Source organism: Streptomyces cyslabdanicus (genome assembly GCF_052663305.1).
The window spans coordinates 1-57,182 of record NZ_JBQRUW010000033.1 but is presented as its reverse complement, the minus strand read 5'-3'; the positions used below and the strand labels follow the sequence as shown (position 1 = coordinate 57,182).

Annotated in this window: 48 protein-coding genes, 1 tRNA gene and 1 pseudogene (1 of these 50 running past the window's edge); 24 read left to right on the top strand and 26 right to left on the bottom strand. The window is 72.4% G+C overall.

Annotation, left to right across the window (positions count from 1 at the left end):
* Positions 1-1,431 (top strand): annotated as a pseudogene (locus tag ACTYVM_RS20050) (MFS transporter) (it extends 58 nt beyond the left edge of the window).
* Here the strand turns inward: ACTYVM_RS20050 and ACTYVM_RS20045 are convergent.
* The 3 genes from ACTYVM_RS20045 to ACTYVM_RS20035 all read right to left on the bottom strand — a co-directional run bounded on the left by ACTYVM_RS20045 (position 1,421) and on the right by ACTYVM_RS20035 (position 6,380).
* Positions 1,421-2,323 carry a cellulose-binding protein gene (locus tag ACTYVM_RS20045; protein WP_445527220.1) on the bottom strand — a complete coding sequence of 301 codons (903 nt, stop codon included), beginning with the start codon at positions 2,321-2,323 and terminating at the stop codon, positions 1,421-1,423. The pseudogene ACTYVM_RS20050 and the gene ACTYVM_RS20045 overlap by 11 nt on opposite strands.
* Before the next feature lie 188 nt (positions 2,324-2,511).
* Positions 2,512-5,352, bottom strand: a complete 2,841-nt coding sequence (locus tag ACTYVM_RS20040) for an SUKH-4 family immunity protein (RefSeq protein ID WP_445527219.1) — start codon at positions 5,350-5,352, stop codon at positions 2,512-2,514.
* Between the two features lie 8 nt (positions 5,353-5,360).
* Positions 5,361-6,380 carry an SMI1/KNR4 family protein gene (locus ACTYVM_RS20035; RefSeq protein ID WP_445527218.1) on the bottom strand — a complete coding sequence of 340 codons (1,020 nt, stop codon included), beginning with the start codon at positions 6,378-6,380 and terminating at the stop codon, positions 5,361-5,363.
* 312 nt (positions 6,381-6,692) lie between these two features.
* On the opposite strand from ACTYVM_RS20035, the gene ACTYVM_RS20030 reads away from it, so the two are divergent.
* Positions 6,693-7,208: a YwqJ-related putative deaminase gene (locus ACTYVM_RS20030; protein ID WP_400032258.1), complete on the top strand. Its 516-nt coding sequence runs from the start codon at positions 6,693-6,695 to the stop codon at positions 7,206-7,208.
* Between the two features lie 97 nt (positions 7,209-7,305).
* Positions 7,306-7,824, top strand: a complete 519-nt coding sequence (locus ACTYVM_RS20025) for an SUKH-3 domain-containing protein (RefSeq protein ID WP_445527217.1) — start codon at positions 7,306-7,308, stop codon at positions 7,822-7,824.
* Positions 7,825-7,927: 103 nt separating this feature from the next.
* Here ACTYVM_RS20025 and ACTYVM_RS20020 read toward each other — a convergent pair whose 3' ends face one another.
* On the bottom strand, positions 7,928-9,304 hold the full coding sequence (locus ACTYVM_RS20020) for a sensor histidine kinase (RefSeq protein ID WP_445527216.1): 1,377 nt from the start codon (positions 9,302-9,304) through the stop codon (positions 7,928-7,930).
* A 238-nt stretch (positions 9,305-9,542) separates the two neighbouring features.
* On the opposite strand from ACTYVM_RS20020, the gene ACTYVM_RS20015 reads away from it, so the two are divergent.
* The 6 genes from ACTYVM_RS20015 (at position 9,543) to ACTYVM_RS19990 (ending at position 14,281) form a co-directional block, all read left to right on the top strand.
* Positions 9,543-9,615: transfer RNA gene (locus tag ACTYVM_RS20015), tRNA-Gln, on the top strand.
* 128 nt (positions 9,616-9,743) lie between these two features.
* A complete protein-coding gene (glmU, locus tag ACTYVM_RS20010; RefSeq protein ID WP_445527215.1) occupies positions 9,744-11,192 on the top strand; it encodes a bifunctional UDP-N-acetylglucosamine diphosphorylase/glucosamine-1-phosphate N-acetyltransferase GlmU in 1,449 nt (482 codons plus the stop codon).
* A 97-nt stretch (positions 11,193-11,289) separates the two neighbouring features.
* Positions 11,290-12,264 carry a ribose-phosphate diphosphokinase gene (locus tag ACTYVM_RS20005; RefSeq protein WP_225074797.1) on the top strand — a complete coding sequence of 325 codons (975 nt, stop codon included), beginning with the start codon at positions 11,290-11,292 and terminating at the stop codon, positions 12,262-12,264.
* A gap of 188 nt (positions 12,265-12,452) precedes the next feature.
* Complete coding sequence (locus ACTYVM_RS20000; protein ID WP_445527214.1) at positions 12,453-13,040, top strand: 50S ribosomal protein L25/general stress protein Ctc; 588 nt, start codon at positions 12,453-12,455, stop codon at positions 13,038-13,040.
* Between the two features lie 79 nt (positions 13,041-13,119).
* A complete protein-coding gene (pth, locus tag ACTYVM_RS19995; RefSeq protein ID WP_445527213.1) occupies positions 13,120-13,722 on the top strand; it encodes an aminoacyl-tRNA hydrolase in 603 nt (200 codons plus the stop codon).
* Positions 13,723-13,774: 52 nt separating this feature from the next.
* Positions 13,775-14,281 carry a hypothetical protein gene (locus ACTYVM_RS19990; protein WP_445527212.1) on the top strand — a complete coding sequence of 169 codons (507 nt, stop codon included), beginning with the start codon at positions 13,775-13,777 and terminating at the stop codon, positions 14,279-14,281.
* 70 nt (positions 14,282-14,351) lie between these two features.
* Here the strand turns inward: ACTYVM_RS19990 and ppc are convergent, their stop codons facing one another.
* Positions 14,352-17,081 (bottom strand): phosphoenolpyruvate carboxylase, encoded by a 2,730-nt coding sequence (gene ppc / locus ACTYVM_RS19985; protein ID WP_445527211.1) that lies wholly within the window; start codon positions 17,079-17,081, stop codon positions 14,352-14,354.
* Positions 17,082-17,371: 290 nt separating this feature from the next.
* Here ppc and ACTYVM_RS19980 point away from each other — a divergent pair, with 290 nt between their 5' ends.
* The 4 genes from ACTYVM_RS19980 to ACTYVM_RS19965 are packed head-to-tail and all read left to right on the top strand — an operon-like array spanning position 17,372 to position 19,607.
* Entirely contained in the window at positions 17,372-18,379 is a 1,008-nt protein-coding gene (locus ACTYVM_RS19980; RefSeq protein ID WP_445527210.1) for an acyl-CoA desaturase, read from the top strand.
* Positions 18,376-19,050 (top strand): TetR family transcriptional regulator, encoded by a 675-nt coding sequence (locus ACTYVM_RS19975; RefSeq protein ID WP_445527209.1) that lies wholly within the window; start codon positions 18,376-18,378, stop codon positions 19,048-19,050. Before ACTYVM_RS19980 ends, ACTYVM_RS19975 begins: the two co-directional genes overlap by 4 nt.
* A gap of 60 nt (positions 19,051-19,110) precedes the next feature.
* Positions 19,111-19,362 carry a type II toxin-antitoxin system Phd/YefM family antitoxin gene (locus tag ACTYVM_RS19970; protein ID WP_366726638.1) on the top strand — a complete coding sequence of 84 codons (252 nt, stop codon included), beginning with the start codon at positions 19,111-19,113 and terminating at the stop codon, positions 19,360-19,362.
* Positions 19,359-19,607, top strand: a complete 249-nt coding sequence (locus tag ACTYVM_RS19965; RefSeq protein ID WP_445527208.1) for a type II toxin-antitoxin system RelE family toxin — start codon at positions 19,359-19,361, stop codon at positions 19,605-19,607. The genes ACTYVM_RS19970 and ACTYVM_RS19965 overlap by 4 nt, the downstream gene beginning before the upstream one ends.
* On the opposite strand, the gene ACTYVM_RS19960 is transcribed toward ACTYVM_RS19965, so the two are convergent.
* A complete protein-coding gene (locus ACTYVM_RS19960) occupies positions 19,582-19,962 on the bottom strand; it encodes a VOC family protein (protein WP_445527207.1) in 381 nt (126 codons plus the stop codon). The two genes, ACTYVM_RS19965 and ACTYVM_RS19960, sit on opposite strands and share 26 nt — an antisense overlap.
* Before the next feature lie 3 nt (positions 19,963-19,965).
* Positions 19,966-20,823: a trans-aconitate 2-methyltransferase gene (locus ACTYVM_RS19955; protein WP_445527226.1), complete on the bottom strand. Its 858-nt coding sequence runs from the start codon at positions 20,821-20,823 to the stop codon at positions 19,966-19,968.
* Positions 20,824-20,951: 128 nt separating this feature from the next.
* Between ACTYVM_RS19955 and tamR the strand changes: the two genes are divergently transcribed.
* On the top strand, positions 20,952-21,449 hold the full coding sequence (gene tamR / locus ACTYVM_RS19950; RefSeq protein ID WP_400032281.1) for a MarR family transcriptional regulator TamR: 498 nt from the start codon (positions 20,952-20,954) through the stop codon (positions 21,447-21,449).
* A 14-nt stretch (positions 21,450-21,463) separates the two neighbouring features.
* Here the strand turns inward: tamR and ACTYVM_RS19945 are convergent, their stop codons facing one another.
* The gene (locus ACTYVM_RS19945; RefSeq protein ID WP_400032283.1) at positions 21,464-22,237 is read right to left on the bottom strand and encodes a LuxR C-terminal-related transcriptional regulator; all 774 of its coding nucleotides are present in this window, start codon (positions 22,235-22,237) and stop codon (positions 21,464-21,466) included.
* A gap of 272 nt (positions 22,238-22,509) precedes the next feature.
* Between ACTYVM_RS19945 and ACTYVM_RS19940 the strand changes: the two genes are divergently transcribed.
* Positions 22,510-22,953, top strand: coding sequence for a GNAT family N-acetyltransferase (locus tag ACTYVM_RS19940; RefSeq protein ID WP_445527206.1), 444 nt, complete (start codon positions 22,510-22,512; stop codon positions 22,951-22,953).
* Between the two features lie 22 nt (positions 22,954-22,975).
* On the opposite strand, the gene galK is transcribed toward ACTYVM_RS19940, so the two are convergent.
* The 7 genes from galK to ACTYVM_RS19905 all read right to left on the bottom strand — a co-directional run bounded on the left by galK (position 22,976) and on the right by ACTYVM_RS19905 (position 33,327).
* Positions 22,976-24,130 (bottom strand): galactokinase, encoded by a 1,155-nt coding sequence (gene galK / locus ACTYVM_RS19935; RefSeq protein WP_445527205.1) that lies wholly within the window; start codon positions 24,128-24,130, stop codon positions 22,976-22,978.
* Complete coding sequence (galE, locus tag ACTYVM_RS19930; protein ID WP_445527204.1) at positions 24,131-25,099, bottom strand: UDP-glucose 4-epimerase GalE; 969 nt, start codon at positions 25,097-25,099, stop codon at positions 24,131-24,133.
* Positions 25,096-26,157, bottom strand: a complete 1,062-nt coding sequence (galT, locus tag ACTYVM_RS19925) for a galactose-1-phosphate uridylyltransferase (RefSeq protein ID WP_445527203.1) — start codon at positions 26,155-26,157, stop codon at positions 25,096-25,098. The genes galE and galT overlap by 4 nt, the downstream gene beginning before the upstream one ends.
* A gap of 241 nt (positions 26,158-26,398) precedes the next feature.
* Complete coding sequence (locus tag ACTYVM_RS19920) at positions 26,399-27,070, bottom strand: helix-turn-helix transcriptional regulator (RefSeq protein WP_400032293.1); 672 nt, start codon at positions 27,068-27,070, stop codon at positions 26,399-26,401.
* Between the two features lie 263 nt (positions 27,071-27,333).
* On the bottom strand, positions 27,334-29,157 hold the full coding sequence (locus tag ACTYVM_RS19915; RefSeq protein WP_445527202.1) for an outer membrane protein assembly factor BamB family protein: 1,824 nt from the start codon (positions 29,155-29,157) through the stop codon (positions 27,334-27,336).
* A gap of 102 nt (positions 29,158-29,259) precedes the next feature.
* Positions 29,260-31,242: an outer membrane protein assembly factor BamB family protein gene (locus ACTYVM_RS19910; protein ID WP_445527201.1), complete on the bottom strand. Its 1,983-nt coding sequence runs from the start codon at positions 31,240-31,242 to the stop codon at positions 29,260-29,262.
* Between the two features lie 270 nt (positions 31,243-31,512).
* The gene (locus ACTYVM_RS19905) at positions 31,513-33,327 is read right to left on the bottom strand and encodes an ABC-F family ATP-binding cassette domain-containing protein (RefSeq protein ID WP_445527200.1); all 1,815 of its coding nucleotides are present in this window, start codon (positions 33,325-33,327) and stop codon (positions 31,513-31,515) included.
* A 157-nt stretch (positions 33,328-33,484) separates the two neighbouring features.
* Between ACTYVM_RS19905 and ACTYVM_RS19900 the strand changes: the two genes are divergently transcribed.
* Positions 33,485-34,078, top strand: a complete 594-nt coding sequence (locus ACTYVM_RS19900; protein ID WP_445527199.1) for a Uma2 family endonuclease — start codon at positions 33,485-33,487, stop codon at positions 34,076-34,078.
* 14 nt (positions 34,079-34,092) lie between these two features.
* On the opposite strand, the gene ACTYVM_RS19895 is transcribed toward ACTYVM_RS19900, so the two are convergent.
* The 5 genes from ACTYVM_RS19895 to rsmI form a co-directional block, all read right to left on the bottom strand.
* Positions 34,093-34,986: a 4-(cytidine 5'-diphospho)-2-C-methyl-D-erythritol kinase gene (locus ACTYVM_RS19895; RefSeq protein ID WP_445527198.1), complete on the bottom strand. Its 894-nt coding sequence runs from the start codon at positions 34,984-34,986 to the stop codon at positions 34,093-34,095.
* The gene (gene rsmA, locus ACTYVM_RS19890) at positions 34,983-35,861 is read right to left on the bottom strand and encodes a 16S rRNA (adenine(1518)-N(6)/adenine(1519)-N(6))-dimethyltransferase RsmA (protein WP_445527197.1); all 879 of its coding nucleotides are present in this window, start codon (positions 35,859-35,861) and stop codon (positions 34,983-34,985) included. Before rsmA ends, ACTYVM_RS19895 begins: the two co-directional genes overlap by 4 nt.
* A 76-nt stretch (positions 35,862-35,937) precedes the next feature.
* Complete coding sequence (locus ACTYVM_RS19885; protein WP_445527196.1) at positions 35,938-36,816, bottom strand: TatD family hydrolase; 879 nt, start codon at positions 36,814-36,816, stop codon at positions 35,938-35,940.
* Positions 36,817-36,880: 64 nt separating this feature from the next.
* Positions 36,881-37,339: a hypothetical protein gene (locus ACTYVM_RS19880; protein ID WP_445527195.1), complete on the bottom strand. Its 459-nt coding sequence runs from the start codon at positions 37,337-37,339 to the stop codon at positions 36,881-36,883.
* A gap of 238 nt (positions 37,340-37,577) precedes the next feature.
* The gene (gene rsmI / locus ACTYVM_RS19875; protein ID WP_400032312.1) at positions 37,578-38,426 is read right to left on the bottom strand and encodes a 16S rRNA (cytidine(1402)-2'-O)-methyltransferase; all 849 of its coding nucleotides are present in this window, start codon (positions 38,424-38,426) and stop codon (positions 37,578-37,580) included.
* A gap of 97 nt (positions 38,427-38,523) precedes the next feature.
* Between rsmI and ACTYVM_RS19870 the strand changes: the two genes are divergently transcribed.
* The 3 genes from ACTYVM_RS19870 to ACTYVM_RS19860 all read left to right on the top strand — a co-directional run bounded on the left by ACTYVM_RS19870 (position 38,524) and on the right by ACTYVM_RS19860 (position 43,976).
* The gene (locus ACTYVM_RS19870) at positions 38,524-40,272 is read left to right on the top strand and encodes a dolichyl-phosphate-mannose--protein mannosyltransferase (RefSeq protein ID WP_445527194.1); all 1,749 of its coding nucleotides are present in this window, start codon (positions 38,524-38,526) and stop codon (positions 40,270-40,272) included.
* 106 nt (positions 40,273-40,378) lie between these two features.
* The gene (locus ACTYVM_RS19865; RefSeq protein WP_445527193.1) at positions 40,379-42,022 is read left to right on the top strand and encodes a penicillin-binding transpeptidase domain-containing protein; all 1,644 of its coding nucleotides are present in this window, start codon (positions 40,379-40,381) and stop codon (positions 42,020-42,022) included.
* A gap of 280 nt (positions 42,023-42,302) precedes the next feature.
* Positions 42,303-43,976 (top strand): penicillin-binding transpeptidase domain-containing protein, encoded by a 1,674-nt coding sequence (locus tag ACTYVM_RS19860; protein WP_445527192.1) that lies wholly within the window; start codon positions 42,303-42,305, stop codon positions 43,974-43,976.
* 143 nt (positions 43,977-44,119) lie between these two features.
* On the opposite strand, the gene ACTYVM_RS19855 is transcribed toward ACTYVM_RS19860, so the two are convergent.
* Positions 44,120-44,479 (bottom strand): SsgA family sporulation/cell division regulator, encoded by a 360-nt coding sequence (locus tag ACTYVM_RS19855; protein ID WP_445527191.1) that lies wholly within the window; start codon positions 44,477-44,479, stop codon positions 44,120-44,122.
* Positions 44,480-44,645: 166 nt separating this feature from the next.
* Here ACTYVM_RS19855 and ACTYVM_RS19850 point away from each other — a divergent pair, with 166 nt between their 5' ends.
* The 4 genes from ACTYVM_RS19850 to ACTYVM_RS19835 all read left to right on the top strand — a co-directional run bounded on the left by ACTYVM_RS19850 (position 44,646) and on the right by ACTYVM_RS19835 (position 48,565).
* Positions 44,646-45,701: an energy-coupling factor ABC transporter permease gene (locus ACTYVM_RS19850; RefSeq protein WP_445527190.1), complete on the top strand. Its 1,056-nt coding sequence runs from the start codon at positions 44,646-44,648 to the stop codon at positions 45,699-45,701.
* A gap of 1 nt (position 45,702) precedes the next feature.
* Positions 45,703-46,464 (top strand): cobalt ECF transporter T component CbiQ, encoded by a 762-nt coding sequence (cbiQ, locus tag ACTYVM_RS19845; RefSeq protein ID WP_445527189.1) that lies wholly within the window; start codon positions 45,703-45,705, stop codon positions 46,462-46,464.
* Entirely contained in the window at positions 46,452-47,210 is a 759-nt protein-coding gene (locus ACTYVM_RS19840; protein WP_445527188.1) for an energy-coupling factor ABC transporter ATP-binding protein, read from the top strand. The genes cbiQ and ACTYVM_RS19840 overlap by 13 nt, the downstream gene beginning before the upstream one ends.
* A gap of 158 nt (positions 47,211-47,368) precedes the next feature.
* A complete protein-coding gene (locus tag ACTYVM_RS19835) occupies positions 47,369-48,565 on the top strand; it encodes a serine hydrolase domain-containing protein (RefSeq protein ID WP_445527187.1) in 1,197 nt (398 codons plus the stop codon).
* A 42-nt stretch (positions 48,566-48,607) separates the two neighbouring features.
* Here ACTYVM_RS19835 and ACTYVM_RS19830 read toward each other — a convergent pair whose 3' ends face one another.
* The 5 genes from ACTYVM_RS19830 to ACTYVM_RS19810 form a co-directional block, all read right to left on the bottom strand.
* On the bottom strand, positions 48,608-48,883 hold the full coding sequence (locus ACTYVM_RS19830; RefSeq protein WP_445527186.1) for a DUF1876 domain-containing protein: 276 nt from the start codon (positions 48,881-48,883) through the stop codon (positions 48,608-48,610).
* A gap of 91 nt (positions 48,884-48,974) precedes the next feature.
* The gene (locus tag ACTYVM_RS19825; RefSeq protein WP_445527185.1) at positions 48,975-49,820 is read right to left on the bottom strand and encodes an EamA family transporter; all 846 of its coding nucleotides are present in this window, start codon (positions 49,818-49,820) and stop codon (positions 48,975-48,977) included.
* A complete protein-coding gene (locus ACTYVM_RS19820; RefSeq protein WP_445527184.1) occupies positions 49,817-50,392 on the bottom strand; it encodes a YbaK/EbsC family protein in 576 nt (191 codons plus the stop codon). Before ACTYVM_RS19820 ends, ACTYVM_RS19825 begins: the two co-directional genes overlap by 4 nt.
* Positions 50,393-50,535: 143 nt before the next feature.
* Entirely contained in the window at positions 50,536-52,755 is a 2,220-nt protein-coding gene (locus tag ACTYVM_RS19815) for an MMPL family transporter (RefSeq protein ID WP_445527183.1), read from the bottom strand.
* Positions 52,756-52,859: 104 nt separating this feature from the next.
* A complete protein-coding gene (locus ACTYVM_RS19810; protein WP_445527182.1) occupies positions 52,860-53,459 on the bottom strand; it encodes a TetR/AcrR family transcriptional regulator in 600 nt (199 codons plus the stop codon).
* A gap of 155 nt (positions 53,460-53,614) precedes the next feature.
* Here ACTYVM_RS19810 and ACTYVM_RS19805 point away from each other — a divergent pair, with 155 nt between their 5' ends.
* Positions 53,615-57,055: a S41 family peptidase gene (locus ACTYVM_RS19805; protein WP_445527181.1), complete on the top strand. Its 3,441-nt coding sequence runs from the start codon at positions 53,615-53,617 to the stop codon at positions 57,053-57,055.
* Positions 57,056-57,182 lie beyond the last annotated feature (127 nt).

Here is a 57,182-nt window from a genome sequence, read left to right as displayed (position 1 = left end):
GGGGCGCGGTCGTCGCCGCGCTCATGCTGGCCATGGCGCTCGCCGCGCTCGACTCGACGATCGTGTCGACGGCGGTACCGCAGATCGTCGGAGACCTGGGCGGCTTCTCCGTGTTCTCCTGGCTGTTCTCGGGCTACCTGCTGGCCGTGACGGTGACTCTGCCCGTCTACGGCAAGCTGTCCGACACCTTCGGCCGCAAACCGGTGCTCGTGGCGGGCGCGGTCGTCTTCCTCGTCGGCTCCCTGCTGTGCGCCGGCGCCTGGAACATGGGCGCGCTGATCGCCTTCCGGGTCGTCCAGGGCCTGGGCGGCGGCGCGTTGCAGGGCACCGTCCAGACCCTCGCCGCCGACCTGTACCCGCTGGAGCAGCGCCCGAAGATCCAGGCGAAGCTGTCCACGGTGTGGGCGGTGTCGGCGATCGCCGGACCGGCCCTGGGCGGCGTCCTGGCCGCCTACGCCGACTGGCGCTGGATCTTCCTGGTCAACCTTCCGATCGGCTCCGTGGCCCTGTGGCTGATCGTCCGCCACCTGCGCGAGCCCGAGCGGGAGCCACGATCGCGGCCGCGCGTCGACTGGGCCGGCGCGCTGGCGGTGTTCGCGTGCGCGGGCGTCCTGCTCACCGCGGTGGTGCAGGGTGGCGTGGCCGTGGCTGTCGGCGCCGTCGCTCGCCCTGTTCGGTACGGGTCTCGCGCTGGCCGCCCTGGTGGTTTTGATCGAACGGCGGGCGGCCGATCCGATCCTCCCGGGCTGGGTGTGGCGCCGCCGCACGATCGCCGCGGTGAACCTCGCCCTGGGCGCCCTGGGGTTGCTGATGGTCGCCCCCACGGTCTTCCTGCCGACGTACGCCCAGTCGGTGCTCGGCCTGGCGCCGGTGGCCGCCGGTTTCGTCCTGTCGGTCTGGACCCTGAGCTGGCCGGTGTCGGCCGCGCTCAGTCAGCACGTCTACCGGCGGATCGGCTTCCGCAACACCGCCATGCTCGGCATCGGCGCGGCGGCCCTGATCCTGTTCGCCTTCCCCTTCCTGCCCTACCCGGGCGCGGCCTGGCAGCCCGCCGCCCTGATGCTGGTGCTGGGCGCGGCCCTCGGCCTGTTCCAGCTCCCCCTCATCGTGGGCGTCCAGTCGACGGTGGGGTGGTCGGAGCGGGGCACGGCCACCGCGTCCGTCCTCTTCTGCCGCCAGACCGGCCAGACGCTCGGCGCGTCCGTCTTCGGCGCGGTCGCCAACGGGGTGCTGGCCTCGCGCCTCGGCGGCGCGAGCGACCTGGACTCGGTGACAGGGGCCCTGGGTTCGGGCACCGTGCCCGAGGCCACCCGGCGGGCCATCGCGGACGCGGTCCACACGGTCTACGTGGGGGCGGGGTGCGCGGCGGCGCTGGCGTTCACGGTGCTGCTGCTCCTGGCGCCGCGCCGCTTCCCGGTACTCAAGGAGTGAGCCGGCCGGCCGCGGGGCACTGTTCGGCCCAAGCTCCTTCCTTCAGGACCGTGATGCTGTCCTGCACGGTGTCCATCTGGGCCCGTACGCCGTCCCACACCTCGCCGTGCTCGCGCAGGACCAGCTCGGTCTCGTGGGCGATCCGGTCGGCCCGCCGCCGCGCCTCGGCCAGCATCCGCGCCGCCCGCGCCGCCGCCTCCTCCGGTCCCCGCCGCGCCGCCTCCCGCGCGTCGGCGAGGGCCCGCTCCGCCTCGGACAGCGTCGTCCGGGCGGCCGCCATCCGTTCGGGGTGCTCCGCCTCCAGCCCGGCCTCGCGCTCGGCTGCCTCCCGCTCCGCCTCGACCAGTGCGTCGGCGTGCTCACGGGACTGCTCGGTGAGCATCCCGGACGTGCGCTGCCGCATCTCCCGCAGCGCCGCCAGCGCCTCACCGCGGGACTCCTTCACCTCGCGCCGCACCGCGATCCGGATGTCGTCGGCCTCCGCCCGGGCCACGAGGAGCCGCTGCCGGGCCCGTTCGTCCGCCTCGGCGCGCACGGCGTCGGCGCGCGCCCGCGCGTCCTGGAGCACACCGTCCGCGTACGTCCGCGCCGTCTCCAGCAGTTCGTCCGCCTCCTGCCGTGCCCGTTCCCGAACCGCCCGCGCCTCCTCGAGCCCCAGCTCGTACAGCCGCCGGGCGCCCTCGCCCAGCGACTCGTAGGTCTGCTCGCCGAGCCCGGTGACCCTCTCCCGCAGGACCGCGAGTTCCGCCTCCATGTTCCTGGCCAGGACGGTCAGCCGCGCGGCGCGCTCCCAGGCGGCGTCCCGGTCGTCGGAGAGGGCGTCCGCGAAGGCGTTCACCTGATCGGGGCGGTAGCCACGCCCCCGTACGACCACGAAACCGTGAAGCGACATCGGTGCGCTGCCCATCCTGGACCCCTCTCCGCGTCGGTGATTTCGCGCACATCTTGAGGGATTGGGCGGAAATGTTCATAACGCGACACTCCGGGCGCAGCCGTTGGCCCGCCTCGAACGCAAAAGGCCGGACCCGGTCACACGACCGGGTCCGGCCCTCCGCGCCGAACACTCACACGCTCACGCGCTCACAGCAGCCCGTCCCACATCTGCTCGAGGAGCACCGACCACCAGCTCTCGGGCGAACCGAGCGCCGCCGGGTCGAGTTCGGCCAACTGGGCCTGGAAGTCGACGGTCCAGCGGCCCGCCTGCTCCTGGTTCAGGCCGAACCGCAGCCGCCACATCCGGCCGAGCAGCGCCAGGCAGCGGGCGAACTCCGGCAGGCCGGTGTTCACGAACTGCGGCGCCACGGGCGCACCGCCCGGCCCCGCCTCCACGGGGACCGCCACGATGTTCGCCGTGCCGTACTGCACGCAGATCGCCTTGCCGAAGTCGCTGCCCATGACCAGGTAGGAACCCGCGTCCGACGCCGGCTGCACCCCGCGCTCGGCCGCCAGTTCCGCCAGCGTCGGCACCGGGCGCCCCGGCTGGGCCTGCGCCCAGAAGAACGGGCCCATGTCGATGGGCAGCCCCGCCACCACCAGCGTGTGCGCCACGACGGGCGGCACGCCCTGCCGGGAGACCGCCGCCTGCTCGAACCGGAACACGCCCGGCCCGAACGCCGCCGCGAGCTCCTGCGCGATCCCCTCCGGGGGGATCGGCGGCACCGGATGCACCGGGGGCAGCGGCGCACGGACCGGACCCGGACGGGCCGGTCCGTCCGCCACCTGGTGCAACTCACCCTGGTGTGCGAGCAGTTGCTGCATGCCCTGCTGGCGGCTCGCATGGTCGGTGCCGTACGGGGCGATGGACGCGATGCGGGCCTGCGGCCACTGCTCGCGGATCATCCGCGCGCAGTACGCGCCCGGCAGCCGGCAGGACTCCAGCTCCGTGTGCAGCTCCAGGACCCGGTCCGGCGGCACGTTCATGGCGCGCAGCTCGTGGAAGATCTGCCACTCCGGGTGCGGCGTGCCGGGCGCGGAGCGCCGGATCAGCTGCTGCTCGGATCCGTCGTGCGCGCGGTAGCGCAACACGGCCTGGTAGCCGGGCCCGACGGTCGGCTGCCCCTGCTGGGGGTAGCCGTAGGCCGGGGGCTGCTGCCCCGGAACGGGCGGCTGCCCTGGAACGGCCTGACCCGGCACGGGCGGCTGCCCCGACATGGCCTGCCCTGGCACGGGCGGCGCGCCCGGCACGGCCTGACCCGGCACGGACGGCGTGCCCGGCGGCGGCACCGCGCCCGGCGGCGGCACGCCGGGCACGCCGAGGGCACCCGGGACGCCGGGAGCTCCCGGTGGCGGCGGAGGCGTGTGGGGGCCGCCCGAGGCAGGCGCCGCCAGCATCGTCTCCGCGCGATGCACGGCTCCCGGAGCGCCGGGGGCGGCGGGCATGCCCGGGGCACCCGGAGGCGTACCGGGGGTGCCCGGGACGCCAGGAGCACCCGGAGTCCCAGGGGGCGTCGGCGGCTGCGGCACGCCGGAGGCACCCGGGGCGCCGGGCGGAGCCGGCGGGTGCGGGATGCCCCCGCTGCTCTGACCGGGGTCGGCGAGCATCGTGGCGGCGTGGTGGACGCCGCCCGGGGGCGTGCCGCCGGGTGCGCCCGGACCGGTGAGGCCCTCGGGCCCGTCGGGGCCGAGCGACGACACCAGCTGGGTCGGCACGTAACCGCCGGCGGTGCCCGACGGGGGCGGCGTGGACGGGCCGCCCGGCCGCGCACCCGGCGCGCCCGGAGCGCCCGGCGGCGGAGGCGTGGTCGCACCGCCCCCACGGCGCGGCGGAGGCGCCGCCTTGCTGGTCGCGGCGTCGGCGATGTCACCGGCGTGGGGCGCGAACGCCCGCCCCTGCCCGGCGGCACCGTCCGTCACCTGCACACCCGGCGGCGGGGTACCCGGGACGCCCGGCCCCTGCGGCGGAGTGCCCGGAGCACCGGGGGCACCGGGGGCACCCGGCACCGGAGTACCCGGAGCGGCCGGGGTACCCGGCGCGCCCGGCACCGCGCCCGGCGGCGGAGGCGGAGTACCCGGTCCCGGCCCCTGCGGATACCCGTAGCCCGCATCACTTGCCGGCCCGACCGGCGGCGGAGGCGGAGTGCCGGGGGCCACCGGTCCGCCCGGCCCCTGCGGATACCCGTGCCCCGCACCACCCACCGGCCCCGACGGCGGCGGCGTGCTCCCCTGCGGTGCGCCCGGGGTGGGGGAAGTGCCCGGTGGGACCGGTCCGTTGGGGTCGCCGAGCGACGGTGCGAACGTGGTGCGCGGGAGCGCGCTGCCGCCCGCCATCAGCGCCGTCTTGGCATCCGACGGGGCGGAGGGCGGCGGGGTGTCGTCGTCGGAGCCGCTCAGCGGCGGCGCGAAAACGGTCGCCGGCAGCGGCACGGAACGGTCGTCCCCGGTGTCGGCGTTGGTGTCCGTACCCGCCCACGGGGTCGCCCCGGCCGGCGTGCCCGGTGTGCCCGCGTCCGCGGAGGCGCCCACCGGCACCCCGGCCTGCGTCTGAGGGAGCTGACCGCTCCCGGACGCCGCGCCGCCCCCCGTGCCCGTGTCGCCGCGCCGGTCCGGAATGCCCATCCGGTCCGCCGCCTCCTGAAGCCACTCCGGCGGGCTCAGCAGGAACGACGTCTGGTTCAGGTCCACCCGCGCCGGGGGCGCCGGCGCCGCGTCGGCGACCGGCTCGATGCGGCCGTACTCCTCCTCGTACCGGCGGACCACCTCGCCCACCGGCAGCGCGGGCCACAGCGTGGCCTCCCCGCTGTCCCGGGCGATCACGAGCCGCTGCGCGCCACCGTCCAGGCGCGGGCCGCCCTCGCGGTCCTCGGCCCACACCACGAAGCCCAGCTCGAACTCCCGTACCCGCACCTCGCGGTGCTGGTACGCGGGCACGTCACCGTTGATCCACTCTTCGGCGCGCTCCTGCGCCTGCGCGAACGTCACCATCGCTCGACTCACTCCCCCACCGACGGGACGGCGACGGCACGGGCGAAACCGCCGTCCACCATCAGGTTCGCCACCGTCTCCAACTCCGGCGGCGAGCCCGCCAGCCGGGACAGGAACGCGTCGAAGTCCTCACCGCACGGCAGCAGCAGCCGCTGCACCCGCTCCGCCTGCGGCCAGGACGGATCCACGTCCCGCGCGTCGTCGTACGCGCAGAACCACATCGAACCGGTCCGCTCGCCCTTCACCTTCACGGCGAGCAGTCCGCCCTGGACGAAACCGACGGCCAGGTAGTCCTTGGTCAGATGGTCGCGCAGGCACTTGTTGACGTACACCAGGTCGTTGACCGCGGCCTCCTCGCGGACCGTGAAGAACGGCTGGTCGACCAGCAGTCCCAACTCCGCGTCCAGGGCGGTCCCGACGGGCGCGCAGCCACCCGCCGCCTTCAGGAACGAGCGGTAGGCGCCCGGCAGCCGGTACCCGAGGTCCTCCTCGACCCCCTGCACCTGCTGCTCCGACACCGCGGCACCCGACTTCGGCAGCCGGAAGTGCGCCGGCCGCGTCTCCTGCAACGGGCGGGTGCCCCGCTTGTTCTGGTCGACGTTCGCGGTCGCGATCCCGCCGTGGTGGCGCAGCAGCGCCTTCACCTCCACCGGGACCAGTTCCAGACGCCGGGAGCCGGCCACGTGGTGCCACGTCCAGCCGTGCGGGGTCGCCACGTTGGGCACCGTGTCCCACAGCTCGTGCCCCGACACCGCCATCACCGCGTTCGCGGACACGTAGTCCGTCAGCCGCAGTTCGTCGACCCCGAACCCCTGCGGAGGCTCCGCGATCTCCACCGCGGCCCGCGCGTACGGCGAGAAGTCGGGGAAACCGCGGTCGTCGACCCGCACCCCTCTCGGGTGACGTGCGGCCCGGACCGGATCCGGAAAGTGCACGACCTGCCCGGCATAGGCCGCGTTCGGCGGCGCGGCCTGTCCTCCAGCCTGGCGGCCGGGTGGTACCCCAAGCCCGAGCCGACCTGTCGTCATGGCTGTTGCCCCCTGCGGCACTCTGTACGGCCCACGGCGACCGGCTCGCTGGTCCGCCCCGCCGAGGCCCGTATCCCTACTTCTCTCCAACGCGTCCACCGCGCGGATCGCGGCGTGCCGACAGCCTATGCGGTACGACGTCACCGGTCACCGGGCCGCCACCCACCGACCCGGGCCCGCCGTGACCAGCCGTCACCCTCCAGTGACGCACTGCCCCGGACGGGGTGTCTCACACCGCCCCAGCTTCCGCAGCGGCCCCGCGGTTTGGCACTCTGTGAGTTTCCGGGGGATGCACGGGAGGGAAAAACGATCATGAACGCGACGCAGGCGGGACCGCACACGAGCGCCTCCGGCGACCCCAGAGTCGGCTGGAGCAGCGCCGAGACTCCGCACGCCCCGACGCTCCGCCACCGCCGCGACGGCATCCTGCCGACCGTCGCCGCCGCCCTCTCCGTGCGCGGCGCCACCCTCACCGGCACCGCCGCCCGCGGTGAGGAGCCGCCCGCCCTGCACCCTCTCGTGCAGGACTTCCTCGACGCCCTCACCAGTGCCCAGCGCGACCGCTTCACCGGCCGCTGCGCCGAGACCGTCCTGATCTCCCGGCACATCACCGCCGTCGACGCCGCCCGCAGCAAACGTGCCGCCCGCAAACCCATGAGCAACGGCGAGGCCCGCAAGAGCCTGAAACACGCCAAGCTCACCACCCGGCGCATCCGCGAGGACGGCGACCCCCTGCACGGCAGCTTCGCCGGCCCCTGCCGGGCCTGCGCCGCGCTCAGCGCCCACTTCGGCGTCCGCGTCGTCGACCCGACCGCCCCGAAGGGCTGACCCGGCCGACCGCCCCCCGACCGCGGCCGCCGCGAACCCGGCCGCGCCACCCGCCGCGGCGCCACCCGCCACGGCACGATCCACGAACGAAGGGCAGATGCACACCGACCACGCCTCCTTCCCCCCCGAGCAGGGGGGAACCCCGGCACGCTTCCCCGAACCCGTCGAGGCCGCACTGCGCGCCGCCGGCTGGCGACCGGGGCGCTGGGACATAAAGCAGGCCGAGGTGTGGGCCGACGCCCTGCGCGAGCACCTCTCGCCCGCCGGTCACCACCACTGCGTGTTCCCCGCCGCCGTCGAGGCCTGGGCGGAGTTCGGCGGCCTGCGCGTCACGCCCACCGGCGCCGGCCGCCGGATCGCCCCCGCCGTCCTCGACCTGGACCCGCTGCACGGCCTCCACCTGGCCCGCACCCTCGGCGACCTCGGCCGCGCCCTGGACACCGAGGTCTGCCCCCTGGGCGCCGAGACCGACAGCGGGTCCCTGCTCGCCATCGACAGCGAAGGCCGGGTCTACGCCCTCGACCACACCGGCGACTGGTACCTCGGCCCCGGCATCGACCAGGCCCTGTCGGCCCTCGTCTCCGGCACGGAACCCGTACGGCTCACCACGGGCTGAGCACCGTACGGCTCACCACGGGCTGAGCACCGTACGGCTCACATGGGGGCCGCACACCGGCACCCACGGTGCACCCCTCGTCGCGCACCGGGCGGGAGAGGCGTCACGACGCCGGGATCACCGCCGACACGCGGAAGCCGCCCGCGTCCGTCGGCCCCGACACGAACACACCGCCCAGCGCGACGACCCGCTCCCGCATCCCGAGCAGTCCGTTCCCGCCCGACGGCAGCCCCGCCGCGGAGGCCGAGGCGAGCTCGGGCGGCGGCTCGTTCTCCACCTGCATCGCGATCTCCGACGACCGGTGCGCCAGCCGCACGTACGTCTTCGCCCCCGCCGCGTGCTTGTGGACGTTCGTCAGCGCCTCCTGCACCACGCGGTACGCCGTCTGCTCGACCTCGGCCGCGTACGAGCGGGCCGTGCCCTGCACCGAGAGGTCCACGACCATCCCGGCGGCCGCGGACTGCCCGACCAGTTCGTCCAGCTCCGACAGGCACGGCCCCTCGGGTGCGCCGCCCGCGGCCCGCGAGGCCGCGGCCGCCGCGGCGGCCCCCACCGCGGCGAGCGGCACGGCGTCCGGTGCCCGGGACGCGCCCTGCTCCGGCGCCTCCGCCTGCGACGGCACCCGGGCCTGGGCCTGAACCTGGGCCTGGGCGGGCCCCTCCGTGCTGCGCAGCACGCCGAGCATCTCCCGCAGCTCGGTCAGCGCCTGCCGCCCCATGTCCCCCACCAGGGCCGCGTTCTTCACCGCCTTCTCCGGATCCTTGCGGGCCACGGCCTGCAGGGCGGCGGCATGGACCACCATCAGACTCACCCGGTGCGCGACCACGTCGTGCATCTCCCGCGCGATCCGGGTGCGCTCCTCGTTGCGGGCCCACTCCGCCCGCTCCTCCGCCCGCTCCGCGAGCAGCTGCAACTCCCGCTCGAGGCTGTCCGCCCGCTCCCGCAGGCTCTCCATCAGCCGCCGCCGGGCCCCGACGTACAGGCCGAGAAGAAGAGGAGGGGCCGTCAGCCCGAGCGAGGTGGTCACCGCGGCGAACGGCACGAACCAGTTACCGAGGGTCAGATCCCCGCGCGCCATGTCCTGGCGCACCCGCACGAACGTCACGATCATCGTCCCGACCAGGGACATCCCGGCCAACGCGGCGATCACCCGGCGCGGCAACTCGCACGACGCCAGCGTGTACAGCCCGACGATGCCCATCAGGAAGCCCATCTGGGCCGGCGTGACGGCGATCGCCACCAGCACCACCGCGATCGGCCACCGCCGCCGGACGAGCAGCACGGACCCGGTCAGCACGCCGAACACGATGCCCAGCGACGCCGGGATCCCCGCGTCCCTGGCGAACGGCACGCCCTCGGCCCCGCACTCCAGGGCGGACATCAGCGCGAGCCCCCCGTCGAGCGCCGCGCTGCGCCAGCGCGCCCACCACCACGGCGGCCCGGTCGGGACCGCCTCGTGGTCTTCCCCCGTCGTGGTCATGGCCCCCAGCCTACGGGCGCCGGCCCGCGCATTTCCGGTGAGTTCCGGGGACCGGACAGCAGCACACTCCGTAATCGAATAACAGCTGAACCAGCCGGTATCCCTCGAACTGCTGAACCATGTCCCGTTCGATCCCGGAAGCGGACCTTCCCTCCGGATCGCGGGCCCGTCGCCCGGGCCGGCGGAACGGAATCGTGGCCCGGACCCGGACACGTCTCCGGTAAGGTCTGAAGCGCTGTCCCCCGTGGTGTAACTGGCAGCACACTGGTTTTTGGTACCAGCAGGACAAGGTTCGAATCCTTGCGGGGGAGCTCCGGCACACACGGTCCTGCTCCGGGTCCCGCCCCCACGGGCCGGGACCCGCTCTCGTAGTCGCTCACAACCACCCCGGTATCCTGCGGATGTCCACCCCCACGCATCCACAGCCGAAGGGCATCCCGTGAGCGCCATTCGCCCGGCAGCCGTCGTCGTTCTCGCAGCGGGTGAGGGCACCCGCATGAAGTCGGCCACACCGAAGGTTCTGCATGAGATCTGCGGCCGGTCACTGGTGGGTCATGTGCTCGCCGCCGCACGCGAGTTGCAGCCGGAGAACCTCGTCGTGGTGGTCGGGCACGCGCGGGAGCGGGTGACCGAGCACCTGGCCGAGGTCGACTCCACGGTCCGCACCGCCGTGCAGGAGAAGCAGAAGGGCACCGGGCACGCGGTCCGGATGGGACTCGAGGAGCTCGGCGGTCCCGTCGACGGGACCGTGATCGTCGTCTGCGGTGACACCCCCCTCCTCACCGGTGAGACCCTCCAGCGGCTCGCCACCACGCACCAGGAGGACGGCAACGCCGTCACCGTGCTCACCGCCGAGATGCCGGACGCCACCGGTTACGGCCGGATCGTGCGCGACGCCGGTACGGACGCGGTGACCGCGATCGTCGAGCACAAGGACGCCACCGAGGCCCAGCGGGCGATCCGGGAGATCAACTCCGGGGTGTTCGCGTTCGACGGGCGGCTGCTCGCCGACGCGCTGGGGAAGGTCCGGACGAACAACAGCCAGCACGAGGAGTACCTCACGGACGTCCTCGGCATCCTGCGCGAGGCCGGGCACCGGGTCGGCGCCTGCGTGGCCGGCGACCACCGGGAGATCGCGGGGATCAACAACCGGGTGCAGCTGGCCGAGGCGCGGCGGATCCTCAACGACCGCCTGCTGACCCACGCGATGCTCGCGGGTGTCACGGTCGTCGACCCCGCGACCACCTGGATCGACGTGACGGTGACGTTCGAGCAGGACGTCGTCGTGCACCCGGGCACGCAGCTGCACGGGACGACCCGTCTCGGTGAGGGCTGCGAGGTGGGCCCCAACAGCCGGCTGACGAACACCCGGGTCGGCGCGGGGGCGCGGGTGGACAACACGGTGTCCGACGGCGCCGTGGTGGGCCCGCAGGCCTCCGTGGGACCGTACGCGTACCTGCGGCCGGGCACACGGCTCGGCGTGAAGGCCAAGGTGGGTACGTACGTCGAGACGAAGAACGCCTCGATCGGCGAGGGGACCAAGGTTCCCCACCTGTCGTACGTCGGCGACGCCACCATCGGCGAGTACACGAACATCGGCGCGGCGAGCGTGTTCGTGAACTACGACGGGGAGAACAAGCACCACACGACGGTCGGCTCGCACTGCAAGACCGGTTCGGACAACATGTTTGTGGCTCCTGTCACGATCGGGGACGGCGCCTACACCGCCGCCGGGTCCGTGATCACGAAGAACGTGCCGCCCGGTTCGCTGGCCGTGGCCCGCGGCCAGCAGCGGAATATCGAGGGTTGGGTGGCCCGCAAGCGTCCGGGAAGCTCGGCGGCCAAGGCGGCCGAGGCGGTATCCGGACAGTCGGAAGGCGAAGCCTGACCGGAAACCGGCACGCCAAAGACGGCGTACCGTGATAAGTGCACACGCCCCCACCACACTCCACCACGCTGCGACCACCCGCTGAGGAGACACTGCTGTGACCGGGATCAAGACGACCGGCGAGAAGAAGATGATGTTCTTCTCCGGCCGCGCCCACCCCGAGCTTGCCGAGGAAATCGCCCACGAGTTGGGTGTCGGGGTCGTCCCGACGAAGGCGTTCGACTTCGCGAACGGCGAGATCTACGTGCGGTATCAGGAGTCGGCCCGCGGCGCGGACTGCTTCCTGATCCAGAGCCACACCGCTCCGATCAACAAGTGGATCATGGAGCAGCTGATCATGATCGACGCCCTGAAGCGCGCGTCGGCCCGCTCCATCACGGTCATCGTGCCGTTCTACGGTTACGCGCGGCAGGACAAGAAGCACCGGGGACGTGAACCGATCTCGGCGCGCCTGATCGCGGATCTGATGAAGACCGCGGGTGCCGACCGCATCCTGACCGTGGATCTGCACACGGACCAGATCCAGGGCTTCTTCGACGGGCCGGTGGACCACCTGTTCGCGCTGCCGCTGCTGGCGGACTACGTGGGCAACAAGGTGGACCGTTCGAAGCTGACGGTGGTGTCCCCGGACGCCGGCCGCGTGCGGGTGGCCGACCGCTGGTGCGACCGGCTGGGCGCGCCGCTGGCGATCGTGCACAAGCGGCGTGACAAGGACGTGGCGAACCAGGTCACGGTCCACGAGGTCGTCGGCGACGTGAAGGGCCGCATCTGCGTCCTGGTGGACGACATGATCGACACCGGTGGCACGATCTGCGCCGCGGCGGACGCCCTGTTCGCGCACGGCGCGGAGGACGTCATCGTGACGGCGACGCACGGTGTGCTGTCGGGTCCGGCGGCGGACCGGCTGAAGAACTCCAAGGTGAGCGAGTTCGTGTTCACCGACACTCTGCCGACGCCGAACGAGCTGGAACTGGACAAGATCACGGTGCTGTCCATCGCGCCGACCATCGCGCGCGCGGTGCGCGAGGTGTTCGAGGACGGCTCGGTGACGAGCCTGTTCGACGAACAGTAGGGATCAGGCCCTAGATCGTTTTGGGTCCGGCCTCCCGCTCCGAGTAGACTGCCTCAGTTGCTCGGCGAGGGAGGCCGTACCCGTTCTCGTGGTACGGCGATCCGTTATCGACGCGCTCTTCGTAGCAGGCCGTTCGTGGCCGGGTGACCCCGACCGTTTTCCGTGTACTTCTACGAGGAGTGAAGAGCATGTCCGAGGTGAAGCTCGCCGCCGAGACGCGCACCGAGTTCGGCAAGGGTGCCGCGCGCCGTATCCGCCGTGAGGACAAGGTTCCCGGTGTGCTGTACGAGCACGGCATGGTGCCGATCCACCTGACGCTGCCGGGTCACGAGCTGCTGATGGCGCTGCGCACGCCGAACGTCCTGCTGTCGCTGGACATCGACGGCAAGAGCAACGAGCTGGCGATCCCGAAGGCCGTGCAGCGCGACCCGCTGAAGGGCCACCTGGTCCACGTGGACCTGCTGATGGTCAAGCGCGGCGAGCGCGTCGTCGTCGAGATCCCGGTCGTCGCCGAGGGCGAGCTGGCCCCGGGCGGCAACCTGCTGGAGCACGTCCTGTCGGCGCTGTCGGTGGAGGCCGAGGCCACGACCATCGCGGACCAGCTCACGGTCTCCGTGCAGGGCCTGACGGCCGGTGCCGCGATCCACGCCAAGGACATCGCTCTGCCGAGCGGTGTGAAGCTGGCCGTGGACGAGGACACGGTGGTGCTGCAGGTCCTGGCCGCGCAGGCCGAGGAGCCCACGGGCGAGGAAGGCGAAGAGGCCGCGCAGGCCTGAGCCCGACCGTCGTCGCCGCGCCGGCCGCCGCTTCCCTCGGGGGGCGGCGGCCGGCGCGTATGACGTGTAGTGAGGAGACATGGACGTGACGACCTCCGCGAACGACCCCTGGCTGATCGTCGGCCTCGGCAATCCCGGACCGGAGTACGCCATGAACCGGCACAACGTCGGGTTCATGGTGGTGGATCTGCTGGCCGACCGGATCGGGGGCCGGTTCAAGCGGGCGGGCAAGGCGCAGGCGCAGGTGGTGGAGGGGCGGATCGGTCCCCCCGGACCGGCGAGCCGCCGGGTGGTCCTGGTGAAGCCGATGTCGTTCATGAACCTGTCCGGCGGGCCGGTGAACGCGCTGCGCGACTTCTACAAGGTGCCGCTGTCGAACATCGTCGCGGTGCACGACGAGCTGGACATCGACTACGGCGTGCTGCGGCTGAAGCTGGGCGGCGGCGACAACGGCCACAACGGGCTGAAGTCGATGACGAAGGCGATGGGTCAGGACTACCACCGGGTGCGGTTCGGGATCGGACGTCCGCCGGGCCGTATGCAGGTGGCCGACTTCGTGCTGAAGGACTTCTCCGCCGCGGAGCGCAAGGAGCTGGACTACTTCGTGGACCGGGCGGCCGACTCGGTGGAGTGTCTGCTGGCGGAGGGTCTGGAGCGGGCGCAAAGCGCGTACAACTCCTGACTTGTCCCCCCGCCGCACGCCCAGGAGTTGACCGGTCGTAGCGGCATGGCCAATGATCCCGGCCATGCCTGCCGCCACCGCCACTCGTTCCCGCCAGGCCTCCTTGGTCGCACTCCGGTTCGGACGGGTCGCGGCCATGGGCACGGTCGCGGTGCTGATCCTGATCGCGGGTGTGTGGGCCTCCTGGACCAGCGCGCCGTACGTGATGCTCACCAAGGGACGCGAACAGGGCACCGTCGAGGTGACGCGGTGCGACGGCGGCACGTGCACCGGGCCGTACACACCGGTCTCGACGGGGTCGACGGCCCGCGACCGGGTGGTGATCCACCACACCGCGGCGGTGCGCAAGGGGCAGACCTACAGCGTCGTCGTGAAGCCCGGGACGGACGAGGTGCTCCGCTCGGGCCCGGCCGGGATCCTGTACGCGTGGGCCCCGCTGGGCGGTGCGCTGCTGCTGGCCTCGGTGGTCGTGGCGGGCGGGCTGCGGCAGACCCGCGCGGCGTGGGTGCTGGCCGGGTCGGGGATCGCGCTGCTGACGGCGGCGTTCCTGGCGTTGTGAGCCGCCGGGCGTGAGGGTGCCCCCGGGACCGTACGGACCTTCGTACGCCCCGGGGGCACCTCCGCGCGGATCAGCCGGTGTTGCGCAGGCCGGCCGCCACGCCGTTGACCGTGAGCAGCAGGGCCCGGGCGAGCAGCGGGTCGGGGTCCTGGCCGGCCGCCGCCGCGTCACGCTGCCGCTTGAGCAGGGTGACCTGGAGGTAGGAGATCGGGTCGAGGTAGGCGTCGCGGATGGCGAAGGTCTGCCGGAGCACGGGCTGGGCGTCGAGGAGTTCGCTCTCGCCGGTGACGCGCAGCACCTCGCGCACGGTCAGCTCGTGCTCGGCCCGGATGGTGTCGAAGACGTGCCCCAGCTCGTCGGGGACGAGGGTGTCGACGTAGTGCCGGGCGATGCGCAGGTCGGTCTTGGCGAGGGTCATCTCGACGTTGGAGATGAAGTTGCGGAAGAAGTGCCACTGTCCGTGCATCTCGTCGAGCACGCTGTCGAGGCCCGCCTCGCGCAGCGCCTTCAGCCCGGAGCCCACACCGAACCAGCCGGGCACGATCTGCCGGGACTGGGTCCAGCCGAACACCCAGGGGATGGCGCGCAGTCCGTCGAGTCCGGCGCCGGAGTCGGGGCGGCGCGAGGGGCGCGAGCCCAGGTGCAGGTCGGCGAGCTGGTCCACGGGGGTGGAGGCGAAGAAGTACGCCGGCAGGTCGGGGTCCTCGACGAGCCTGCGGTAGGCGGCGTGGGCGGCGTTGGACACCACGTCCATCGCGGCGTCCCAGCGGGCCAGCGCCTCCACGGACTGGCGCGGGGCGGTGTGCAGGGCGGAGGCCTGGAGGGTCGCCGCGACCGTCAGTTCCAGGTTCTCCCGGGCCAGGGACGGGATCAGGTACTTGTCGGAGATGACCTCGCCCTGCTCGGTGACCTTGATCTCGCCCTCCAGCGTGCCCCAGGGCTGGGCGAGGATCGCGTCGTGGGTGGGGCCGCCGCCGCGGCCCACGGTGCCGCCGCGGCCGTGGAAGAGCCGCAGGCGTACGCCGTAGCGGTGGGCGACGTCGCGCAGGCGGCGCTGGGCGCGGTGGATCTCCCACTGGCTGGTGGTGATGCCGCCGAACTTGGAGGAGTCGGAGTAGCCGAGCATGACCTCCTGCACGTCGCCCCTGAGCGCGACCAGGCGCCGGTAGGACGGGTCGGAGAGCATGTCCTCCAGGATGGTGTCGGCGGCCTTGAGCTCGTCGGTGGTCTCCAGCAGCGGCACGATGCCGATCCGGGCCCAGCCGGCGTGCAGGTCGACGAGGCCGGCCTCGCGGGCCAGGACGGCGGCGGCGAAGACGTCGTCGGCGCCCTGGCACATGGAGATGATGTACGACTCGATCACCTCGGGCCCGAAGACACTCAGGGCCCGCTTGACGGTCTCGAAGACCCCGAGGGTCTTGGCACCGGCCGCGTCGACGGGGGCCGGGGTGGGGGCGAGCGGCCTCCTGGACCTCAGCTCCTTGGCGAGCAGCTTGGCGCGGTACTCGCGGGGCATGTCGGCGTAGCGCCAGGACTCCTCGCCGAGCCGGTCGAACAGCTGGCCGAGGGCGTGGTGGTGGGCGTCGGCGTGCTCGCGGACGTCCATGGTGGCCAGCTGGAGGCCGAAGGCGGCCAGGGTGCGGATGGTGCGGCCCAGCCGGCCGTCGGCGAACAGGCCGCCGCGGTTCTCGCGCAGCGAGGCCTGGATGATCCGCAGGTCGCGCAGGAGTTCGGCGGTGCCGAGGTAGTCGCGGCCCATCTCGTGCGGGGTGCCGGTGGCCAGGCGCTGCTTGGTGTTGACGAGCTTCTGGCGGATGCAGGTGGCCTTGAGCCGGTAGGGCTCCTCGGCGTTGAGCCGCTTGTAGCGGGGGCTGATCTCGGGCAGGTTCTCCAGGTCGGCGTGGAGCGACTGGAGCAGCTCGTCGGTGGCGCCGGTGTAGCGGATCGAGTTGGACAGGAAGCCGCGCAGCTCGTCGATCGTGTCGAGGGCGTCGTTGATGCCGTGCTCGTGCTGGAGGATCAGCACGTCCCAGGTGACCTCGGGCGTCACGTTGGGGTTGCCGTCGCGGTCGCCGCCGATCCAGGTGCCGAAGGTGAGGGGGCGGGTGTCGTCGGGCAGCCTGACGCCGACGCGCTCCAGTTCCGCGGTGAGGTCCTCCAGCACGTCGCCGACGGCGCCGGCGTGGAGTTCGTCGAGGTAGTAGATGGCGTTGCGGGACTCGTCGGCGGGTTCGGGGCGGACGACGCGGAGTTCGTCGGTCTGCCAGACGAGGTCGATGTTCTCCGCCAGCCGGGTGTCCAGGCGGCGGCGGTCGGACTCGACGACCGGGGCCTCCAGGAGCGCGGCGATGCGCCGGAGCTTGTTGAGCACCGAGCGGCGGGCGGCCTCGGTGGGGTGGGCGGTGAACACCGGGCGGACGTTGAGGTGCCGGACGGTCTCGCGCAGGTGTTCGGGGTCGGCGTCCTTGAGGCGGTCGGCGGTGCGGGCGAGCAGACCGCCCTCCGTGGCGCGCCGGGCGCGCAGTTCACGTCCGCGGTGCACCTGCTCGGTGACGTTGGCCAGGTGGAAGTAGGTGGAGAAGGCGCGGACCAGCTTGGCCGCGGTGTCCAGTTCGGTGCCGCGCAGCAGTTCGGCGGCGGCCTCACCGTCCTCTCGGGTAAGGCGGCGGACCTTCTCGACCAGGTCGAGGAGCTCGGGGCCTTCCTGCCGTACCAGGGCCTCTCCGAGGAGGTCACCCAATCGGCGGATGTCGGCGCGCAGCTCGGCGCTGGTCGTCGTCTGGTCGTCGGCACTGCTCACAGGTGCGGCTCCTTGCGGGTTGAAGCACGACTGGGAGGGGAACCCGGACGGGTGCCGCGCGGCTGCCGCCGCTTACGGGCCAGGTGTCCGGGAAGGAATTCTTCAGAGCGGACCGCGCTGTCCGACCGCCTCCAAGTCTAGGTGTCGCGGGGGACGCGCAGGCTAGGGGCTCTTGCCGCGGCGCGACGCGCTGCCATACTTACGACGCCGTAGGTTACGGAACCGTAGGGAGCTGACCGGTTCCCTGACCCGACAACCCGTCTCGACCCTCGACCCCACAGGGGACGCCCATGTCCACAAGCTCCGATGTGATCGACGACGCCCCGAAGGCGACCGACACCGCACTTCCCTCCGCCACCCTGGGAGGGGAGCAGAAGCGTTCGATCGAGCAGATCACGCTGCTGCTCTTCATCACCGTTCCGTTCCTGGCACTGCTCGCCGCGGTGCCGCTGGCATGGGGCTGGGGGGTGAGCTGGCTGGACCTCGGCCTGTTGGTCTTCTTCTACTTCCTCGGCTGCCACGGCATCACGATCGGTTTCCACCGGCACTTCACACATGGCTCGTTCAAGGCGAAGCGGCCCCTGAGGATCGCGCTGGCGATCGCGGGGTCGATGGCGGTCGAGGGACCCCTGGTCCGCTGGGTCGCCGACCATCGCAGGCACCACAAGTTCTCCGACCACGAGGGCGATCCGCACTCCCCGTGGCGGTACGGCGAGACGGTTCCGGCGCTGCTGAAGGGCCTGTGGTGGGCCCATGTCGGCTGGATGTTCGACGAGGAGCAGACGCCGCAGGACAAGTACGCCCCGGACCTGATCAAGGACCGGACCCTGCGGGCGGTCTCCCGCCAGTTCATCCTGTGGACGGCGCTGTCCCTGCTGCTGCCGCCGCTGATCGGCGGCCTGGTCACGATGTCGTGGTGGGGCGCGTTCACCGCCCTCTTCTGGGGCTCGCTGGTCAGGGTGGCGCTGCTGCACCACGTGACCTGGTCGATCAACTCCATCTGCCACGCGGTCGGCAAGCGCCCGTTCAAGTCGCGGGACCGCTCGGGCAACGTGTGGTGGCTGGCGATCCTGTCCTGCGGCGAGTCCTGGCACAACCTGCACCACGCCGACCCGACCTCGGCCCGGCACGGGGTGGAGCGCGGCCAGCTGGACTCCTCGGCCCGGATCATCCGCTGGTTCGAACAGCTCGGCTGGGCCTCCGACGTGCGCTGGCCGTCACGCTCGCGTATCGATTCCCGCCGCAACGACGGGGAGGGCGACTCCCGCCGCCGGAGGAAGACCGCCGAGGCGGCATGATTGACAGCGTGGCGACCGACTCCAGCACCCCCAGCAACGACAAGCCGCGGCGCACGCGCCGTACCCGTATGACCGGTGCCGAGCGCCGCCAGCAACTGCTGGAGATCGGTCGCACGCTGTTCGCGGCGAAGGGTTTCGAGGGCACCTCGGTGGAGGAGATCGCGGCCAAGGCCGGGGTCTCCAAGCCCGTGGTGTACGAGCACTTCGGCGGCAAGGAGGGCCTGTACGCGGTGGTGGTGGACCGCGAGATGCGGCGTCTGCTGGACATGGTGACCGGCTCGCTGACCGCCGGGCACCCCCGTGAGCTGTGCGAGCAGGCGGCCTTCGCCCTGCTGGACTACATCGAGGAGTACACGGACGGCTTCCGCATCCTGGTCCGCGACTCCCCCATCCCCCAGTCGACGGGTTCCTTCGCCTCCCTGATCTCCGACATCGCCACGCAGGTGGAGGACATCCTGGGCCGCGAGTTCAAGTCCCGCGGCTTTGACCCCAAGCTGGCCCCGCTGTACGCCCAGGCCCTGGTCGGCATGGTCGCCCTGACCGGCCAGTGGTGGCTGGACGTCCGCCGACCGAAGAAGGCGGAGGTAGCGGCCCACCTGGTGAACCTGGCCTGGCACGGCCTCGACGGCCTGGAGCCGCGGCCCCGGCTGATCGGGCACCGGAAGAACTGACATCACTCCAAGGAGTGAAACCAATAGACCGCAAGATTAACCTTGTGGCACGATTCGGGCATGACTGAGATTGCGATCAGCGCTGCCCGTTCCCAGCTCGGCGACCTGGTCCGCCGAGCGGCCCACAGCCGCGAGACCATCGCGCTCACCGACCACGGGCACGTGGCCGCGCTCCTCGTGTCTCCGCAGGTGATAGAGGATCTCGAGGACGCCCTGGCCGTCGCGGACTATCAGTTGCGCAAGGCTTCGGGCACGCTCGGGCCGGGCATCCCCCATGAAGAGGTCGGACGCATCCTCGGGCTTCGCCCGTGACCTACCGCATCATCTGGGAACCCGCTGCCACCGACCAGGCTGTCCGTTTCCTGAAGGAAGATCCCACAGGCCTCGCCGCCGTGTACGAGGCCGTCGACGCGCTCTCCGAGTCTCCACGACCCACCGGTTCCACGGCCTACGGTGTCAACGTCCGGCGCCTGCGCGTGGGCGGCTACCGCGTCCTCTACGTCATCGACGACGAAACGATCCACATCCTGGTCACGAACCTCGGGCGGACGGCGTGACCGCCTCCAGGAACTCCAGCCGGTTGCCCACCGGATCCTCGGAGTAGAAGCGGCGGTGACCCGGGAGGTTGTCGTCCCAGACGACCTGGGCGCCGTGCGCCGCGAGCCGGGCGGCGAAGGCCTCGATGGCCGTCACCCGCAGTCCCGGGTGGGCCTTCCTGGCGGGGCGGAAGTCCCGCTCGATGCCCAGGTGGAGCTGGACGGACCCGGCCTGGAACCAGCAGCCGCCGCGCGCGGCAAGGACCGGCGGCTTCGGGATCTCGGTCATGCCGAGCACACCGGCGTAGTACGCCCGCAGAGCGTCCTCGGAACCGGGCGGGGCGGCGAGCTGGACGTGGTCGAGGGCGGCGAGCATGCCTCAGGCCTCCTTGGTGGCGACGGCGAAGATGCGGCGGAAGGGGAACGGGGTGCCGTGCGGGCCGGCCGGGTAGGCCTCCCGCAGGGCGGCGCGGTACTCGGTCAGGAACCCCTCGCGGGCCGCGGGGTCGTCGGCGAGGGCGGTGAGGACGGGCCGCAGCCCGGTGCCCTGCACCCAGTCCAGGACCGGGTCCTCGCCGGTCAGCAGGTGGATGTACGTGGTCTCCCAGACGTCGGCCGCGCAGCTGAGGCCGGTCAGCCGCTCCAGGTAGGCCTCCGGGGCGAGCACCGCGTCCTCGTGGCGCAGGGTGTCCGCGAGCCGGTCGCGCCAGCGGGTGGAACCGGCGAGTTCGCGCATGAGCCGGTGGCTGGGGGCGGAGAAGTTGCCGGGGACCTGGAAGGCGAAGGTGCCGCCGGGACGCAGCCCCGCCACCCAGGCGGCGAAACGGTCCGGATGTCCGGGCACCCACTGGAGCGTGGCGTTGCTGATGATCAGGTCGTACGGCTCGCCGGGTGTCCAGCTGCGGACGTCGGCGGAGGTGAAGTCGAGGCGCCCGCCGCCGGGAGTGGGGCCCTGGTGGTCGACCACGGCCCTGCCGAGCATCGCCGGGGAGTTGTCGTAGCCGGTGATGTGCGCGGTGGGCCAGCGGTCGGCGAGCAGGGCGGTGACGTTGCCGGGGCCGCAACCGAGGTCGGCGATGCGGGGCCGGCCGCCGCTGGGGCCTCCCCCGCCCGAACGCGGTCGAGAGCCTTGGGGAAGCGCGGGGACGCGGGCGAGGAGGTCGATGAAGGGGCGGGCCCGGTGGCCGGCGTGACGCAGGTACTGGGCGGGGTCCCAGGCGGGGCTGTGGACGGACATGGCGGCCTCCTGGAGGTGCGGGGAGTCGGCGGCGGCTGCGCTCACCACTCTCCCCCGCGATTTATCTCGACGTCAAGAGGCTTGATGCCAAGAGACTTCATGTCGACACAACCACTACACTGATCGTCATGGAGGACGAGGTCGATCGGCTGGTCGCAGCGTGGCGCCGGGAGCGTCCGGACCTCGACGTGGAACCGCTCGAGGTGCTCAGCCGGGTGAGCAGGCTGGCCCGGCACCTGGACCGCGCACGCCGGCTTGCCTTCTCCGAGCACAGCCTGGAGCCCTGGGAGTTCGACGTCCTGACGGCGCTCAGGCGCGCGGGCTCGCCGTATCAGCTCTCCCCCGGGCAGCTGCTGACCCAGACGCTGGTCACCTCGGGCACGATGACGAACCGCATCGACCGGCTGGCCAAGAAGGGCCTGGTGGAGCGCCTCCCCGACCCCAGCGACCGGCGCGGCGTGCTGGTCCGCCTGACGGACGAGGGCCGGGACCGCGCCGACCGGTCCCTGGCCGGTCTCCTGGACCAGGAGCGCGCGCTGCTGGCCGAGCTGTCCTCCACACAGCGCACCGAACTGGCCGGCCTGCTGCGCCAGCTGACCGCCCCGTTCGACAACATCCCCGGCTGAGCGGCGGCGCCGGGTCAGGCGCTGCTGCTTTCCTCCACCCCGATCCGCCCGGCAGGCCCCAGGTCCGCCGGCCCCACCCCGGCCCGGCGGGCCAGTGCCACGGCGGCCAGGGTGGAGTGCACGCCGAGCTTGCCCAGGACGTTCTGCATATGGGTGCGCACGGTGTGCGGGGACAGGTACAGCCGCTCGGCGACGGCCTTGCGGCCCAGCCCCGCGACCATGCAGCGCAGCACCTCCCGCTCGCGCGGGGTCAGCGACTCCACCAGGCGCTCGCTCTCGGTGCGGTGCCTGCGGGCGGCGGTCAGCTCCCGCAGCACGCCGGTGAGCAGGGCGGGCGGCAGATGGGTCTCGTCGCGCAGGACTCCGCGGATGACGACGAGCAGCCGGGACAGGGAGCAGTCCTTGGCGACCCAGCCGCAGGCACCGGCCTGGAGGGCCAGCGCGGCGCGGCGCGGGTCGTCCTTCTCGGCGAGTACGACGGTCCGCACCCCCGGCTGGGCGCCCCGCACCCCCGCGACCAGGGAGATCCCGTCCACCAGGCCGTCCTCGTCGCCCTCCCGCACGGGAGCGGCGGGCCGGGCCCCGGGGACGTTGCCGCCGAGGTCGGCGTCGACGAGCACGACGTCGAAGCGGCGGCCCTCGGCGGCCGCCCGCTCCAGGCAGCGCAGCGCCGCCGGACCGGAGCCGGCCGCGGACACCTCCACGTCGGGCTCGGCGGCCAGAGCGGCGGCGAGCGACTCGGCGAAGATACGGTGGTCGTCGACGACCAGGACTCGGACACGAACCACTGAAAACCCCCTTCCCCACGCTCCTGGCAGAGCAGGGGAGTCTCCCATCGCCGGAGAGCGCCGAGCGCACGGGCCCGACGCCCTGGTTCGAGCACGGTCGCACGGCACGCGCCGCAGCGGCCCGCGGCCCCGCCCCGGTGTCCTGCCCGAGCCCTCTCGCCCCCCTGACCGGCACCGGCCCCCACCGGTGCCGCTCATCAGGGTACGGCCGACAGCCGGGAGGGGAAGGTAATTCGCAGAACTGACCGGCCGACGTGTTTAGGGTGTGCCGCATGTTTCGTATTGAGGCAGAAGTCGACAAAGCACGTCACGATCTGCTCCGCTCCCGCCTCCGCGACACGAACACGGCGGCCTCCCCGTTCATCGAGGCCCTGCGCAGAAGCCCCACCGTCCGAGAAGTCCCCCTCCATCTCTGGGCGTTGAACGACTCCGGCGACCTGGCGGGCGGTCTGGTGGGCCACACCTGGGCGACCTGGCTGCACGTGACCCACCTCTGGGTCGACGACCCCCACCGCGGCACGGGTCTCGGCTCCCGCCTGCTGACCCGCGCCGAACGGATCGCCCACCGCGACCGCGACTGCACCGCGGCCCGCCTGGAGACCTGGGACTTCCAGGCCCCCGGCTTCTACCGCAGACACGACTACAGGGTGGTCTGCGCGATCCCCGACTATCCGCCCGGGATCACCGAGTACACCATGATCAAACCCCTGCCCTGAGCCGCCGGTCGGGCCGCGGACGTCAGGCCAGCCGTCGCGCCCCCGCCGAGGGAACCGCCTCGAAGACACGTGGGGCGGTGTGGCCCGCCTTGGCGAAGGCCTCTTCCATCGCCTGGGTGAGGGCGGGGACTTCGGAGGTGTCGGTCAGGACGATCGCCGAGCCGCCGAAGCCGCCGCCGGTCATCCGGGCGCCGAGGGCGCCGGAGGCCACGGCCGTGTCGACGACCAGGTCCAGTTCCGGGCAGGAGACCCGGAAGTCGTCGCGCAGCGAGGCGTGTCCCTGGGTCAGGATCGGGCCGATCGCCCTGATGTCGCCCGACTCCAGGAGGGACACCACCCGTTCCGCCCGCTCGTTCTCGGTGACCACGTGGCGGACCAGCCGGGTCACCTCCTCGTCGCCGGCCAGGTCGGCCAGCGCCGCGTCCAGGCCGTCGTGGGCGATGTCGCGCAGGGCGTCCACGCCCAGCAGGGCCGCGCCCTTCTCGCAGCCGGCGCGGCGCCTGCCGTACTCGCCGTCGCTGTGCGCGTGCTGGACCCGGGTGTCGACGACCAGCAGGCACAGGTCCTCGGCGGCCAGGTCGAAGGGGATCTGGCGCTGGGACAGGTCGCGGGTGTCCAGGAACAGGGCGTGGCCCGTCTCGCAGCAGGCCGAGGCGGTCTGGTCCATGATGCCGGTGGGGGCGCCGACGTAGACGTTCTCGGCGCGCTGGCACAGGCGGGCCAGTTGCCAGCCCTTCAGGCCCAGGCCGTAAAGGTCGTTCAGGGCCAGGGCGACCACGACCTCCAGGGCCGCGGAGGAGGACAGTCCCGCGCCCGTGGGGACCGTCGAGGCGAGGTGGACGTCCGCGCCGGTCACCTCGTGGCCCGCCTCCCGCAGGGCCCAGACCACGCCGGCCGCGTAAGCGGTCCAGTTCCGGTCGGACTCCGGGGCGAGGTCGCCGACCCGCAGTTCCACGGGCCCTTCGGGCACGTCGGCCGAGTGCAGCCGCAGTACGCCGTCGTCGCGGCGTGCGACCGCGGCGGTCGTGACGTGCGGCAGCGCGAAGGGCATCACGAAGCCGTCGTTGTAGTCGGTGTGCTCGCCGATCAGGTTGACGCGGCCCGGCGCCGCCCAGACCCCCTCCGGAGCGGCGCCGTACAGCTCGGTGAAGCCTTCCTGGACCTCAAGTACCCCCACTTACCGCTCCCTTGCGATGTGCTGCGCGAACTCCCAGGCATCCGCGACGATACCCGCGAGATCCGTGCGCGACGGGTTCCAGCCGAGCCTTTCGCGGGCGGCCGAGGCCGAGGCGACCAGGACCGCCGGGTCGCCGGACCGGCGCGGGGCCACGACCTCCGGGACCGGGTGGCCGGTGACCCGCCGGACCGTCTCGACGACCTCGCGTACGGAGAAGCCGTTGCCGTTGCCGAGGTTGCACACCAGGTGCGTGCCGGGCCGGGCGGCGTCCAGGGCCAGCAGATGGGCCTCGGCGAGGTCGGCGACGTGGAGGTAGTCGCGCACGCAGGTGCCGTCCGGGGTCGGGTAGTCGTCGCCGTGGAGGGAGATCGCGTCCCGCCTGCCCTGGGCGACCTGGAGGACCAGCGGGATCAGGTGCGACTCCGGGTCGTGGCGTTCACCGCAGGCGCCGTAGGCGCCGGCCACGTTGAAGTAGCGCAGCGAGACCGCGCCCAGGCCGTGGGCCGCCGCCTCGCCGGCGATCATGTGGTCGACGGCGAGCTTCGAGGCGCCGTAGGGATGGGTGGGCCGGGTCGGGGCCGTCTCGACGATCGGGACCTGCTCCGGTTCGCCGTAGGTCGCCGCCGTGGAGGAGAAGACCAGCGTGCGCACGCCCGCCCCGCGCATCGCGGTGAGCAGGGCCATCGTGCCGCCGACGTTGTTGGCCCAGTACTTCTCCGGCTTCACCACCGACTCGCCCACCTGCGAGAAGGCGGCGAAGTGCAGCACCGCGGCGAAGGACGGGTCCAGCCACGTCGCGGCGTCCCGGACGTCGCCCTCGACGAAGGAGGCGCCCTCGGGCACGCCCTCGCGGAAGCCGGTGGAGAGGTCGTCGAGCACGACGACCTCGTGGCCGGCCTCCAGCAGGTGCTGGGCGACCACGCTGCCGATGTAGCCCGCGCCACCCGTGACCAGGTACTTCCGGCTCATGGACCCGCTACCTCCCGTAGCCGCTCGGCCGCTCGCTCCGGCGGCACGTCGTTGATGAACACGCTCATGCCGGACTCGGATCCCGCGAGGAACTTCAGCTTTCCGGTCGTACGGCGGATGGTGAAGAGCTCGAGGTGGAGCGCGAAGTCGTCGCGTGCGACGCCGTCGAACTCCTCCAGCGCGCCGAACGGCGCCTGGTGCCAGGCCGCGATGTACGGCGTCGGCGGGTCGCCTTCGCCGAAGAGCCGGTCGAAGCGCCTCAGCAGGTCCAGCTGGACCGCGGGGAACTCCGCGCGCGCCGCCTCGTCGAGTCCGAGCAGGTCGGGGACCCGGCGCCGGGGGTAGAGGTGGACCTCGTAGGGCCAGTGCGCCGCGTACGGCACGAAGGCCACCCAGTGATCACCCTCGACGACGACCCGCTCCCCGGCCAGCTCCCGCTCCAGGACCGCGTCGAAGAGGTTCTCCCCGCCGGTGGCCTCCTTGTGCGCCGCCAGTGAACGCAACGTCAGAGCGGTGCGCGGGGTGGTGAAGGGATAGGCGTAGATCTGCCCGTGCGGGTGCCCCAGTGTCACGCCGATCTCGGGTCCGCGGTTCTCGAAGCAGAACACCTGCTCCACACAGGGCAGTCGGGACAGCTCCGCGGTGCGGTCCGTCCACGCGTCCAGGACCAGCCGGGCCTGCTGCTCGCTCAGGTCGGCGAACGAGGCGTCGTGGTCGGAGGTGAAGCAGACGACCTCGCAGCGGCCCGCGTCGCCGGTCAGCGAGGGGAAGCGGTTCTCGAAGACCACCACGTCGTAGGAGGAGTCGGGTATCTCGCTCAGACGGTCGCCCCTGGAGGGGCACAGGGGGCACTCGTCGGCCGGCGGGTGGTAGGTGCGGCCCTGCCGGTGGGAGGCGACGGCGACCGCGTCGCCGAGCAGCGCGTCCCGGCGGACCTCGGAGCTGGTGACGGTCCGCTCCAGCGGGCGCCGGTCCACCGCGTCGCGCACGGTGTCGTCCCGCAGATCGAAGTAGATGAGCTCGCGACCGTCGGCCAGCCTGGTCGAGGTCTTCTTCACTGCCGGACTCCCTACTGGTCCCCGGGCCGGCCGCCCGCACCCCGCCCGCACCCAACTACCCAACACAATCAAACATAACAGTCCACAACCGACCACCCCTTCGCACATCACGATCGAACAAAGAACATCAACAAGAGGGTGCGACAACGGGACGGGACGGCGCGGACTCCTGCCGGGTCGGCCGCGGTGGGTGGCGGTCGTGGTCGCCCGCCCGGTGCGGAGAGCCGGGGACGGGCCGGGGTTACGGCAGCGGGCCCGCGCGGTCCAGCAGGCCGGTGCGGGCCGCCAGGGCCGCCGCCTCCAGCCGCGAGCCCACCCCGAGTTTCATCAGGACGCGTTGGACGTGGGTCCGGGCCGTGCTGGGGGCGATGCCCATGCCGGCCGCGATCAGGCGGGTGTCCTCGCCCTCGGCGACCCGGACCAGGACCTCCACCTCGCGCGGGGTGAGCATCCGCAGCAGGCGCTGGCCCTCGTCGTCCGGCGGGGCGGTGGGGTTCAGCAACTCACCGAAGGCGCCCTGGAGGAGCTGGGGGGCGACCGCGGCCTCGCCCGCCCTCGCCTTGATGATCGCCCGCTCGACGCCCTCGATGCGCTCGTCGTGGCGTACGTACCCCGACGCCCCCGCGGCGAAGGCGGCCGCGATGCCGCGCGGCGACGGAACCGGGCCGAGCACGACCACGGCGACCTGCGGACGCTCCCGCTTGATCTTCACCACCGGGTCGAAGGTGCCGGGCTCGGCCGGTGTCGCCGTGCCCAGCAGGCACACCTCCGGCGCGCGGTTGACCACCAGGTCCGCCGCGCCCGCGGCCGGCGCCGCGGCGGCGAGCACCCGGTGTCCGCGCAGCTTCAGAGCCGAGGCCAGCGCCTCGGCCAGTAGCCGGTGGTCGTCGACCACCATGAGCCGCACTCCCATCGAGCCCCCCAGTCCCCACGGTTGTCCACGACCGCCCGGGCGGCGGCCCCCCGGCACGCCCCCCCGTCATGCCCCCGGAAGCTACACGCTTGTTCGACGTCGCGCTGCCCCTACCGTCGAGAAGTGCCCCGGATCGGCGGACTTTTTCGCATTCCTCGCATTCAAAACTCATTTCGAGGGTCATGCGGGGCCGCACGGCCGGTACGCGGACGGCCCCGTCCCCGGGCGGGGACGGGGCCGTCTCGTTCCGGCCGTGCGGCGGGTCAGCCGCCCGTTCCGAAGGCCAGCGCCAGGTAGTCCTTGCCTTCGGACGAGGACGACGGCTTGCGGGCGTAGACCGACGCCATGTAGAGGTGGCCCTGGGAGTAGAGGTACTCCGCGCGGTCCGGGAGCATCGAGGTCTCCGCGTCGCGCACGTCCCGCGAGGCCGGGTTCTCCAGCAGCTTGGTCTCCTTGAAGCTGCTGCCGTCGACGCTGACGATCTGGCCGCCCTTGTCGTAGGGCGGGCTCTTGTAGGCGATGACGTCGGCGCCGTCCATGCGCAGCGGGATGATGTGGTACCCGTCACCCGCGTCGGCGCGTTGACCGGTCTGCTTGCCGGTGCCGAGGTCGAACGCGACGATCTCGTTGGTCTTGCGGAACGCCTCGCTGCCGTCGTGGTCCTCGGTGGGCACGTACAACCGGTCGTTGCCGACCGCGAGGCCCCGGCAGTCCTCGACCTTGCTGATGCCGTCGCAGCGGGCCGCGTAGGTGTCACCGGGCGCCGAGATGTGGGCGCGCAGCTTGCCGGTCTGGTTGTCGATGGAGAAGAAGTCCGAGATGCCGCTGCCGTCGCCCGCGCTGTGGCCGACGTCGGCGGCCACGACGAGCGGATCGGTCGAGACGATCGCGGCGTACTCGATGCCCTGCGACATCTTGTACTCCGAGATCACCTTGCCGGACTTCGGGTCGAGCGTCTGAATGCCCAGCTGACTCTGCTCGCTCTGGCCGCACTTGCGCACCGCGACCAGCTTCGCCCCGCCGCCGTAACCGTTGTCGTAGCAGGTGTCGGCCGCCTTCGGGGCCCACAGGGCCTTGCCGTCCGCGATGTCGAAGGCGGCACCGCCGCTGGTGCCGCCCACGGCGACCGTGGTGCCGCTGACGGTGACGTTGTCGAACCGGATGAGCTGGTCACCGGACTTGGCGGTCTGCGTCCACAGCTTCTTGCCGGCGTCGAGGTCGATGGCAGCGACCTGGCTGCAACCGTGCGTGGGCTGGTCCTCGGTCGGCATGGCGGGCTCGTAGACGATCGCCGTCCGGTCGTCCGAGGTGGTGTGCAGGCTGGCCTCGCACACCGGGCCGGGCAGCTTGACCGTCCACAGCTTGGTGCCCTTGTCCCGGTCGTAGCCGACGACCTCGGCGACGCCGCTCTTGACGTACGCCTTGTCGGTGAGCCAGGAGCCGCTGGTGGTGACCAGGTCGCTCACCTCGGGCATGGGCACCTGGTAGAGGACCTTGGCGGCCGGGTCGGACGGCACCTTCTCCGTGCCGCCGGTGGCGGACTTCCCGTCGCCTTCCTTGCCGCCGGTGCCGCCGCTGGAGTTCGCGGTGTCCTGCTTGCCGCCGTCGGACCTGTTCGCGTACCAGATGCCGGTGCCGATGATCAGCGCGATCACGATCACGGTCGAGACGATCATCAGCAGTTCCGCGCTGACCTTCCGGCCACCGCCGGACTGTCCGACCTGCGGCTGCGTCGGCACGGTCGGCGGCTGGGCGGGATAGCCGTACCCGGACTGCGGGGCGCCGTACGGGTTCGGCTGCGCGGTGGGAGGCTGGGCGTAGGAGTTCGGCTGCCCTCCCGGGTAGCCGTAGCCGTAGCCGGACTGCTGCGGCGGTCCGGCCGGGGGTGGTGTCCGCGGGGCGCCCTGCGGCGGCTGCGGCGCCTGCGGGTAGCCGTAACCCGGCGCCGGCTGCGGGGACTTGGCGAGGCCCGGACCGCCGGCGGGCGGCGTCTGCGGGGGCGGTCCGGGCTGCGGCGGCTGGTCCTGGGGCGAACCGAAACCGCCGGGCTGCGGCGGCTGCTGGGGAGGCGGGGGCGGCTGGGTCATGACGGGATGCACCTCGGGGAAGCGGAGGGAGGACGGGACGACGGGGAGGCCGGGGGCCGCAACGGCGTGCGGTGCCGGCCGCGTGACGCGGCCGGCACCGGCTCACTTGCCGTAGGCGAGCATCAGCTTCTCCTTCGAGTCGGCCTTTCCGTTCAGCCGGGTGGTGGAGATGTAGAAGCGCCCGTCGACCCAGTCGACGGCTCGCGAGAAGAAACCTCGCTCGATCGACGAGGTGCCCTCCGGGGTCTGGAGCAGCTTCACCGGAGTGTGCGCCGATCCCGCCGTCGCGATGGACACGATCTGGCCGCCCGCGTCGTACGACGGCTCGACGTACGCGACGAGCTGCCCGTTCTCCACCTTGAGCGGCAGCATCGAGGTGTCCGTCGGGGACTTCACGCGCCACTTCTCCTTGCCGGTGGCGAGGTTGATGGCGACGATCTCGTTGGCGCCGGTGGTGACGTCGGAGGGCAGGTAGAGGGTGTCGCCCTCGGACGCGACCGCGGTGCAGTTCTGCAGGTCACGGATGAAGAAGTCGAAGCCGTCGCACTGGGGGTTGAAGTTCGTCTTGGAGTCGACCTGGGAGCGGGTGGAACCGCCGGTGGTCAGCGTCGAGATGTTCCAGTGCTTCTTGTCCTTGTCCGTCGAGTAGATGACCACCGGGTCGACGGAGAAGACCCGCCGGACCTCCCAGTCCTTGGGGATCGGTCGGGTCCACAGGACCTTGCCGGTGGCCGGGTCGAGCTCCTGGACCTCGTCGTGCTCGTTCGACGTGCCGGCACCGCAGCCCGCGACCTGGATCAGCCGGGTGCCGCCTGCGTAGCCGTCGGGGTAGCAGGCCTGGCCGTACCTCTGCTTGTCGTAGAGCTTCTTGCCGGTGTCGATGTCGTACGCCGTGCCCGACTGCGAACGGCCCACCACCAGGGTCTTGCCCGACACGGTCAGCACGACGTTGACCGCGCTGTCGAAGAGTCCGCCGTCCTCGATCTGGCCGCTCCAGCCCTTCTCTCCGGTGTTCAGGTCGAGCTGCTGCATCTGATTGCACTTGGCGCGGTCGCTGCTGCCGCTCATGTAGACCACGACCACCTTGTCGTCGGCCGTCTTCTGCGGAGTCACCGCGCAGATCTTCTCCGGGAACGTGATCGGTTCCCAGGGGGCCTTGCCGTCAGCGACGTTGAAGGCGAAGACCTGCTTGTAGGCCGCCTTGACCGCCACCTTGTCGGTGATCCACATGCCGGGCGCGTCGGCACCGCTACCGGGCGCGGCGGGCGCCTCCTTGTACCAGAGCACCCTGGCCTCGCCGGACTTGCGGCCCGCGTTGAGGTCGCCGTCGTCCCCCTTGCCGTCGCCGCTGCCGTCCCCGGGGTTGACCGGGGCGTCGGAGGCGGCGGAGTTCGAGGGCTTCGCGTCGCCGCTCGGGTCGGCAACCGGCTTCTTGCCGTCGTCGCCGCTGACGGCCCACACGGTGACGCCCACGGCGAGCACGACGGCGACCGCGGCGCCGATGATGGCCGCGGTCCTGCCCTTGAACGGGCTGCCGGAGCCGCCGGAGGGCGGGGTGCCGGGCGCGCCCGCGAAGGGCTGCTGCTGCGGATAGCCGTAGCCGGGCTGCTGCCCGTACGGCCCCGGCTGCTGCGGCTGCCCGTACGGACCGGGCGCGGCGGGCGCGCCGTAGGGGCCGGGCTGGGCGTAGGGCCCGGGCTGCTGCGGGTAGCCGTAGCCGGGCTGGGGCTGCGGCGGTCCCGCGGGCGGGGGCGGCGGGGTCTGCGGCGGCTGGGCCGGGGGCGGGGGCGTGCCCTGGGGAGCACCGAAACCACCCTGCGGCGGCGGGGCCTGCGGGGCACCGAAACCACCCTGCGGCGGCGGGGCCTGCGGGGCACCGAAACCACCCTGCGGCGGCGGGGCCTGCGGGGCACCGAAACCACCCTGCGGCGGCGGGGCCTGCGGGGCACCGAAACCACCCTGCGGCGGCGGGGCTTGCGGGGGCCCGAAGCCGCCGGACTGCGGCGGCTGGTCCTGCGGTTGCGGCGGCTGATCCTGCGGTGCTCCGAAACCGCCCTGGGGCGGCCGGCTGGGCGGCTGAGACATCAGCGCGCTTCCCCCTCATTCACTGCTTTTTAGCCACGCCCTGAGGTACTCGACGCACCCAGAGCCGCCCGGGACAGTCCCCGGACGGCTCATTCTTATCACTCGCAACCTGCCCGCCACCGGCCCCCGCCGCTCCCTGTTCCCAAGGGAGGACCGGCCCGTGACGCGCCCGTTATGCGTGGTGGACGCGGAGGATCTTCCCTCCAGAAAACCGCCACGCCTCGTTCACACGGCGCGTTCACCCGCCCCGGACGCGCCCGCCCGCACCGCCTACGCGTCCTCGGCGAGTTCGAGCCAGCGCATCTCCAGTTCCTCCCGCTCCCCGGTCAAGGCGCGCAGCTCGGCGTCGAGTTCGGCGACCTTCGCGAAGTCGGTGGCGTTCTCGGCGATCCTCGCGTGCAGCGTGGACTCCTTCTCGGACACGCGGTCCAACTGCCGCTCGATCTTCTGCAGTTCCTTCTTCGCGGCGCGCAGTTCGGCGGCGCTCCGCTCGGGCGCGCCCTGCTCGGCGGCGGGCGCCGGGACCGGTGCGGCGGCCGCGGCCTGCTGCTCCATCCGCTGCCGCCGTTCCAGGTACTCGTCGATACCGCGCGGCAGCATCCGCAGCGTGCCGTCGCCGAGGAGCGCGTACACCGTGTCGGTGGTGCGCTCGACGAAGAAGCGGTCGTGGGAGATGACGACCATCGAGCCCGGCCAGCCGTCGAGGACGTCCTCGAGCTGGGTGAGGGTCTCGATGTCGAGGTCGTTGGTGGGCTCGTCGAGGAAGAGCACGTTGGGCTCGTCCATGAGCAGGCGCAGCAGTTGCAGCCGCCGCCGCTCACCGCCGGACAGGTCGCCCACCGGCGTCCACTGCTTCTCCTTGCCGAAGCCGAACGTCTCGCACAGCTGCCCGGCGGTCATCTCCCGCCCCTTGCCGAGGTCCACGCGCTCGCGCACCTGCTGCACGGCCTCCAGGACCCGCCAGTCGGGGTCGAGTTCGGCGACCTCCTGGGAGAGATAGGCGAGCTTGACGGTCCTGCCGACGGCGATCCGCCCGCCGGAGGGCTGTGCCTCGCCCTCGGTACGGGCGGCGTCGGCCATGGCCCGCAGCAGGGAGGTCTTGCCGGAGCCGTTGACGCCGACGAGACCGATCCGGTCGCCCGGCCCGAGCTGCCAGGTGACGTGCTTGAGCAGCACCTTCGGCCCGGCCTGGACGGTGATGTCCTCCAGGTCGAAGACCGTCTTGCCGAGGCGGGAGGAGGCGAACTTCATCAGCTCGCTGCTGTCGCGGGGCGGCGGCACGTCGGCGATCAGCTCGTTGGCGGCCTCCACCCGGAAGCGGGGCTTGGAGGTGCGGGCGGGGGCGCCGCGCCGCAGCCAGGCCAGCTCCTTGCGGATCAGGTTCTGCCGCTTGACCTCCTCGGTGGCGGCGATCCGCTCGCGCTCGGCGCGGGCGAAGACGTAGTCGGAGTAGCCGCCCTCGTACTCGTACACCGCCCCGCGCTGCACGTCCCACATCCGGGTGCAGACCTGGTCGAGGAACCACCGGTCGTGGGTGACGCACACCAGCGCGGAGCGGCGCTCGCGCAGGTGCCGGGCCAGCCAGGAGATGCCCTCGACGTCGAGGTGGTTGGTGGGCTCGTCCAGGACCAGCAGGTCCTGCGCCTCGATGAGCAGCTTGGCCAGCGCGATCCGCCGGCGCTCACCGCCGGACAGCGGTCCGATGACGGTGTCGAGGCCCTTGGGGAAGCCCGGCAGGTCGAGCCCGCCGAACAGTCCGGTCAGGACGTCCCTGACCTTGGCGTTGCCCGCCCACTCGTGGTCGGCCATGTCCCCGATGACCTCGTGGCGGACGGTGGCCGCCGGGTCGAGGGAGTCGTGCTGGGTGAGCACCCCGATCCGCAGTCCGCCGGAGTGCGTGACCCGTCCGGTGTCGGCTTCCTCCAGCCTGGCCAGCATCCGGATCAGGGTGGTCTTGCCGTCACCGTTGCGCCCGACGACCCCGATCCGGTCCCCTTCGGACACACCGAGCGAGACGCCGTCGAGCAGGGCGCGCGTGCCGTACACCTTGCTGACGTTCTCGACATTGACCAGGTTGACGGCCATTTCACTCCTGTGCGCGGGGGTCGGTCAGCTTTCTAGCGTAGGGCCTCGCGGATGAGGGGCGACGCGCGAGGGGATCGTCACCCTTTGTGATGACGTGATCAGGAACGGGCCGCTACCGTGGAGGGCAGGCAGCAGGATCCCGTCCATGGGAGGAACCATGACCGCCGAGTCCGTAGAGCACCGCGTCCACTGGCCGGTGCCGCCGCTGGACGGCTACACCGTGGACGACCTGTTCACGCTGCCGGATCTCCCGCCGCACACCGAGCTGATCGACGGGAGCCTGGTTTTCGTGAGTCCGCAACGCCGTTTCCACGGCAATGTGATCGACTTGCTCGTCAATGGCCTGCGCAGCAGTCTCCCTGACGAATTCAGGGTCAGCCGGGAAATGACGGTGATCCTCGACAAACGCAACGGTCCCGAACCCGACGTGAGCGTGTTCCGAACCGGCGCGATCACTGGACCGGGCCAGACGAGCTACCAGGCCGAGGACATCCTGCTCGCCGTCGAGGTCGTCTCTCCGGATTCGGAGTCCCGCGACCGCACGACCAAGCCGCAGAAATACGCCACCGCGGGAATCCCGAACTTCTGGCGCGTCGAAGAGAACGGAGCGACCGGCAGGCCCGTCGTCCACGTCTACGAACTCGACCCGGTGACGAAGGCATACGTGCACATGGGCATGCACCGCGAGCGGATCAAGGTCGACAAGCCCTACGCCATCGACATCGACCTGACGGCCATCGACGGGCTCTGAGCCGCACGGCCCCGTCAGAGCACCATCGCCCCCGGCGCGGGCGCCGACGCCGTACGCACCGAACGGCATGTCCCTGACGCCCGCAGCGCCTCGGCCACCGCGGACGCCGACTCCACGTCCGCCACCAGGAACGCCGTCGTCGGCCCCGACCCCGAGACCAGGCCCGCCAGAGCCCCCGCCGCGCGGCCCGCCGCGAGGGTGTCCGCGAGGGACGGGCGCAGGGAGAGCGCCGCGGGCTGGAGGTCGTTGGAGAGCGCGGCGGCGAGGGCGGCGGTGTCGCCCTTCTCCAGCGCGGCCAGCAGGTCCTCGGAGGCGACCGGCTCCGGAATGTCCGTGCCCTCGGCGAGCCGGTCGAACTCGCGGAACACCGCAGGCGTGGACAGCCCGCCGTCGGCCATCGCGAACACCCAGTGGAAGGTGCCGCCGACCTCCAGCGGACGCAGCTTCTCCCCGCGCCCGGTGCCCAGCGCCGCCCCGCCCACCAGACTGAACGGCACATCGCTGCCCAACTCGGCGCAGATGTCGAGGAGTTCGTCGCGGGAGGCGTTGGTGCCCCACAGCGCGTCACAGGCCACCAGCGCGCCCGCGCCGTCCGCGCTGCCGCCCGCCATGCCCCCGGCGACCGGGATGTCCTTGGCGATGTGGAGGTGCACGGCGGGGCTGCGGCCGTACCGCTCGGCGAGGACGAGGGCCGCGCGGGCCGCGAGGTTCGTACGGTCCAGCGGGACCTCGCCGGCGTCCGGGCCCGCGCAGGTCACCCGCAGCTCGTCGGCCTCGGTGACCGTGACCTCGTCGTACAGGCCGACCGCGAGGAAGACGTTCGCCAGGTCGTGGAAGCCGTCGGGGCGGGCGGCGCCGACCGCGAGCTGGGCGTTGACCTTGGCCGGGACGCGTACGGTGACGCTCACTTACCGGTCTCCTTGTGTTCGGCGTGCTCGGCGATCCGTGCGAACTCCGCCACCGTCAGGGACTCGCCCCGCGCCTGCGGGGAGACCCCGGCGGCGACCAGGGCCGCCTCCGCCGCCGCGGCCGACCCGGCCCATCCGGCGAGCGCGGCCCGCAGCGTCTTGCGCCGCTGCGCGAAGGCCGCGTCGACGACCGCGAAGACCTCGCGCTTGGTGGCGGTGGTCGCGATCGGTTCCGTGCGCCGGACCAGGGACACCAGTCCGCTGTCGACGTTCGGCGCGGGCCAGAAGACGTTGCGGCCGATGGCCCCGGCCCGCTTGACCTCGGCGTACCAGTTGGCCTTCACGGACGGCACGCCGTACACCTTCGAGCCGGGCGCCGCGGCGAGCCGGTCGGCGACCTCCGCCTGCACCATCACGAGGGTGCGCTCGATGCTCGGGAAGGTGTCGAGCATGTGCAGCAGGACGGGCACGGCCACGTTGTAGGGGAGGTTCGCGACCAGGGCGGTGGGCGCGGGGCCCGGCAGCTCGGTGACGTGCATCGCGTCGGAGTGGACCAGCGCGAACCGGCCGGCGCGCTCCGGCATGCGGGCGGCGACGGTCGCGGGCAGCGCGGCGGCGAGTACGTCGTCGATCTCGACGGCGGTGACCCGGTCGGCGGCCTCCAGCAGGGCGAGGGTGAGGGAGCCGAGCCCCGGGCCGACCTCGACGACCACGTCCTCGGGGTGGACGTCGGCGGTACGGACGATACGGCGGACCGTGTTCGCGTCGATCACGAAGTTCTGGCCGCGTTGCTTGGTGGGGCGTACGCCGAGCGCGGCCGCCAGTTCGCGGATGTCGGCGGGGCCCAGGAGGGCGTCGGGGGCGGGGCTGCTCACGGCACAAGGGTACGGGGGCGCGGACGACGCGATCGCCACGGCCGCCCAGAACCCGGCGGAGCGCCCGTGGATGCGCTCAGTAGTCGAAAACGCGGGCCGTGTTGGCCCCCAGCGCCGTCGCCAGGGCGTCCTCGTCGATGCCGCGCACGGCGGCCATCGCACGCACCGTGACCGGAACGAGGTACGGGGCGTTGGGTCGTCCGCGGTACGGCGCCGGGGTCAGGAAGGGCGCGTCGGTCTCCACCAGGACCAGCTCCAGCGGGGCGACGGCGAGGGCGTCCCGCAGGTTCTGGGCGTTCTTGAAGGTGACGTTGCCGGCGAAGGACATGTAGTAGCCGGCGCGGGCGCACACCTCGGCCATCTCCGCGTCGCCCGAGTAGCAGTGGAACACCGTCCGCTCGGGGGCGCCCTCCTCCTTGAGGACGCGCAGGACGTCGGCGTGGGCGTCCCGGTCGTGGATGACGAGGGTCTTGCCGTGCCGCTTGGCGATCTCGATGTGGGCGCGGAAGGACCGCTCCTGCGCCGCCTTGCCCTCGGGGCCGGTGCGGAAGTAATCGAGCCCGGTCTCGCCGACACCCTTGACCTGGGGCAGCGCGGCCAGCCGGTCGATCTCGGCCAGGGCCTCGTCCAGCCCGGCGTCCCCGCCCGGCTCGCGCGCACCCTGCCGCGACCAGCCGTCGGGGTCACCGTGGACAATGCGCGGAGCCTCGTTCGGGTGCAGGGCGACCGTCGCGTGGACGCTGTCGTACGCCGCAGCCGTCTCGGCGGCCCACCGCGACCCGTTGAGGTCGCAGCCCACCTGGACGACGGTCGTCACACCCACGGACGCGGCCTTGGCCAGGCCTTCCTCGACCGTGCCCGACTGCATGTCGAGGTGGGTGTGGGAGTCGGCGACCGGTATCCGGAGCGGCTCCGGAAGCGGGGGCGCCGCGTTCTTGTCGGCGTTCGAAGGCATGCCCCGATCCTACGGAACGGGCGGGTTCTCATCGTTCGCCGCGTTCGCCGTTCGCCGGCGCTCCTCAGCCCGCCTTGCGGTGGAAGGGGTGCAGCAGGTCCGACAGATGCCAGTGGTGCCCGTCCGCGTCGGTGTGGCCGGTGTGGGCGTCCTGCCCCTGGTCCACCGCCTCCTCCCCCGGCGGGGGCGTCTCCAGCCGGTCCGCCACCGGTGCCGACGGAAGGTGCCGCGGCTCCTCGTGCCGGTGGAGATGGCTCTGCGCGGACGACACCCGGCCGGCCCGCATGATCCGGACGACGTGACCGTCGCAGTTCTGGCAGTTCGGCCGGCTCAGCGGGGACGGCACGACACGGCCCTCCACCACGTACCGCACGCACGGGTTGCCGTCGCCGTCCGTGTAGTGCTCGATCTCGTACGACTGCTCCCACCCGTGCCCGCACCGCATGCAGGCGAAGGAGTAGGACTCGTTGACGACGGCGGTGGCCGTACCGCGGCGGCCCTCCCGCCACGTGCTGTCGCTCATGCCAGCTCCTCGTGTCCGCTGGACAAAAGGGACGGTTGCCGTCCCGCCACCCAGTGAACTCCTCCGCCGTCCGTCCTGCACAAGGCCTGGGGAGTGTTGGCGGCGTTTTGGGCCCCGCTTGCCAAAGGGTCCCTCCGACGGCCGCCGCCGCTTTGCCTTCCCGGACGGCTCTTTGCCGCCCCATGGGGCGGCCGCTCATGAGAGATGCGCCCTGCTCAGAGCGGGTGTGAGCGAGGTCTCACGCCCCCGCGCGCTTGGCGGCGACCACCGCGTCGAACACCTCACGCTTGGGCACCCCGGCCTCGACCGCGACCGCCGCGATGGCCTCCTTGCGACGCTCCCCGGCCTCCTCGCGCACCCGCACCCGGCGCACCAGCTCCTCGGCGCCGATCTCCTCGGGCCCCTTCTCGGGCGCCCCCTCGACCACGACGGTGATCTCACCGCGCACGCCCTCGGCGGCCCACGCGGCCAGCTCCCCGAGCCCGCCGCGCCGCACCTCCTCGTAGGTCTTGGTCAGCTCCCGGCACACGGCGGCCCGACGCTCGGCGCCGAACACCTCGGCCATCGCGGCCAGCGTGTCGTCGAGCCGGTGCGGGGCCTCGAAGTAGACGAGCGTGCGCCGCTCCTGTGCGACCTCCCGCAGCCGGGACAGCCGCTCGCCCGCCTTGCGCGGCAGGAACCCCTCGAAACAGAACCGGTCGACCGGCAGCCCGGACAGCGCGAGCGCGGTGAGCACGGCGGACGGGCCCGGTACGGCCGTCACCCGGACGTCCCGCTCCACGGCGGCCGCGACCAGCCGGTAGCCCGGATCGGACACGGACGGCATGCCCGCGTCCGTCACCAGCAGCACACGCGCGCCGCCGAGCAGCTCCTCCACCAGCTCCGGCGTGCGGGCGGACTCGTTGCCCTCGAAGTACGACACGACGCGCCCCCTGGGGGTGACGCCGAGCGCCTGGGTGAGTCGGCGCAGCCGCCGGGTGTCCTCGGCGGCGACCACGTCCGCGCCGGCCAGTTCCTCGGCGAGCCGGGGCGGCGCGTCCTGGACGTCGCCGATGGGGGTGCCCGCCAAAACAAGGGTTCCAGTCACGCGGCCCATCCTCTCAAGTGTCGTCACGGACGAACGCGTCCCGGCCGGTACCGGCCATGCGCGGGACTCACACACAACGGTTCCCTACGATGGCGCGGTGACCAGTACCGCGTCCCACACGGACACCCGACAGGGCCCGGCCCCGCACGACCAGCGGCCGACGTGGCAGCAGCGCCTGCGCCGCTTCGGCTACTCCGCGGGGCCCGCGAACGGCGACGTCGGCGTCGTCGACCGTCTGGTGCCGCCGTATGCGCGGCCCGGCGAGCGCCTGTGGGCGGCCCTCGGCATCCCGCGAACCCTCGCCGACCGGATCGTCCGCTGGTCGGGCTGGGGCGGTCCGCTGCTGGTCACGCTGGTGGCGGGCGTGCTGCGGTTCTGGAACCTGGGCAGCCCGAAGGCGGTGATATTCGACGAGACGTACTACGCCAAGGACGCGTGGGCGCTGGTCCACCGCGGCTTCGAGGTCAACTGGGACAAGAACGCCAACGATCTGATCCTCAAGACCGGCGGGCACATCCCCATCCCCTCGGACGCGGCCTATGTCGTGCACCCGCCGGTCGGCAAGTACGTGATCGGCCTCGGCGAGCTGCTCTTCGGGTTCAACCCGTTCGGCTGGCGCTTCATGACGGCCCTGCTCGGCACGCTGTCGGTGCTGATGCTGTGCCGGATCGGCCGGCGTCTGATGCGTTCCACCTTCCTCGGCTGCCTGGCGGGCGCGCTGATGGCGGTGGACGGCCTGCACTTCGTGATGAGCCGGACCGCGCTCCTCGACGGCGTGCTGATGTTCTTCGTGCTGGCCGCCTTCGGCTGCCTGCTGATCGACCGCGACCGGACCCGGGCAAGGCTCGCCGCGGCGCTCCCGGCCGACGCCGACGGACGGGTGCGGCCCGACGCGCACACGGCCGAGACGACCCGCCTCGGCCTGCGCCCGTGGCGCTGGGCGGCGGGCCTCATGCTGGGCCTGGCGTTCGCCACCAAGTGGAACGGCCTGTACATCCTGGCCGCGTTCTGCGTGATGGCCGTGCTGTGGGACGTCGGCGCCCGCAAGGTGGCCGGCGCCTGGCGCCCGTACACGGCCGTGCTGAAGCGGGACACCGGCATCACGTTCCTGGCCACCGTCCCGGTCGCGATCGCCGTCTACCTGGTCTCCTGGATCGGCTGGATCCGCTCCCCCGCCGACGGCAGCGGCGGCTACTTCCGCGACTGGGCCGCGACCGACGGCAAGGGCGGCAGCTTCACCTTCCTGCCGGACTGGCTGCGCAGCCTGTGGCACTACGAGCACGAGGTCTACAAGTTCCACGTCGGCCTGTCCTCGCCGCACAACTACCAGTCCAACCCGTGGAGCTGGATCGTCGACGGCCGCCCGGTGTCGTACTTCTACGAGTCGCCCTCCCCCGGCACGGCGGGCTGCCCCGCGGACACCGCCGGCAAGTGCGCCCGTGAGGTCCTCGCCATCGGCACGCCGATGCTGTGGTGGACGGCCTGCGCCGCGCTGGTGTACGTGCTGTGGCGCTGGTTCTTCCGCCGCGACTGGCGCGCGGGCGCCATCGCCTGCGGCGCCGCCGCCGGCTACCTGCCCTGGTTCCTGTACCAGGAGCGCACGATCTTCTTCTTCTACGCCGTCGTCTTCCTGCCCTTCCTCTGCCTGGCGGTGGCGATGCTGATCGGCGCGATCGTGGGTCCGCCCGGCTCCTCGGAGACCCGCCGCGGCGCGGGCGCGATCGGCGCGGGCGCCCTGGTCCTGCTGATCATCTGCAACTTCGTCTATTTCTGGCCGCTCTACACGGGCACCGCAATTCCCATCGATTCATGGCGTTCGCGTATGTGGCTGGATACCTGGGTCTGATCAGCCCGCTGATCTCTGTTCGGACAACATCGGAAAACAGCACGCACGTTTTCCCCTTCTGCCACTTACAGTGCGGTGGGTTCATGAACGGGGAGGGGGCGCATTCATGCGCAAGGGGACCAAGATCGCTGTCGTCGGCGGGGTGTTCGCCGCGTTGGTGGGCGGGGCCGGGTACGGGGCGTACAACTTCGTGTCCGCGCTGAGCGGGAACGCCGGCACCAACACCCACACGGTCTCCGGCAGCGGGCCGGCGCCCGTGCGGACCGGGCCGCCGAGCCGGGACGAGGTGAAGGAGACCTCGACGAGGTTCTTCGCGGCCTGGGAGAAGAACGAAGCGGCCGAGGCCGCGTCGTACACGGACTTCCCCGAGGCGGCCGAGCAGCTGCTCACGGCCTACGGTCACGACGCGCACATCACCGATGTGAAGATCACACCCAAGGCCGCCTCCGGGACCACCGTGCCCTTCTCGGTCAAGGCCACCGTGTCGTACGGCGGGAAGTCCAAGCCGCTGGCCTACGACAGCCGTCTGAGCATCGTGCGGGGCGTGTCCACCCACCAGCCGCTGGTCGACTGGCAGCCCTCGGTCGTCCACCCCGACCTGGTCAAGGGCGACACCCTCGTCACCGGGGGGTCGGCGTCCCCGCCGATCGAGGCCGTCGACCGCGACGGCGTCGTGCTGACCAAGGAGAAGTATCCCTCGCTCGGGCCGATCCTGGACGAGCTGCGGGCCAAGTACGGGGAGACGGCGGGCGGCGAGGCGGCGGTCGAGCTGAGCATCCGGCACGAGGACTCCGGCGCCGCCGACACCCCGCTGGTCACCCTCGCCAAGGGCCGGCCGGGCAAGCTGCACACCACCCTCAGCGCGCGTGCGCAGGCGGCGGCCGAGCAGGCCGTGCAGCAGTACGCCGAGTCGTCCGTGGTCGCCGTGAAGCCGTCCACCGGCGAGGTGCTCGCGGTCGCCAACCACCGGGCCGACGCCTTCAACGCCGCGTTCCTGGGCCGGCTCGCGCCCGGCTCCACCATGAAGATCATCAGCGCGGCCACTCTCATCGACAACGGGATCACAAAGGCCTCCGGCCCCGCGCCCTGCCCGAACGAGGCGGTGTGGCAGAGCCAGACCTTCCACAACCTGAAGAACATGGCGCCCAACGAGCAGGCGACCCTCTCGGAGAGCTTCGCCCGGTCCTGCAACACGGCGTTCGTGAAGTACGCGGACGAGGTCCAGGTGGACTCCCTGACGAGGGAGGCCGAGGAGCGCTTCGGGCTCGGCCGGGACAACTGGAAGGTCGGTATACCGTCCTTCGACGGCTCCGTCCCCGCCTCCGGCGGCCCGGACACGGCCGCCAACCTGATCGGGCAGGGCCAGGTGCAGATGAGCCCGCTGAACATGGCGTCGGTGACGGCGACCGCGATGACCGGTGTCTTCCGCCAGCCCGTCATCGTGTCCGCCAAGCTCGACGGCCGCCCGCTGGCCCAGGCCCGGGGCCTGTCGGCGGACACGGTCACCCAGCTGCGGCAGATGATGAACCGCACCGCCGTCAGCGGCACCGCGGCCCCGGCGATGTCCGGGCTCGGCGGCAGCATCGGCGCGAAGACCGGCTCCGCCGAGGTCGACGGCCAGGCCAAGTCCAACAGCTGGTTCGCCGGCTACCACAACGACATGGCGGCCGCCGCCATGACCCAGGAGGGCGGCCACGGCGGCGACGCGGCGGGCCCGATCGTGGCAGCGGTCCTGCGCACGGCGAGCTGACCGTTCCTGGCCGGTGAGCGGGAGCGAGCCCGCACACCGGCACGCCCCGAACGGTTTTGGACACACCGGCCGTCCTTCGCGACCGACCGCCGGGCCGGGCGGCCCCGGCGAGGACCCGCCCCGGCCGCGGGGCCGGTGTTCAGGTGCCGTTCCCGGAATGGGACGGAACCCGGTCCGCGGACGTGTTCCTGCGGGAGGCCCTAGGGTGGGGCCGTCATTGAGGAACGTGGGGGCAGTGGGGCGACGGGGGCCCCGGGGGATGGGCGGAGGACCGAAGGCAGTGGGTAAGAGAAGACGTGTCGACGAGCGGCGAAAGACGACTCCGGCCGTGGTCGGCGGGGTGATCGCCGTGGTCGTCGCCGGTGCCGGCATCGGCGTCTACACGCTGTACGGCGGTGGCGGCGCGGCGGCCGACGACCGGGCGCGGACGTCGGCCGGCTACAGCGAGGCGAAGAAGACCGGCCCGCTGTCGGCGGCCGAGGTACAGACCGCGACCAAGGCTTTCCTGACGGCCTGGCAGCAGGGCAAGCCCGCGGAGGCGGCCGCCGCGACCAACGACACCGCCGCGGCCACCACGCTGCTGACCGGCTGCACCAAGGACGCGGGTCTGAAGGACGTCACCCTGACCGCGGGCACCGCCACCGGCGCCAAGGTGCCGTTCTCCGTGAAGGCCACGGTGTCGTACAAGGGCCTGACCAAGCCGCTGGCGTACGACAGCACGCTGACCGTCGTCCGGGGCACCACGGACGGCGAACCGGTCGTCGACTGGCACGCCTCCGTCGTCCACCCCGAACTGAAGGACGGCGACACCATCGTCACCGGCGAGGCCGGCGCCCCGCCGGTCAAGGCCCTGGACCGGGACGGCGGCGAGATGACCACCGCCCAGTACCCGTCGCTGGGCCCGGTCCTGGACGGACTGCGCGAGAAGTACGGCACGACGTCGGGCGGCAGCGCGGGCGTGGAGCTGCGCGTGGTCCGCGGCAAGGAGTCGAAGAAGGCCGAGCTGTCCGACAAGACGCTCGTCGAGCTGAGCAAGGGCACGCCGGGCACGGTGAGGACGACGCTGAGCCCCTCCCTCCAGGCGGCGGCGGAGAAGGAGGTGGCGAAGACCGCGCGGGCCTCGGTGGTCGTGATGCGCCCGTCGACCGGCGAGATCCTCGCGGTGGCGAACACCAACCACAACTTCAACACCGCCTTCCAGGGTTCCCTCGCCCCCGGCTCCACGATGAAGATCATCACCTCGTCGCTGCTCTTCGAGAAGAACCTGGCCTCGGCGAACAAGCCGCACCCCTGCCCGAAGACCTTCACCTACGGCGGCTGGAAGTTCCAGAACGACAAGAAGTTCGAGATCAAGGGCGGCACGTTCAAGGCGAGCTTCGCCCGCTCCTGCAACACGGCCTTCATCAGCCAGGCGGGAAAGCTGAAGGACTCCGACCTGACCCAGCAGGCCCAGCAGGTCTTCGGCCTGGGGCGGGACAACTGGGCCATCGGCGTGCCGTCCTTCGACGGCGCGGTCCCGGTGCAGACGGCGGCCCCGATGGGCGCCTCGCTCATCGGGCAGGGCGGGGTCCGCATGAACCCGCTGAACATGGCGTCGGTGGCCTCGACGGTGAAGGCGGGCGTCTTCCACCAGCCGTACCTGGTCTCCCCGTCCGTCGACCACCGCACGCTGGCCACGGCCTCCCGGACGATGTCCGCGTCCGCCCTGTCCCAGCTGCGCGAGGTGATGCAGTACACCGCCGCGTACGGCACGGCCGCCGAGGCCATGGCAGGCCTCGGCCCGGACTACGGCGCGAAGACGGGCTCCGCCGAGGTCGACAACCAGGAGAAGGCCAACGGCTGGTTCACCGCCTACCGCGGCGACCTCGCGGCCGCGGGCGTCGTCCAGGCGGGCGGCCACGGCGGCGACACGGCCGGCCCGATAGTGGCGTCCCTGCTGAAGGCGGGAAGCTGAACCGCCGCAGGGCACAGGAGTCCACGGCCGCCAGGGCACAGGGGGCTGGCGGCCGCAGTGCACAGACCTGACGGCCGCCGGGCACCTCTCCGGCGGCCGGCGTCACCGGCGGACCCACGCCCCCGGCGGCGTCACGCGCGGCGTCACCGGTGGACGACGGGCTCCGGCGACGCCGTCGCCCGGTAGGTCCGCCGCAGGAACCTGGCCACCGTCTTCGTCTCGAGCTGCACCACCGAGACACCGCCCGCGGAGTGGAACTCGATCACGGCCTGCACCCGCCCGCAGGGCCACACCCGCACGTCGCCGCTGCCGGCCGGGGCGCTCAGCCCCTGTTCGAGCAGCGACCGGGGGAAGGTCCACTCGTGCGCGCCGGGCAGGTCGACCCGCACGGCGCGCGGATCCTGAAGGGGGTCGTAGTGCAGGACCACCGGGACGGCCCCGACGTCGTCGGGAACGTCGTCCGTGAGGATGTGGGCTCGTGCGTGCTGTTCGACTACCGACATCGGACGACCCCTTACGCTGTGTGACCTATGCGGGGGTTACGCATCCGCTTTCTCTCCAATGTCGCACATTTCCCGGATTCCGCTTCTTGAACATCCCGGAAACAGCGCACATCCACGACGACGTCGCTCTTGCAAGAGGTTCGCAACAAGCCTCTATCATCGAACGGTGCATGTGCCTGACGGATTCATCAACGCGCCCACCTCCCTAGCCACCGGCGTCGTCGCCGCCGGCGCCGTCGCCGTGAGCCTGCGCGGTGCCCGCCGGGAACTCGACGAACGGACCGCGCCGCTGGCCGGTCTCGTCGCGGCGTTCATCTTCGCCGTGCAGATGCTGAACTTCCCCGTCGCGGCCGGCACCAGCGGCCACCTCCTCGGCGGGGCACTGGCCGCGATACTCGTGGGCCCCTTCACCGGGGTCCTGTGCGTCAGCGTGGTCCTGCTCATGCAGGGCATCCTCTTCGCCGACGGCGGCCTGACCGCGCTCGGCGTCAACATCACCGACATGGCGATCGTCACCACGGTGGTCGCCTACGCCGTCTTCCGCGGACTGGTGAAGGTGCTGCCGCGGCGCCGTAGCTCGGTCACCGCGGCCTCCTTCGCCGCCGCGCTGATCTCCGTCCCGGCCGCCGCCGTCGCCTTCACGCTGATCTACGCGGTCGGCGGCACCACCGACGTGGCGATCGGCAAGGTCGCCACCGCCATGATCGGCGTGCACGTGCTCATCGGCATCGGCGAGGCCGCGATCACCGCGCTGACCGTCGGCGCCGTCATCGCCGTACGCCCCGACCTGGTGTACGGCGCGCGCGGCCTGGAGCAGCGCCTGAAGCTGCGGGTGAACGGCGAACTCGTCGACGCCCCCGCGGCCGAGGCGGCGCCCGTGCCCACCCCCTCCGGGTCCCACCGCAAGCTGTGGGCCACCGGCCTGGTCGCCTCCCTCGTCCTCGCCGGCTTCGTCAGCTTCTACGCCTCGGCCAGCCCCGACGGTCTGGAGAAGATCGCCCACGACCAGGGCATCGACAAGAAGGAGGAGCCGCACGCCGCCGCCGACTCCCCGCTCGCCGACTACGGCGTGAAGGACATCGCCGACGCCCGGCTGTCCGGTGGGCTCGCTGGTGTGATCGGTGTCGGCGCGACCGTCGTCGCGGGCAGCACGGTCTTCTGGGTGCTCCGCAAGCGGCGTACGGTCGCCGAGCCGTCCGCCCCCTCCTCCCAGGCCGCCTGACGTGGGGGCGGGCCACGCACATCGGCTGTACCGGCACGGGCACTCCGCCGTGCACGCGCTGCCCCCGCACACCAAGCTGGCCGCGACCTTCGCCTTCGTCGTGGTCGTGGTGTCGACCCCGCGGGAGGCGATGTGGGCGTTCGCCGTGTACGCCGTGCTGCTCGCCGGCGTCGCCTCCGCGGCCCGCGTGCCCGCCGGCTTCCTGCTCAAGCGGCTGCTGATCGAGGTCCCGTTCGTCGCGTTCGCGGTGCTCATGCCGTTCGTGGCCCAGGGCGAGCGGGTGGACGTCCTCGGGATGTCCCTGAGCGTGAACGGCCTGTGGGGCGCCTGGAACGTGCTCGCCAAGGGCACCCTCGGCGTCGCCGCGTCCGTACTGCTGGCGAGCACGACGGAACTGCGCGAGCTGCTGCTGGGCCTGCAACGCCTGAAACTGCCGCCGCTGCTGGTGCAGATCGCGTCCTTCATGATCCGCTACGGCGACGTCATCACCGACGAGATGCGGCGGATGCGGATCGCCCGCGAGTCACGCGGGTTCGAGGCGCGCGGGATCCGGCACTGGGGCGTGCTCGCCAAGTCCGCGGGCGCGCTGTTCATCCGCTCCTACGAGCGCGGGGAGCGCGTGCACCTGGCCATGGTGAGCCGGGGCTACGCCGGTTCCATGCCGGTCATCGACGAGGTGACCGCCTCCCGGGCGCAGTGGTCGTACGCCCTGACCCTCCCCTGTGCCGCGCTCGCCGTCTGTCTGCTGGGATGGGTGCTGTGACTGCTTCTCTGGAGGTCTCCGGCCTCGCCTTCGCCTACCCCGACGGCCACCAGGCCCTGTTCGGCGTCGACTTCAGCATCGGGCGCGGTGAACGGGTCGCCCTGCTCGGTCCCAACGGTGCCGGGAAGACCACCCTCGTGCTGCATCTGAACGGCATCCTGAGCGGGGGTGCCGGGACGGTGACGGTCGCCGGGCTGCCGGTCGGCACACGGCACATGGCCGAGATCCGGCAGAAGGTCGGCATCGTCTTCCAGGACCCGGACGACCAGTTGTTCATGCCGACCGTGCGGGAGGACGTGGCCTTCGGGCCGGCGGCGGCCGGGATGAAGGGGCCGGAGCTGGAGGCGCGGGTCGCCACGGCCCTGGAGCAGGTCGGCATGGGGGACTTCGCCGACCGCCCGCCGCACCACCTCTCCTTCGGACAGCGCCGCCGGGTCGCGGTGGCGACCGTCCTCGCCATGGAGCCGGAGATCCTGGTCCTGGACGAGCCCTCGTCCAACCTGGACCCCGCCTCACGCCGTGAACTCGCTGACATCCTGCGCTCGTTGGACGTGACGGTACTCATGGTCACCCACGACCTGCCGTACGCGCTGGAGTTGTGCCCGCGCTCGCTCGTCCTGAGCGACGGCGTGATCGCGGCGGACGGCCCGACCGGCGAGCTGCTCGCCGACGACGCGCTGATGCGTGCCCACCGCCTGGAGCTGCCCTTCGGCTTCGACCCGCGGTCCGTGACGATGGGCGCGTGACGCGTCGGGGCGAGCGGACGCGTGACGCGTCGGGACGGGCGGACGCGCGGGCAACGTCGATGTAACGATCGTGCCGACCTGACCACTCCCAGGAATCGCAGGCGGGGGCCGCCGGTTGCACCCACTGTCGCAGGCGAAGAGCGGAAGGAGTGGCGGACGTGGACGTGCACGGCACAGTGGCCGAGGGCTTCGAGCCGGTCAGGGAGGCGTTCGCGGCGAACTTCGCGCTGCGGGGCGAGCGGGGCGCGGCGGTGGCCGTGTACCGGGACGGGCACAGGGTCGTGGACCTGTGGGCGGGAACGCGGGACGTCAACGGCACCGTCGGCATCGACGGCATCGACGGCACTGCGGACTCGGCGCCCTGGGAGCGGGGCACCGCGCAGATCGTGCGCTCGGCGACCAAGGGCGTCGCCGCCGCGGTCCTCCTGCTGCTGCACCAGCGCGGGGAGCTGGACCTGGACGCTCCGGTGGGGGCCTACTGGCCCGAGTACAAGGCGGCGGGCAAGGAGCGGACCCGGGTCCGCGACCTGCTGGCCCATCGTGCGGGCGTCCCCGTCCTCGACCGGCCGCTGACACCGGAGCAGGCCGTCGACCCGGTGCTGGGCGCCGAGGCGGTCGCCGCGCAGGCGCCGGTCTGGGAGCCGGGCACGGACCACGGCTACCACGCGCAGACGTACGGCTGGCTGACCGGCGAGCTGGTGCGGCGGGTCACGGGCCAAACGATCGGCGAGTGGATCGCGCGCGAGGTGGCCGGCCCGGTGGGGGCCGACCTGTGGGTGGGGCTGCCGGCGGGCGAGGCCGGGCGGGTGGGCCGGGTGGGCCAGGTGGAGCCCCCGCGCTCCGCGACGGGCCTGCGCATCCGACCCAAGCGCTCCGTGGCCGAGGCGTACGCGGACCCTCAGTCGCTGACCCGGCGGGCGTTCGCGGTGATCACGCCGCTGCCCGACGAGAACGACCCCGCCTACCGCGCGGCGGTCCTGCCCGCGTCCAACGGCATCGCCACGGCCGACGGTCTGGCCCGCTTCTACGCGGCCCTGATCGGCGAAGTGGACGGCGGCACCCGCCTGTTCACCCCGCAGACCATGGAGCTGGCCCGCACGGGGCACTCCGCCGGGCCCGACCGCGTGCTGGTGGCGCCCACACGCTTCGGCCTCGGCCACATGCTGCACAGCCCCGCGTCCCCGCTGCTCGGCCCCGGCTCCTTCGGCCACCCCGGCCGCGGCGGCGCCCTGGCCTTCGCCGACCCGGACGCTGCCGTCTCCTTCGCCTACGTCACCAACGGCTTCCACCCCAATGTGACGGCGGACCCGAGGGCCCAGGCCCTGGTCCACGCGGTACGCACGTCCCTGGCCTAGGGCCTGGCGCGCAGCGCGTGCGGTGCCCGTGCGGGCGGGAGCTCAGACGTGGATGGGCTGCGACGTGCGGCCCGTCGCCTGGTCGATCTCGCCGTGCGCCTTGGTCAGCAGCTGCATGGCGAGTTCGTTCAGGGCCCTCGCGCCGGCGATCTCCTCACCGACCCGCGGCTGGTCGGAGTCGGTGTGGTGGCGGCTGGCCCTGCCGTGGGCCCGGACCTCGCTGCCGTCGGGCAAGCGGACCAGCGCCGCCGCCCTGGTGTGCTGCCCGTCCTCCTGGAACTCCAGCTCGACGTGCCATCCCACAGTGGTCTTCATCATGACGGTCACCTCCGGAACACCTGTTTCCAGGGTGCGCCCGGGGCGCCGCCCGCGCACCCAAGAAGCCGACGCCGACCAACCGGCCGACCGGCTAACCGGTGTGCAGCATCAGCCCGATGCCGACGACCAGCAGCCCGGCGGCCGCGAAGCGCGGAGCCCCGAAGCGCTCCTTGAAGAACACGGCGCCGATCGCGGCGCCCACGATGATCGACGACTCCCGCAGCGCGGCGATCGGCGCGAGCTCCGCCTTCGTCTGCGCCCACAGCACCAGCGCGTACGCCGCCACGGACAGCGCCGACCCGAGCAGCCCCACCGCCGCGTACGGCCGCAGCGCACCGACCGTGCGCCCGCGCCAGTGCCACACCGCGTACGCCGGGATCACCACGCCCTGGATCGCCATCAGCCAGGCGATGTAACCGAGGGACGAGCCGGAGGCCCGTACCCCGAGCCCGTCGACGACCGTGTACGCCGCGATGGCCAGTCCGGTCGCCAGGGCGGCGCCGATCGCCGCCCAGTCGGGCCGGCGTCCGCGCAGGCCCCACAGGGCGACACCGGTCAGTCCGGCGCAGGACACGGCGATGCCCGCGGCCGCCCAGCCGTCGGGCACCTCGTGCGCGAAGACGGCGGCGAGCACGGTGACGACCAGCGGGGCGGTGCCGCGCGCGATCGGGTAGGCCTGCCCGAAGTCGCCGAGCCGGAAGGACGTCATCAGCAGGGCGTAGTACACGACGTGGATCGCGGCCGAGAAGAGCAGGTACGGCCACGCTCCGTGGGCCGGGAACGCGGCGAACGGCGCCATGGCGAGACCGATCAGCAGGCCGCCGCCCGCGATCAGCGTGAACCCGGTCAGTTTGTCGGTGATCCGGTGGGCGATCGCGTTCCAGCTGGCGTGGGTGACCGCGGCGAGCAGGACGGCCGCGGTGACCGCCGGCGTCACGAGGTGCGCTCGCGCACGTCCACGAGGGTGCCCCCGGCCTGAGCGACCAGCGCCGCGGGTGCCATCGGGAAGACGGAGTACGGGGTTCCGGCCGCCGCCCAGATCACGTCGTGGTCGAGCAGCGAGCGGTCGGCGAGCACGCGCGTCTTCGTCCGGTGCCCGAAGGGGGGCACGCCGCCGATGGCGTACCCGGTCGCCTCCCGTACGACGTCCGCCTTGGCCCGCGTGACCTTCTCGGCGCCGAGTTCCTCCCGGACCCGCTCGACGTCCACCCGCGAGGCACCGTCCATGAGCACCAGCACCGGCTCTCCTCCCCCAAGCTCTCGGCTGCTCCCCCACTCTCGGCTTCGCTCGAGCGGGGGGACCCCCATGAGCAGGGGGGACCCCCAGGCCGCGAAAATGAGCGACTTGCAGATCTGGCTCAGCTCGCAGCCGATGGCCGCCGCGGCCTCGGCGGCCGTCCTGGTCGCCTCGGGGAACCGGCGGACCTCGGGGATCAGCTCGTCGAGCCCCAGCTCGCGCAGGGCTTCGGCGAAACGGGGGTGGGCTCCTGACTCGGATGTCGTCGTCATGAACGGCAGGCTAGCTGCCGGTTACACACGTCACGAAGGATTTCCCACCTCGTGGACGGGGCGGCCAAGACGACCGAGGCCGGTGAGGGTGCGCCGTCCCCACGGCACCCTCACCGGCCGGTCCTCTCACCGGAGCCGGGGGCTCACGCCCGTACCAGCGCCCGGTCGCCGTCCGGGTCGGCGTGCTCCGGCCGCCGCTCGGTGCGCAGGCCCTCGCCCTCCACGTCCACGTTGGGCAGGGCACGGTCCAGCCACCTCGGCAGCCACCAGGCCCTGCGGCCCAGCAGGGCCAGCACCGCCGGCACGATCGCCATGCGCACGATGAACGCGTCGAAGAACACCGCGATCGCCAGACCGAAGCCGATCATCTTGACCATCGACTCGCTGGAGCCGATGAAGCCGGAGAAGACGGCGATCATGATGACCGCGGCGGCCGTCACCACCCGCGCGCCGTGCCGGAACCCGGTCACCACGGCCTGGCCCGGCTTCTCGCCGTGGACGTACGCCTCACGCATCCGGGTGACGAGGAACACCTCGTAGTCCATCGCGAGGCCGAAGACGACGCCCACCATGAAGATCGGCATCATCGACATCACCGGGCCGGTCTCCTCCACGTGCATCAGGCCCGACAGCCAGCCCCACTGGAAGACCGCGACCACCGCGCCGAGCGCCGCCAGCACCGACAGCAGGAAGCCGAGCGCCGCCTTGAGCGGGACCAGGACCGAGCGGAAGACCACGATCAGCAGCAGGAAGGCCAGGCCGACCACCAGCGCCAGATACGGCAGCAGCGCGTCGTTGAGCTTCTGCGAGACGTCGATGTTCATCGCCGTGGAGCCGGTGACCAGGACCTTCGCGTCGGTCTTCGCCTCGATGTCGCCGCCCGCGCCGCGGATGGCGTGCACCAGGTCCTCGGTGGCGGTGGAGGACGGCTTGGAGTCCGGGACGACGGTCACGGTCGCGGTGTCGCCGGCCTCGTTGGGCCGCGCGTCCGTCACCGTCACGACGTCCTTGAGGCCCTTGATCTCGTCGGTGACCTTGGTGAAGGACGCCTCGGGGTCGGCGCTGTCCTTGGCGTCGACCACGACCATCAGCGGGCCGTTGAAGCCGGGCCCGAAGCCCTCCGAGAGCAGGTCGTAGGCGCGGCGCTGGGTGGTGGAGACGGGCTGGGAGCCGTCGTCCGGCAGGCCCAGTTCGAGGGAGGCGGCCGGGATCGCGGCGGCGCCCAGGCCGAGCACGCCGAGCAGCAGCACGGCGACCGGGCGGCGGACGACGAAGCTCGCCCAGCGGGTGCCCGTGTTGGGGCGGTCCGGCTGCCGCGCGGGGCGCCCGCGGCGGAGCAGTCCGCTCGCCGCGCCGGCCGGCTTGACCTTGCGGCCCGCGTAACCCAGCAGCGCCGGGATCATCGTCAGCGCGATGAGGACGGCGACGACGACCGTGCCGGCCGCCGCCAGGCCCATCTTCGTCAGCATCGGGATGTTGACCACGGACAGGCCCACGAGGGCGATCACGACCGTGAGCCCGGCGAAGACCACCGCGGAGCCCGCCGTGCCGACGGCCCGTCCGGCCGCCTCCTCGCGTTCGCGGCCCTCGGCGAGTTCGGCGCGGTAGCGGGAGACGATGAACAGGGCGTAGTCGATGCCGACCGCGAGGCCGATCATCGTGGCCAGGATGGAGGTGGTGGAGCCCAGGTCCAGGGTGTGGGCGAGGGCGGTGATCGTCGAGACGCCGATGCCGACGCCGATGAGCGCGGTCAGCAGCGGCAGTCCGGCCGCGAGGAGCGAGCCGAAGGTGATGACGAGGACGACGGCCGCGATCGCGATGCCGATGACCTCGCTCGCGCCGGTCTGCGGCGCGGTCTGGAGGGCGTCACCGCCGATCTCCACGGTCAGCCCGGCGTCCCGCGCGTGCCGCGCGGCCTCGTTCAGGGCGGTGCGGGAGGAGTCCTCCAGTTCCATGCCGGAGACCTTGTACCGCACCGACGCGTAGGCGGTCGTGCCGTCCTGGCTGACGGCTCGCGTGGTGTAGGGGTCGTCCACGGAGGCGACCCCGGAGCCGCGGGACAGGTTCTCGACGGTCTTCTCGACGGTCACCTTGTTCCGGGCGTCCGTCATCTTCTCGCCGCTCGGCGCCTTGAACACCACGCGGGCGGTGGCCCCGTCGGCGCTCGCTCCGGGGAAGCGCTGTTCCAGCAGGTCGAAGGCCTTCTGCGCCTCGGTGCCCGGGATGGAGAAGGAGGTGTTGCCGGCGGCAGGCGCAAAGGCGGCGCCGACGCCGGCGAGGGTCAGCAGCGCCACCCAGATCAGGGCTACGAAGTGCCGTCGCCTGAAGGCGAGACGGCCGAGTCTGTAGAGGAACGTGGCCACGTTGACGTACTCCCGGTCAGGTCGTGGGGGTGAAGGTGGGCAGGGGTGATCAGCCCGACGACGTGAGCGGATACGTCAGAGGGTGGGCTTGCTGGGGAGAGGTGTCAGGAGGTGGATACGCCGAGGGCGGGGAGGACGACGGCGTCGATGTACGAGTGGAGGAAGGCCTGGGTCGGCGGCCGGCCCTCGATGAGCGCGCGGACGGCGAACCCGCCGACCAGCATGTGCACCACGAAGTCCAGCGCCGGGCAGTCCGCCCGGATCTCGCCCCGGTCGACGGCGCGTTGCAGCAGACCGCGGAACTCGGCCATCTCCGGTTCGACGAGCTGTTCCCGGAAGGCCTGTCTGAGGTCCGGGTTGGTGTGCATCGCCATGGCCAGGGCCCGCATCAGCGCGGAGTTCTGCTCCATGGCGCAGTCGTCCTCGCGGGTGACGAGGGCGTGCAGGTCGGTGCGGAGCGTCCCGGTGTCGATCCCGTCGGGCCGCACCGGCTTGCCGTGCCGCATGGCCCCCACGACCAGCTCCGCCTTGCCGCCCCACTGGCGGTAGAGGGTGGCCTTGCTGGACCGGGTGCGGGCGGCGACGGCGTCCATGGTGAGGGAGTCGTAGCCGACCTCGCGCAGCAGGTCGAGCACGGCGGTGTACAGCTCCGCCTCGCGCTCGGGCGTGATACGGCTGCGGCGCCCGGTCGCGACCTCGCCCATCTCTGCCGCCTTCCCACATGGAACGACACCGTTTCGTACACGAGGACTCTAACGCAGACGCCGAACGAAACGAAACCGTTTCGTACGTGTCCCGCGTCACGACTGTCGGTTCCGCATAAGTTGCTCCGGTCCATACCCGGGCAAAGCATGGGAAGGTGACCTATCTGCGCCTGCCGCACCTCAGCGGCGACCTGCTGTGCTTCGTGGCCGAGGACGACCTCTGGCTGGCACCGCTCGACGGAGCGGCCCGTGCCTGGCGCCTCACGGTGGACCGCACCAAGGTCGGCCCGCCCCGCTTCTCGCCCGACGGTCGGCACATCGCGTACACGAGCTGGCGCAGTCTGGTGCCCGAGATCCACCTGGTCGCGGTGGACGGCGGACCGGCCCGTCAGTTGACCTACTGGGGCAGCACCGACACCCGGGTGTGCGGGTGGGCGCCCCCCGACGAGCACGGCCGCACCGACATCCTCGCCGTCGCCTCCCACGGCGAGCCGTTCTCCTACTTCACCTGGGCCTACAAGGTCGGCACCGACGGCTCCCCCGGCCGCAAGCTGCCCTGGGGACCGGTCTCCGACCTCCAGGTCGCCGACGTGGAAGGCGGCCATAAGACCCTGCTGCTCACCGGGACGCCGCCGCACGAGCCGGCCTCCTGGAAGCGGTACCGGGGCGGTGCGACGGGCCGGCTGTGGTTGCACGGGCAGCGGCTGCTCCCCGGCATCGGCGGGCACCTGGCCAGCCCGATGTTCGTCGGCGACCGGATCGCCTTCCTCTCCGACCACGAGGGCGTGGGCAACCTCTACTCGTGCGCCCCCGACGGCTCCGACCTGCGCCGGCACACCGACCACGACGCCTTCTACGCCCGGCACGCCTCCAGCGACGGGACCCGGGTGGTGTACCAGTGCGCGGGCGACCTGTGGCTCGTGGACGACCTGTCCGCGGACTCGGTCCCGCACCGGCTCGAGGTGCGGCCGAGCGGACCGCGGGCGGGCCGCCGCCGCTACCAGGTGCCGGCCGCCCAGCACGTCGACGGCATCTCCGTCGACGAGACGGGCCGGGCCAGCGCGGTCGTCGTACGCGGCTCCCTGCACTGGCTGACCCACCGCGACGGCCCCGCCCGCACCCTCATCGACACGCCGGGGGTGCGCATCCGGCTGCCGGAGATGCTCGGCGAGACCGGCCAGGTCGCCTACGTCACCGACGCGGACGGCGACGACGCCGTCGAGATCACCCACCTCCCCCGGGCCAGCGGCGCCCGCCCGCCCCGTCGGCTCGCCTCCGGCCGCCTCGGCCGCGTCCTGGAGATGGCCTCCGACCCCGCCGGCGAACGCCTGGCCCTCGCCTCCCACGACGGCCGCCTGCTGCTGCTCGACGTGAGCGACGTGACCGAGGAGGCGACGGAGGCGGCCGCAGTCGCGAGCGCGGGCACGGCCGCGGGCACGGACGCGGGCGCCTCGCCGAACGGGGAGCCCACCGCGCCCCGTACGCCGGACGGTTCCGCCGCCACGGACGCGCCGGACGGTGCGGCCGGAACCACTGCCGCCGGAGCCAGTACGGCCGGAACCGATGCGACGGACGCTTCCGCCGGCCGTCTCACCGAGTTGGTGCGATCCGTGAACGGGCCCGTGCGCGATCTGGCGTTCTCGCCCGACGGGGCGTGGCTGACCTGGTCGCATCCCGGGGTCGGGCGTTCGCTGCGGCAGATCAGGCTGGCGCGGATCCAGGACCGGCTGATCGTCGACGTCACCAACGGCCGCTTCGAGGACGAGAACCCGGTGTTCACCCGGGACGGCCGGTATCTGGCCTTCCTGTCCTGGCGCGGCTTCGACCCGGTGTACGACGTGCACACCGGCGACCTGTCCTTCCCGCTCGGCTGCAAGCCCTACCTCGTTCCGCTGTCCTCCGCGACCCCGTCCCCCTTCGCGCTGAACCCCGAGGGACGGCCGGCGGCCGGCGGCCTGGACCCCGCCGAGGACGAGGAGACCGGCGAGTCCGGCGCGGTGACCGTGGAGGTCGAGGGCCTGGCGAACCGGGTCACCCCGTTCCCGGTCATCGCCTCCAAGTACTCGGCACTGCGCCCGGTCGCCGGCGGCGGCCTGGTCTGGCTGCGCTGGCCGATCTCCGGCGCCCTGGGCGAGACGTTCGTCAACCCTGACGACACCACGGGCCGGCCGACACTGGAGCACTTCAACATCAGCAAGGCCAAGAAGTACGAACTCGTCGGCCATCTCGACTGGTTCGCGGTGAGCGGCGACGGCACCCGGCTGGTCGTCGTCGACGAGGGCGACCTGCGCGCGGTGCCGTCCACGGAGATCGGCGACAGCGACACGACGACGTGGATCGACCTGCGCCGGATCCTGCACGTGGTCGACCCGGCCGCGGAGTGGCGCCAGGCGTACGCGGAGGCGGGCCGGCTGATCCGCGCCTACTTCTGGGAACCGGACATGTGCGGCATCGACTGGGACGCGGTGCTCGCGCAGTACCGCCCGCTGGTCGAACGCGTCGCGTCGCCGGACGAGTTCGCCGACCTGTTGCGCGAGGTCCTGGGCGAGCTGGGCACCTCCCACGCCTACGTCTCCCCCGCCCGCCGCAACGAGGGCCCCGCGCACTACCAGCGCCTTCAGGGCCTCCTCGGCGCCAACCTGACGTACCACGAAGGCCGTTGGATCGTCCGGCGGATCCTGCCCGGCGACTCCTCCGACTCCAAGGCCCGCTCCCCGCTGGCCGGCGCGGGCATCCGCGAGGGCGCGGTCCTCACCCATGTCGACGGGCGCCCGGTGGATCCGGTGACGGGCCCCGCTCCGCTGCTCGCGGGGACGGGCGGCACGACGGTGGAGCTGACCTTCTCCCCCGCGGAGGGCCAGGGACCAGCGCGCCGGGTCGCCGTCGTGCCGCTGATCGACGAACGGCCGCTGCGCTACCAGGACTGGGTGGCCAAACGCCGAGCCGTGGTACGGGAGTTGAGCGGCGGCCGGTGCGGCTACCTGCACATCCCCGACATGGGCGGCTCCGGCTGGGCGCAGTTCAACCGGGACCTGCGCATGGAGGTGTCCCGGCCCGCGCTGATCGTCGACGTCCGCGGCAACGCGGGCGGCCACATCAGCGAGTTGGTCATCGAGAAGCTGACCCGCACCATCCTCGGCTGGGACCTGACCCGCAACGCCCAGCCGGTGTCGTACACCTCCGACGCGCCCCGCGGACCCGTCGTGGCCCTCGCCGACGAGGCGACCTCGTCCGACGGCGACATGATCACGGCCGCCTTCAAGCTGCTCAAGCTGGGTCCCGTGGTCGGCCAGCGCACCTGGGGCGGGGTGGTCGGCATGACCGGCCGGCACCGCCTCGGCGACGGCACGGTGATCACGGTGCCGATGAACGCGGCCTGGTTCGACGCCTACGGCTGGTCGGTCGAGAACCACGGTGTCACCCCCGACGTGGAGAGCCTGCGCACCCCCCTGGACTGGGCCGAGGGCCGCCATGTCGAGATGGACGACGCGATCGAACTGGCCCTGGAACTCCTGGACGCCAAAGGGGCGGCGACCCCGCCGGACTACCGTGACGTCCCCGACCGTTCGCGCCCGAAGCTCCCTCCACGCCGCTGAACGAAGGGACTTGGAGCGACAGGACTTGCAGCGACGGGACTCGCCCCCTCACCACACGGACGTGGGGGGGCCCCGGGACCCCGGGCCACCCCCCCCCCCCCCCCCCAAACCCAACCCCACCACCCCC

Bases quoted from the DNA above. Each gene is read 5' to 3' on its own strand.
- pth (WP_445527213.1), top strand. From the start codon at position 13,120: ATGGACGTGACGACCTCCGCGAACGACCCCTGGCTGATCGTCGGCCTC.
- ACTYVM_RS19975 (WP_445527209.1), top strand. From the start codon at position 18,376: ATGATTGACAGCGTGGCGACCGACTCCAGCACCCCCAGCAACGACAAG.
- ACTYVM_RS19865 (WP_445527193.1), top strand. From the start codon at position 40,379: ATGCGCAAGGGGACCAAGATCGCTGTCGTCGGCGGGGTGTTCGCCGCG.
- ACTYVM_RS19915 (WP_445527202.1), bottom strand. From the start codon at position 29,157: ATGACCCAGCCGCCCCCGCCTCCCCAGCAGCCGCCGCAGCCCGGCGGT.
- ACTYVM_RS19880 (WP_445527195.1), bottom strand. From the start codon at position 37,339: ATGAGCGACAGCACGTGGCGGGAGGGCCGCCGCGGTACGGCCACCGCC.
- ACTYVM_RS19905 (WP_445527200.1), bottom strand. From the start codon at position 33,327: ATGGCCGTCAACCTGGTCAATGTCGAGAACGTCAGCAAGGTGTACGGC.
- ACTYVM_RS19910 (WP_445527201.1), bottom strand. From the start codon at position 31,242: ATGTCTCAGCCGCCCAGCCGGCCGCCCCAGGGCGGTTTCGGAGCACCG.
- ACTYVM_RS19900 (WP_445527199.1), top strand. From the start codon at position 33,485: ATGACCGCCGAGTCCGTAGAGCACCGCGTCCACTGGCCGGTGCCGCCG.
- ACTYVM_RS19955 (WP_445527226.1), bottom strand. From the start codon at position 20,823: ATGTCCGTCCACAGCCCCGCCTGGGACCCCGCCCAGTACCTGCGTCAC.
- ACTYVM_RS19855 (WP_445527191.1), bottom strand. From the start codon at position 44,479: ATGTCGGTAGTCGAACAGCACGCACGAGCCCACATCCTCACGGACGAC.
- ACTYVM_RS19960 (WP_445527207.1), bottom strand. From the start codon at position 19,962: ATGCTCGCCGCCCTCGACCACGTCCAGCTCGCCGCCCCGCCCGGTTCC.
- ACTYVM_RS19820 (WP_445527184.1), bottom strand. From the start codon at position 50,392: ATGACGACGACATCCGAGTCAGGAGCCCACCCCCGTTTCGCCGAAGCC.
- ACTYVM_RS19810 (WP_445527182.1), bottom strand. From the start codon at position 53,459: ATGGGCGAGGTCGCGACCGGGCGCCGCAGCCGTATCACGCCCGAGCGC.
- ACTYVM_RS20045 (WP_445527220.1), bottom strand. From the start codon at position 2,323: ATGTCGCTTCACGGTTTCGTGGTCGTACGGGGGCGTGGCTACCGCCCC.
- ACTYVM_RS19840 (WP_445527188.1), top strand. From the start codon at position 46,452: ATGGGTGCTGTGACTGCTTCTCTGGAGGTCTCCGGCCTCGCCTTCGCC.
- galE (WP_445527204.1), bottom strand. From the start codon at position 25,099: ATGAGCCGGAAGTACCTGGTCACGGGTGGCGCGGGCTACATCGGCAGC.
- ACTYVM_RS19885 (WP_445527196.1), bottom strand. From the start codon at position 36,816: ATGCCTTCGAACGCCGACAAGAACGCGGCGCCCCCGCTTCCGGAGCCG.
- ACTYVM_RS20040 (WP_445527219.1), bottom strand. From the start codon at position 5,352: ATGGTGACGTTCGCGCAGGCGCAGGAGCGCGCCGAAGAGTGGATCAAC.
- ACTYVM_RS20000 (WP_445527214.1), top strand. From the start codon at position 12,453: ATGTCCGAGGTGAAGCTCGCCGCCGAGACGCGCACCGAGTTCGGCAAG.
- ACTYVM_RS19940 (WP_445527206.1), top strand. From the start codon at position 22,510: ATGTTTCGTATTGAGGCAGAAGTCGACAAAGCACGTCACGATCTGCTC.
- ACTYVM_RS19920 (WP_400032293.1), bottom strand. From the start codon at position 27,070: ATGGGAGTGCGGCTCATGGTGGTCGACGACCACCGGCTACTGGCCGAG.
- ACTYVM_RS20025 (WP_445527217.1), top strand. From the start codon at position 7,306: ATGCACACCGACCACGCCTCCTTCCCCCCCGAGCAGGGGGGAACCCCG.
- ACTYVM_RS19970 (WP_366726638.1), top strand. From the start codon at position 19,111: ATGACTGAGATTGCGATCAGCGCTGCCCGTTCCCAGCTCGGCGACCTG.
- ACTYVM_RS20030 (WP_400032258.1), top strand. From the start codon at position 6,693: ATGAACGCGACGCAGGCGGGACCGCACACGAGCGCCTCCGGCGACCCC.
- ACTYVM_RS19830 (WP_445527186.1), bottom strand. From the start codon at position 48,883: ATGATGAAGACCACTGTGGGATGGCACGTCGAGCTGGAGTTCCAGGAG.
- ACTYVM_RS20035 (WP_445527218.1), bottom strand. From the start codon at position 6,380: ATGACGACAGGTCGGCTCGGGCTTGGGGTACCACCCGGCCGCCAGGCT.
- ACTYVM_RS20020 (WP_445527216.1), bottom strand. From the start codon at position 9,304: ATGACCACGACGGGGGAAGACCACGAGGCGGTCCCGACCGGGCCGCCG.
- ACTYVM_RS19980 (WP_445527210.1), top strand. From the start codon at position 17,372: ATGTCCACAAGCTCCGATGTGATCGACGACGCCCCGAAGGCGACCGAC.
- tamR (WP_400032281.1), top strand. From the start codon at position 20,952: ATGGAGGACGAGGTCGATCGGCTGGTCGCAGCGTGGCGCCGGGAGCGT.
- ACTYVM_RS19990 (WP_445527212.1), top strand. From the start codon at position 13,775: ATGATCCCGGCCATGCCTGCCGCCACCGCCACTCGTTCCCGCCAGGCC.